Annotated in this window: 39 protein-coding genes (1 of these 39 running past the window's edge); 17 read left to right on the top strand and 22 right to left on the bottom strand. The window is 44.2% G+C overall.

The window, feature by feature from the left end; all coding sequences use genetic code 11:
* Positions 1-105: 105 nt before the first annotated feature.
* From rbsK to AC3CIA_RS23830, 6 genes are all read right to left on the bottom strand, one after another.
* Positions 106-1,050: a ribokinase gene (gene rbsK, locus AC3CIA_RS23855; RefSeq protein WP_488519216.1), complete on the bottom strand. Its 945-nt coding sequence runs from the start codon at positions 1,048-1,050 to the stop codon at positions 106-108.
* Positions 1,051-1,242: 192 nt separating this feature from the next.
* Positions 1,243-2,121 (bottom strand): ribose ABC transporter substrate-binding protein RbsB, encoded by an 879-nt coding sequence (rbsB, locus tag AC3CIA_RS23850; protein WP_054547007.1) that lies wholly within the window; start codon positions 2,119-2,121, stop codon positions 1,243-1,245.
* Between the two features lie 127 nt (positions 2,122-2,248).
* Entirely contained in the window at positions 2,249-3,235 is a 987-nt protein-coding gene (gene rbsC / locus AC3CIA_RS23845) for a ribose ABC transporter permease (protein ID WP_004730344.1), read from the bottom strand.
* On the bottom strand, positions 3,232-4,737 hold the full coding sequence (gene rbsA, locus AC3CIA_RS23840; protein WP_171310630.1) for a ribose ABC transporter ATP-binding protein RbsA: 1,506 nt from the start codon (positions 4,735-4,737) through the stop codon (positions 3,232-3,234). Before rbsA ends, rbsC begins: the two co-directional genes overlap by 4 nt.
* A gap of 100 nt (positions 4,738-4,837) precedes the next feature.
* Positions 4,838-5,257: a D-ribose pyranase gene (gene rbsD / locus AC3CIA_RS23835; protein ID WP_488519215.1), complete on the bottom strand. Its 420-nt coding sequence runs from the start codon at positions 5,255-5,257 to the stop codon at positions 4,838-4,840.
* Positions 5,258-5,491: 234 nt separating this feature from the next.
* A complete protein-coding gene (locus AC3CIA_RS23830) occupies positions 5,492-5,893 on the bottom strand; it encodes a winged helix-turn-helix domain-containing protein (RefSeq protein ID WP_114635460.1) in 402 nt (133 codons plus the stop codon).
* Positions 5,894-6,283: 390 nt separating this feature from the next.
* Here AC3CIA_RS23830 and AC3CIA_RS23825 point away from each other — a divergent pair, with 390 nt between their 5' ends.
* Entirely contained in the window at positions 6,284-6,919 is a 636-nt protein-coding gene (locus AC3CIA_RS23825; protein ID WP_171315821.1) for a porin family protein, read from the top strand.
* A gap of 193 nt (positions 6,920-7,112) precedes the next feature.
* Here the strand turns inward: AC3CIA_RS23825 and AC3CIA_RS23820 are convergent, their stop codons facing one another.
* On the bottom strand, positions 7,113-8,165 hold the full coding sequence (locus tag AC3CIA_RS23820) for an endonuclease/exonuclease/phosphatase family protein (protein ID WP_488519214.1): 1,053 nt from the start codon (positions 8,163-8,165) through the stop codon (positions 7,113-7,115).
* A gap of 341 nt (positions 8,166-8,506) precedes the next feature.
* On the opposite strand from AC3CIA_RS23820, the gene AC3CIA_RS23815 reads away from it, so the two are divergent.
* Genes AC3CIA_RS23815 through yejF form a run of 4 tightly spaced genes read left to right on the top strand, consistent with a single transcriptional unit; the run spans position 8,507 to position 14,210 of the window.
* The gene (locus AC3CIA_RS23815; RefSeq protein WP_488519213.1) at positions 8,507-10,402 is read left to right on the top strand and encodes an extracellular solute-binding protein; all 1,896 of its coding nucleotides are present in this window, start codon (positions 8,507-8,509) and stop codon (positions 10,400-10,402) included.
* Positions 10,403-10,414: 12 nt separating this feature from the next.
* Positions 10,415-11,503 carry a microcin C ABC transporter permease YejB gene (locus AC3CIA_RS23810; protein ID WP_004730359.1) on the top strand — a complete coding sequence of 363 codons (1,089 nt, stop codon included), beginning with the start codon at positions 10,415-10,417 and terminating at the stop codon, positions 11,501-11,503.
* 31 nt (positions 11,504-11,534) lie between these two features.
* Positions 11,535-12,557, top strand: a complete 1,023-nt coding sequence (locus AC3CIA_RS23805; RefSeq protein WP_488519212.1) for an ABC transporter permease — start codon at positions 11,535-11,537, stop codon at positions 12,555-12,557.
* A 9-nt stretch (positions 12,558-12,566) separates the two neighbouring features.
* Complete coding sequence (yejF, locus tag AC3CIA_RS23800; RefSeq protein ID WP_488519211.1) at positions 12,567-14,210, top strand: microcin C ABC transporter ATP-binding protein YejF; 1,644 nt, start codon at positions 12,567-12,569, stop codon at positions 14,208-14,210.
* Positions 14,211-14,324: 114 nt separating this feature from the next.
* On the opposite strand, the gene AC3CIA_RS23795 is transcribed toward yejF, so the two are convergent.
* Genes AC3CIA_RS23795 through AC3CIA_RS23780 form a run of 4 tightly spaced genes read right to left on the bottom strand, consistent with a single transcriptional unit; the run spans position 14,325 to position 18,216 of the window.
* Positions 14,325-15,422: an extracellular solute-binding protein gene (locus AC3CIA_RS23795; RefSeq protein ID WP_065205980.1), complete on the bottom strand. Its 1,098-nt coding sequence runs from the start codon at positions 15,420-15,422 to the stop codon at positions 14,325-14,327.
* Positions 15,423-15,437: 15 nt separating this feature from the next.
* Positions 15,438-16,283, bottom strand: coding sequence for an ABC transporter permease (locus AC3CIA_RS23790; protein WP_065205981.1), 846 nt, complete (start codon positions 16,281-16,283; stop codon positions 15,438-15,440).
* On the bottom strand, positions 16,283-17,149 hold the full coding sequence (locus AC3CIA_RS23785) for an ABC transporter permease (protein WP_171307891.1): 867 nt from the start codon (positions 17,147-17,149) through the stop codon (positions 16,283-16,285). Before AC3CIA_RS23785 ends, AC3CIA_RS23790 begins: the two co-directional genes overlap by 1 nt.
* The gene (locus AC3CIA_RS23780) at positions 17,146-18,216 is read right to left on the bottom strand and encodes an ABC transporter ATP-binding protein (RefSeq protein WP_065205983.1); all 1,071 of its coding nucleotides are present in this window, start codon (positions 18,214-18,216) and stop codon (positions 17,146-17,148) included. Before AC3CIA_RS23780 ends, AC3CIA_RS23785 begins: the two co-directional genes overlap by 4 nt.
* A gap of 240 nt (positions 18,217-18,456) precedes the next feature.
* On the opposite strand from AC3CIA_RS23780, the gene AC3CIA_RS23775 reads away from it, so the two are divergent.
* The 4 genes from AC3CIA_RS23775 (at position 18,457) to AC3CIA_RS23760 (ending at position 21,977) form a co-directional block, all read left to right on the top strand.
* Positions 18,457-19,284 carry a glycerophosphodiester phosphodiesterase gene (locus tag AC3CIA_RS23775; protein WP_065205984.1) on the top strand — a complete coding sequence of 276 codons (828 nt, stop codon included), beginning with the start codon at positions 18,457-18,459 and terminating at the stop codon, positions 19,282-19,284.
* Between the two features lie 80 nt (positions 19,285-19,364).
* Positions 19,365-20,489 (top strand): ROK family transcriptional regulator, encoded by a 1,125-nt coding sequence (locus AC3CIA_RS23770; RefSeq protein WP_065205985.1) that lies wholly within the window; start codon positions 19,365-19,367, stop codon positions 20,487-20,489.
* A gap of 21 nt (positions 20,490-20,510) precedes the next feature.
* The gene (locus AC3CIA_RS23765; protein ID WP_017111901.1) at positions 20,511-21,185 is read left to right on the top strand and encodes a DUF1868 domain-containing protein; all 675 of its coding nucleotides are present in this window, start codon (positions 20,511-20,513) and stop codon (positions 21,183-21,185) included.
* A gap of 213 nt (positions 21,186-21,398) precedes the next feature.
* Positions 21,399-21,977: an RNA-binding S4 domain-containing protein gene (locus AC3CIA_RS23760; RefSeq protein ID WP_488519210.1), complete on the top strand. Its 579-nt coding sequence runs from the start codon at positions 21,399-21,401 to the stop codon at positions 21,975-21,977.
* 179 nt (positions 21,978-22,156) lie between these two features.
* Here the strand turns inward: AC3CIA_RS23760 and AC3CIA_RS23755 are convergent, their stop codons facing one another.
* Positions 22,157-23,032, bottom strand: coding sequence for a LysR family transcriptional regulator (locus AC3CIA_RS23755; protein WP_488519209.1), 876 nt, complete (start codon positions 23,030-23,032; stop codon positions 22,157-22,159).
* 105 nt (positions 23,033-23,137) lie between these two features.
* Between AC3CIA_RS23755 and AC3CIA_RS23750 the strand changes: the two genes are divergently transcribed.
* Complete coding sequence (locus AC3CIA_RS23750; protein ID WP_372244181.1) at positions 23,138-24,100, top strand: nitrilase-related carbon-nitrogen hydrolase; 963 nt, start codon at positions 23,138-23,140, stop codon at positions 24,098-24,100.
* A 147-nt stretch (positions 24,101-24,247) separates the two neighbouring features.
* On the opposite strand, the gene AC3CIA_RS23745 is transcribed toward AC3CIA_RS23750, so the two are convergent.
* The 10 genes from AC3CIA_RS23745 to AC3CIA_RS23700 form a co-directional block, all read right to left on the bottom strand.
* Positions 24,248-24,691 carry a F0F1 ATP synthase subunit epsilon gene (locus AC3CIA_RS23745; RefSeq protein WP_004730391.1) on the bottom strand — a complete coding sequence of 148 codons (444 nt, stop codon included), beginning with the start codon at positions 24,689-24,691 and terminating at the stop codon, positions 24,248-24,250.
* Between the two features lie 14 nt (positions 24,692-24,705).
* Complete coding sequence (gene atpD, locus AC3CIA_RS23740; protein WP_145568688.1) at positions 24,706-26,091, bottom strand: F0F1 ATP synthase subunit beta; 1,386 nt, start codon at positions 26,089-26,091, stop codon at positions 24,706-24,708.
* Between the two features lie 44 nt (positions 26,092-26,135).
* Positions 26,136-27,005 carry a F0F1 ATP synthase subunit gamma gene (gene atpG, locus AC3CIA_RS23735; protein WP_017074013.1) on the bottom strand — a complete coding sequence of 290 codons (870 nt, stop codon included), beginning with the start codon at positions 27,003-27,005 and terminating at the stop codon, positions 26,136-26,138.
* Between the two features lie 47 nt (positions 27,006-27,052).
* Positions 27,053-28,594 (bottom strand): F0F1 ATP synthase subunit alpha, encoded by a 1,542-nt coding sequence (atpA, locus tag AC3CIA_RS23730; protein ID WP_009844932.1) that lies wholly within the window; start codon positions 28,592-28,594, stop codon positions 27,053-27,055.
* A gap of 9 nt (positions 28,595-28,603) precedes the next feature.
* Positions 28,604-29,155, bottom strand: a complete 552-nt coding sequence (locus AC3CIA_RS23725; RefSeq protein ID WP_004730398.1) for a F0F1 ATP synthase subunit delta — start codon at positions 29,153-29,155, stop codon at positions 28,604-28,606.
* Positions 29,156-29,166: 11 nt separating this feature from the next.
* The gene (locus AC3CIA_RS23720) at positions 29,167-29,637 is read right to left on the bottom strand and encodes a F0F1 ATP synthase subunit B (protein ID WP_004730401.1); all 471 of its coding nucleotides are present in this window, start codon (positions 29,635-29,637) and stop codon (positions 29,167-29,169) included.
* A gap of 54 nt (positions 29,638-29,691) precedes the next feature.
* Positions 29,692-29,928, bottom strand: coding sequence for a F0F1 ATP synthase subunit C (atpE, locus tag AC3CIA_RS23715; protein ID WP_004730405.1), 237 nt, complete (start codon positions 29,926-29,928; stop codon positions 29,692-29,694).
* Between the two features lie 46 nt (positions 29,929-29,974).
* Positions 29,975-30,745, bottom strand: coding sequence for a F0F1 ATP synthase subunit A (gene atpB, locus AC3CIA_RS23710; protein WP_017082381.1), 771 nt, complete (start codon positions 30,743-30,745; stop codon positions 29,975-29,977).
* 1 nt (position 30,746) lies between these two features.
* Entirely contained in the window at positions 30,747-31,148 is a 402-nt protein-coding gene (locus AC3CIA_RS23705; RefSeq protein WP_004730409.1) for a hypothetical protein, read from the bottom strand.
* 896 nt (positions 31,149-32,044) lie between these two features.
* Positions 32,045-32,926, bottom strand: coding sequence for a LysR family transcriptional regulator (locus AC3CIA_RS23700; RefSeq protein ID WP_004730410.1), 882 nt, complete (start codon positions 32,924-32,926; stop codon positions 32,045-32,047).
* Between the two features lie 157 nt (positions 32,927-33,083).
* Between AC3CIA_RS23700 and AC3CIA_RS23695 the strand changes: the two genes are divergently transcribed.
* The 7 genes from AC3CIA_RS23695 to AC3CIA_RS23665 all read left to right on the top strand — a co-directional run.
* Entirely contained in the window at positions 33,084-33,482 is a 399-nt protein-coding gene (locus AC3CIA_RS23695; RefSeq protein ID WP_004730412.1) for a RidA family protein, read from the top strand.
* Between the two features lie 199 nt (positions 33,483-33,681).
* Entirely contained in the window at positions 33,682-35,142 is a 1,461-nt protein-coding gene (locus AC3CIA_RS23690) for an aldehyde dehydrogenase family protein (protein WP_029224918.1), read from the top strand.
* 210 nt (positions 35,143-35,352) lie between these two features.
* Positions 35,353-36,348 carry a membrane dipeptidase gene (locus AC3CIA_RS23685; protein WP_029222845.1) on the top strand — a complete coding sequence of 332 codons (996 nt, stop codon included), beginning with the start codon at positions 35,353-35,355 and terminating at the stop codon, positions 36,346-36,348.
* A 231-nt stretch (positions 36,349-36,579) separates the two neighbouring features.
* A complete protein-coding gene (locus tag AC3CIA_RS23680; protein ID WP_108156579.1) occupies positions 36,580-38,187 on the top strand; it encodes a BCCT family transporter in 1,608 nt (535 codons plus the stop codon).
* A 278-nt stretch (positions 38,188-38,465) separates the two neighbouring features.
* Positions 38,466-40,322: a hypothetical protein gene (locus tag AC3CIA_RS23675; RefSeq protein WP_488519208.1), complete on the top strand. Its 1,857-nt coding sequence runs from the start codon at positions 38,466-38,468 to the stop codon at positions 40,320-40,322.
* Complete coding sequence (locus AC3CIA_RS23670; RefSeq protein WP_488519207.1) at positions 40,319-41,056, top strand: DUF3726 domain-containing protein; 738 nt, start codon at positions 40,319-40,321, stop codon at positions 41,054-41,056. Before AC3CIA_RS23675 ends, AC3CIA_RS23670 begins: the two co-directional genes overlap by 4 nt.
* Positions 41,057-41,443: 387 nt before the next feature.
* Positions 41,444-42,470: the 5' portion of an alpha/beta fold hydrolase gene (locus tag AC3CIA_RS23665; protein ID WP_488519206.1), read on the top strand. It continues 266 nt past the right edge of the window; 1,027 of the gene's 1,293 nt are visible here — the first part of the coding sequence; it begins with the start codon at positions 41,444-41,446; its stop codon lies beyond the right edge, outside the window.

Here is a 42,470-nt window from a genome sequence, read left to right as displayed (position 1 = left end):
AAAAAATCCTTGCGGGAAACTTGTCCACGTTGCGCGATATTCTGCCTGAAAACAGAGGCTTATGCTTGGGTATTTGTGCGGTCTAATTAAAGACCAAACAATACATTAAGCCGAAAGCTGTTCTGCTAGAAAAGCATCCGTTTCAGCTCGGCTTGGAATTGACGTTTGAGCGCCAAAGCGAGTCACTGAAATTGCAGCTGCAGCATGAGCAAACTTAATTGCGCGTTCTAATGGCATATCTTCAAGTAGGCCAGTAACTAATGCGCCATTGAATGTGTCGCCTGCTGCGGTTGTATCCGTTGCTTCAACGCGAAAACCTGCGATTAGCTCGCCTTTGCTTTCTTCATCACCTTGACCTTCATGACTAATCCAAACGCCTTTGGCGCCTAGAGTGATCATCACCGTTTCAATGCCTTTCGCATGTAAAGCCAATGCTGCAGTATGAGCCGATTCGTTGTCCGTTACTGTAATACCCGTTAACACTTCCGCTTCTGTTTCGTTGGGTGTAATCACATCAACACAAGCCAATAACGTATCTGAGAGTGGACGAGCCGGGGCTGGATTTAAGATAACTTTAGTGCCATTTTCTTTTGCAATTTTCGCTGCGTATTCAATGCCTTCGATTGGCGTTTCAAGTTGAGTTAACAAATACTTAGCGTCGCGAATTTTAGCCAAATGCGGTTCTATTTGGTCGCAAGTCAATTTGTTGTTTGCTTCAGCCGATAGACAAATACTGTTTTCACCCGTTGCCGATACTTGAATCATAGCGATGCCGGTAGGGGTGTTGTCTGCAACGATCACACCGTCGATGTTGATGCCGTCTTTGGCGAAGTCTTGACGAATATTGATCCCAAATGGGTCGTCACCAACACAGGCGATAAAGCCAATGTCTGCGTTTAATCTTGCTGCTGCTACGGCTTGGTTTGCGCCTTTTCCGCCAGGGATGACCTGATAGTTACCGCCAATCAAGGTTTCACCCGGACGAGGGAACGAAGGAACTTGCAGTACGTGGTCAGCGTTAACGCTACCTAAAACAATCAGTTGAGTCATGATACGAGCCTTATGATATATCGTATTTGAAAATGCATGGGTCTTTCTCATTACGTTAATTACACGTCTTTTTAGACGACTTATGAGAAACAGCGATACACTATCTGGGTTGGGCAAATAAGGCAGGGATAGGGGAATCCCTGCCTGTGTGTAGCTCTATTTTTTGCTTTATTTAATCGATGTTGGATTCAATTACTTAGCAACAATTTTTAGAGGTACTGGTACGTACTCGTCTACTGTCTCGCCTTTCAGTACTTTGTCTGCCATTTCAACACCTAAAGAACCGATTAGGTCAGGTTGTTGTGCAACCGTTGCGCCAAGTAGGCCACGGTTAACAGCAGCAATACCATCGTCAGTGCCATCAAAGCCAACGATCATTACGTCTTTACCTGAAGCTTGAACTGCGCGAAGTGCACCTAGTGCCATTTCATCGTTCTGAGCGAATACTGCTTGTACGTCTGGGTTAGCTGCAAGCAAGTTTTCCATTACGTTCAGACCTTTAGTACGGTCGAAATCAGCTGGTTGGCTTGCAAGAAGTTCAAGGTCGCTGCCGTTTACTGCGTTCATGAAGCCTTCACCACGTTCACGAGCTGCTGAAGTACCTGCGATACCTTCCAGTTGGATTACTTTCGCTTTCTCGCCTACTTTCTCCATGATGAAGTGACCCGCCATTTCACCACCGATAACGTTATCAGAAGCGATATGGCTAACTACGTCACCACGGCTTGCGCCACGGTCTAGCGTTAGTACTGGGATGTTTGAACGGTTAGCAATGCGAATCGCGTTAGATACTGCATCTGAATCTGTAGGATTAATCAGAATTGCTTTAACACCACGAATGGTTAGATCTTCAATGTTCGAAAGCTCTTTGCTTGGGTCGTTTTGAGAATCAAGAACGATAAGCTTGTAGCCTAGCTCTTCAGCTTTCGCTTCTGCGCCATCTTTCATGGTTACGAAGAATGGGTTGTTCAATGTAGACAGAACGATTGCCATTGTATCTTGCGCCTGTGCAGACACAGATACCGTTGTAGAAAGAAGAGCAGCAGAAATAAGAGTCGCTAATTTTTTCATGGTGTAAGTCCTTTATGTAGGGTGAGCTAGGTTGGATAATCCTAGCTCGTTGTTACGTTATTTATTGATTTAATTGTTACGTCTTGTTTTTAATAGGTGTTGCGTTTACTGAATAAATTAATTTGTGTTACTTGTTTTTGTTGTCGACCAATACCGCCAGAAGAATAACCACTGCTTTTGCAATCATCTGGTAGTAAGAAGATACGTCTAATAGGTTTAGGGCGTTGTTTAGGAAGCCGATAATCAGAGCACCAATCAATGTGCCCATGATGCGACCACGACCGCCAGCTAAGCTTGTGCCGCCAAGTACTACCGCAGCTATGGCGTCTAGCTCGTAGCCCATACCTGCGGTAGGTTGAGCTGATGACAAACGAGATGCCACGATGATGCCTGCCACTGCTGCTAACAGACCACAGATTGCGTAAACGCCGATTTTTACTTTGTCTACGTCGATGCCTGATAGGCGAGTTGCTGATTCGTTGCCACCCAGTGCGTAAACGTAGCGACCAAAGCGTGTGTGGTTAAGTAGGTACCATACTGCAGCGAATACCACGGCCATGATCCATACTGGAACTGGGATGCCCATTGCGTAGCCTGTACCGAACCAAGCGAACGCGTCTGCTGTGTCAGTAAAACCAGTCGAGATAGGGCGACCGTCGGTGTAAACCATGGTTACGCCGCGCAATAAAGTCATGGTCACTAGTGTTGCGATGAAAGCTTGAACCTTACCCTTGGCGATAATCACACCACTGATAGCACCTAATGCTGCGCCTGCTACTAGAGCGGTTGGCACTGCGATCATCACTGGGATTTCCATGCCAATCATGCTGGCTGCGAAAGCACCACAAAGCGCAAGTACAGAGCCTACACTCAAGTCGATACCCGCGGTTAAGATAACCAGCGTCATACCTACTGCGATAATGGCGTTAATCGAAGTTTGGCGTAGGATATTGAGGATGTTATCGACGGTGAAAAAGTTTGGGTTTAAGAATGAAACGACAACAATCAGGAAGATCAAAGCAATCAATGACTTTTGATCAATCAGCCACTCTTTGCTGATTAACGGTTTTTTCTTTGGAGCTTCAGTTGTTTTGCTCATGGTTTTAGTACTCATGCTGCGTCCTCGTTGATCTTTTTACCGACCGCACACGCCAGTAATAATTCTTGGTTTGCTTCTTTAGCATCAAATTCACCGCTTACACGGCCTTCATGCATCACCATGATGCGGTCACTCATTCCTAACACTTCTGGCATTTCAGACGAGACCAAAATGATGCTCATGCCGTCGGCTTTAAATTTATTAATGAGTTGGTAAATCTCTTTTTTCGCACCAACATCGACACCACGAGTGGGTTCATCAAGAATCAGTACTTTTGGTTTGGTCATCAAGCCTTTAGCGATGGCCACTTTTTGTTGGTTGCCACCAGAAAGGTTGCCGATAATCTGTTCGCGAGTCGGGGTCTTGATGTTGAAAAGCTTGATGAAGTCATCAACTGCAATCACTTCATCTTTATGTTGGATTTGACCTTTCTTAGTCAGCAGATCCAGCGCACATAACGACATGTTTTCTTTCACTGAAAGCCCTAGCACAAGGCCATCACCTTTACGGTCTTCAGAGATGTAAGCAATGCCATTGGCCAAGCCATCTTTCGGGCTTACAGGGTTAATGGTTTTGTTTTCTAAGTTGATGACGCCACGCTCACTCGGAAGTGCACCGTAAATCACTTTCATCAGTTCAGTTCGGCCAGCACCCATTAGGCCAGATACGCCAAGGATTTCACCGCGTTTTAGCGTAAAGCTCACGTCATGAACACCAGAACCGGTCAGGCCAATCACTTCAAGGCAGGTTTCACCGTGACTCTGGCCGATACGTGGATATTGTTCGTCTAATTTACGACCTACCATCATTTCGATGAGGCCGTCTTCGTCTGTGTCTTTTACTTCACACTGTCCAATGAACTTACCGTCACGAAGTACCGTGATGTCATCGCAAATCTCAAAGATCTCTTTTAAGCGGTGAGAGATGTAAACAATGCCACAGCCTTCAGCGCGCAGTTCGTTAATTACTTTAAACAGAGATTCAGTTTCGGTATCGGTAAGCGCATCTGTTGGTTCATCCATGATGATGACCTTAGACTCAAATGATAGAGCTTTTGCGATCTCTACCATTTGTTGTTCACCAAGGCTTAACTGACCCAAAGGTGTTTTTGAACTGTGTTTAACGTTAAGGCGTTTAAGTAACTTGTCCGCTTCTTGGTACATTTCGTTCCAAAGAATGCGGCCCATGGTTCCGGTGATTTCACGACCTAAGAAGATGTTCTCTGCAATGGTTAGCTCTGGTATTAGGTTCAACTCTTGGTGAATGATACTAATACCGGCTTGTTGGGAGTCACGAGGTCCTTTAAATGCAGCCGGTTTTCCTTGATAAGCGATAGTGCCGCTGTCCAAGTGGTAGATACCCGTAAGCACTTTCATAAGCGTTGATTTACCTGCACCGTTTTCACCCATTAACGCCATTACGCGTCCTGGGTAAACGTTGAGGCTTGCCTTATCTAATGCTTTAACACCAGGGAAGGCTTTCTCAATTGAGCTAAGTTCTAAAATGGCTTGAGTCATGTCGGTTCCTTTACTCGGGGCCAGTTGTATTTGATTGTTCTGTATATGTATTGTGTTTGGTTCAGCAATGACGCTGAACTGTCGTTGCGTTTCGCTTGAGCTAAAACGTTACGCCAGCTTGGAAAATAACATTTGCGTATGGTGTGCATTCACCAGTGCGAATAACCGCGCGACTTTCATGCGTACGCTGCTTAAATTCTTCATGAGTGATGTACGTAATCGAAAGCGGTTTGCCGCAACGCGCTTCTTCTGTCTTGATTAAATCAACCAGTGCTGCGTGGTGTTCTGGGCTTACTTTCGCAAACTCTTCTGCAATCACGACGCCTTCAATTTGAGATTCATCTAACATGGTTTTTACTGTTTGCTGAAAACTTGGAACACCGTGAGTCAAAGCAAGGTCTATGCGAGTCACATGATCCGGAATCGGCAACCCTGCATCACAAATCGTGATTTCATCTGTATGGCCAAGAGTCGCCACTAGGTAAGAGAGCTCAGAGTTTATTAGGGTACTTTTTTTCATATCACGACCTATCGAAAAATAACGCTTAATGGGTTGAGAACAACTCAAGAAAAAGCCATCGAAACGTTTCGATAGTGATAATAGTGTGTGATTTATCATTTGCACGTTTGATTGTTTTAGAGTGTGACAACGATCATCGAAACGTTTCGATGGGGCGTTTTTTGGTGATCGCAATCACTTTCATCGGCAATTAAGAAGGTAAGGCAACGTAACGTTAACTTAAGGAAAAGGGAGCTAAGGTTTACTCACCGGAACATTTAGAACAGATTCTGTAGGGGATGTTTTAAGAGGGTTTTCTGATGCTACATAACCGGCTTCATTGGTATTGGGTATGACGAACAAGGTATAGCCATATCGAGGAATCGTAACAATTTTGATGTTAGATGCTCTCAAGCGAACAAAAACATTCCTTAAGCAATAAATGACATTGGTTAGTGCTTGTGTCGGCACCGTTTCGTTTCCCCAACATGCATTCACGATGTCTTTTCTAGGGATGGGTTGTCCGGCGCTTTTCGACAGTAGACAAAGCACGGAAAACAAGTGGTGACGTAAATAGATCTTGTTCCCCTGTTTGTTAGTGATGTTTCGAGTATCTACATTAAGAGTTAGGTCGCCAAAGTGGATTTCGTTATTCATTGTTTTTCGATCTTTCTCATTCTTCATTGTGGAGGAGTGGGTTGGGATAGCAGATAAAGCGCGCGGATTATGCAAAATAACGTCACTGTTGAAAGTAAGCCTTCGTAAGTCCTTACCAATAAAATATAAAAATCGGATAGTTTGAAAAATAAGGGGAGGTCTGGTCTAGAAATGGATTGATTTTTATTTGCTTATTATTCAGATGTTTATTTTGTTTTAACTGATTGTGTTGTTTGAAATTACAAAGTGATTATATTTTTATTTATTTTTTTGTTTTCTGTGAGATTAACCTGCTTGCCAATTCGACGGGGTGTCGGATAACTCTAACAAGATTGTGCAGCAGTGGAAGGCGTAACAATCTTGATTTGCAATAAGTAAGGTCAATCAGTAATGAACAACAAACTAATTTTCAGCATCGCGATGATGTCAGCATTTGCAGCAAACAATGTAATAGCAGCAGACAGTGGTTTCTACCTAGGCGGCGCAATCGGTAGCTCTGGTATTGATGATGGTGGTTTAGTTTCATCAACTACAGCTCCAGTGACCTTTGAAGCCGAAGATAATTCTTACCGCCTGATTGCAGGATACAAGTTTAATCGAATCGTATCACTTGAGCTTCAATACACAGATTATGGCGACGTTGTAGCAAAGAACCGTGCTGACAAAAGTGATGGCTTTACGTGGACACCTCAAATCGCTTCAGTAGCAGCGAACGTTGGTTACACATTTGATAACGGTTTACGTCCATTTGGTACCATCGGTTTATCTTCTGTAGATTTAGATATGAAATTCGCAGACGGCTCAAGCCCGACGAGTTCTAACTTCGACGATACAGGTACAGGTGTACGTTATGGTGTTGGCATTGAATTTACACCACCAAAGTTATCAAAGCTAAGCCTAAGACTTGGTTACGAAGCTGATGCCTTTACTATAGAAACTTACGAGGGTGCGTTTGCTCAAAAAAGAAAAGTTGAAAGAGACATTGTATTGGACTCATTTTATGTTGGCGCAACTTACAACTTCTAAGTTTCACACTTTGCTAAATGGTAAATCGGTTCTAAATGGGGCGTCGGTTGGCTCAACCCGTTTAGCTAAAGTGGAAAGCCGCAGTTTTTGATTGCGGCTTTTTTCTGTCTGTTTTGTTAGGCCTTACGTAGAGTAGAGTTGCTTTAGTGAAAGCGGGTGAGACGTCTGTTTAAAGCGAATATCAATTGGGCAGCTAGGCTTCACGAATATGAGCGGTGACAGCAACGATGGCATGGTCAGTACTGAATTGGTCGTGTTCAAAGCTGGGATTGATGAGGTGATGGTCGAGCACTGTGTAGCGAGAGATCTCCATCAAGCTTGATGAGTTCTGACAATCGAATTCATTGGACATCAAAATGTAGTCCAGTACAGATCCAGAAGCACCGTAGTAGTGCGTTGGTTTGCGTTGTTCGAGCAAATCTTCTTCATGCAATTGATGATAGAGATCCCAGCTGTCTTTCAAGCGAAAGTGGGAAAGCCAATGCTTGCTGTTTTCGTCTCGGTTTATTGAATAACTTAGTAGCCCTTTGAACTCATCGTGAAACAGTGGTTTGTTAAAGTCACCCATTAACACCACAGGCTGATCGGTTTGGTAACGCTGATTGGTGATGTATTGATGGAGCATCTGTGCTTCTAGGCCGCGCTGAACACTTGATAACCAAGAACCGAGTTGCTCTTGGTGAAGTCTAGTCAACGTGTCACTTTTCGGCTTGTGTTTGCCCGAGGCTTTAGAGCTATCAGCGTTATCTGGAGTTTGCCCTTTTGGTTCGGTAGGTCGCTGAGATTTGAAGTGCACCACATAACAATCAGTCGAGCCCAAATGGGGTAAGGTAATTGTGGCGTGTACTGGCGTTCGGTTGAATGAAAAACTGTCACTAAGATTGAAGGCTGAAAGCAACTCTAAGTCGGGTTTAACCGGCTGCACTTTTTCAATCGGGTAGCGAGAGGCGATACCCACGACAGGCGAGGTATATAGGTAATCATCTTCAACATGCGCGCTATCGACGACAGCAAAGTATGGGTAACCAAGCTTCTTCATCAATTGCTCTAAAGAATGTGGGCTAAATATCTCCTGGAAACCAATCACATCGCAATCTATTGAACCAATCGCTTCCGCCATCCAATGTTGCTTCTTTTGCCACTCTTCGAAGCTGTAGATATTCTCAAAATCATAATAAGCATTCGGTGGTTCTAGGTAGTTCAAAAGGTTGAACGTTGCGAATGTTATTTGGTTTGGTTTGTTCAAAGCGTCATTCCATTTAGACCAAGGCGATAAGGATACCCCACTAGAGTATAGTTTGTTGATTATTTGGGGGTTAAGTTTGATTAATTAGGCCAATCAAAGTCAGCGACGCTTCTGTCATTTACGTTAGTGAGACTATTGTGACGCAGTTTTAGCCTGCGTCATCAAATAAATTCGAGTGGTGACGAGTTAATTGTAAATAAACGGTAAGAGTTAGGGTGCTGATGGTTTTATTAGTTATTACATGATGTTAGATTTGAACCTATACTTGATTTAACGGCATGCATTCAAAGCCGATTAATCAACTTGAATATCGAATTCATGACATTTGAAGGGAGAGTCAAATGGGAACAGATTTCCGAAGCAAAGCCTCGCAGCGCACTCAGTTTTTCAGGTTTAACTTAGCTTCATGTGCAGTCATGCTGCCGCTTATTGCTCTATATCCCTCCGTTACACACGCTTCTGATACCGAATTTACTCCAGCCGTCATCGTTATTGAAACCACTCAACTGGTCGGTTTTGGTGAAGCAAAATATCCAGTTGATTTCACTCACTTTGATTACGTTAACCCTGATGCGCCAAAGCAAGGCAAAGTGACCTATGGCAGCATAGGTACCTACGATAGCTTTAATCGATTCGGTTCCCGCGGCGTTGCTGCCAGTTATACGGGTGAGATTTACGATACCTTGATGTTTTCTCCGAGTGACGAGATTGATGCTTACTATCCATTGATCGCTTCCAAAATTCGCTACGCAAGTGACTTCTCTTGGATGGAAATCGATATCAACCCAGATGCTAAATTCCAAGATGGCAAACCAATCACAGCTCACGATGTTGCCTTCACCTTTGATAAATTTTCAAAAGAAGGTGTGCCTCAATATCGCGTGTATTACAAAGAGATCGAATCAGTAACGGCTGTTTCTGATTCGGTTGTTCGTATTGAGATGAACAAGCCAAACCGCGAGAAGCTATTTAGCTTTGCCCAAAGCACTCGTGTATTACCAAAACATTTCTGGAAAGACAGAAAACTGTCTGAGCCGCTAAGTGAACCGCCTGTGGGCAGTGGCCCTTATAAGATCATCAGCTATAAATCGGGTCAAAGCGTGACCTACGGTTTAGATGAAAATTACTGGGCTGCGGATCTGCCTGTTAACGTGGGTCGCAACAACTTCAAGCAAGTGCAGTACGATTACTATCGCGATGACACGGTAATGCTGGAAGCCTTCAAAGCAGGGGAGTTCGATCTTCGAACCGAGAACTCGGCTAAGTTCTGGGCCAACTCTTACACGGGCGCAAACTTCGACAAAGGCTACATCATTAAAGAAGAGATCAACCATGAGAAGCCAGAGACGACTCAAGGTTTTGTCTTCAATATTCAATCTCCTGTGTTCTCTGATCCTAAAGTTCGAGAAGCGTTAACCTACGCGATGGACTTTGAGTGGATGAACAAGAACATGTTCTACGGTCAGTACAAACGTACTCGTAGTTACTTCCAAAACACTGACTATGAAGCGAAGGGCTTACCAAGCGAAGCTGAAGTCGAGTTGCTTTCTCAGTATAAAGATCAAATCCCACCGAGAGTCTTCACTGAAGAATTTCAACCTTCAGTAACCGATGGCAGCGGCCGTATTCGTAGCCAAATGCGCACCGCTTTCAAGTTATTGAAAGAGTCAGGGTGGGTACTGAAAGACAAAGTGATGACCAATGAAAAGACCGGCAAGCCGATGTCATTTGAGTTGTTGATTTACAGCCCAACTACGGAACGTATTGCAACGCCGGTTCAAAAGAACCTCAAGCGTATGGGCATCGAGATGAAGATTCGTACTATCGATACGACTCAGTACATCAAGCGTCTTCGTGATCGTGATTTCGACATGGTGTCTTCATCGTTTTCTGCAAACCCTTATCCTAGCCCGAACTTAATGATTGTTTGGAACTCTAACTACATTGATTCTACTTACAATACTGCAGGTGTGATGGATCCGGTGGTTGATGCGTTAACAGAAGAAATTGCGCGTAACCAACAGCATCCTGAAAAGCTTCTTACACTAGGTCGTTCACTTGACCGTGTATTGCAGTGGAATTTCTACAACATCCCTCAATGGCACGTTGGTGAATATCGCGTTGCAATGTGGGACAAGTTTGAGCGTCCAGATGTATTACCTAAATACGATTTAGGCATTGATACATGGTGGATTTCAGAAGAGAAGGCGGCATTGCTTCCTGAAAAACGTCGCTAGGAGTTAGTTAGCATGGCCGCGTATATATTTCGGCGTTTACTGTTGGTGATCCCCACGTTGTGGGCGATCATCACCATCAACTTTTTCATTATCCAGATTGCCCCAGGAGGTCCGGTAGAACAAGCCGTTGCTCAGTTAGAAGGGCACAACTCCGGTATTATGGAACGCTTTTCTGGTGGTGGACAAGAAGTTGATTTAAGTGAAAGTGACCAAGCGTCTGCCAGTGGCTATAAAGGCTCTCGCGGGCTTGATCCTGAAGTGGTTGAAGAGATCAAAAAGCAGTTTGGTTTTGATAAGCCGATTCATGTTCGCTACTTCGACATGTTGAAAAACTACGCGACCTTTAACTTTGGCGAAAGCTTGTTTAAAGGCGGCAACGTTATTGATTTAATCATCGAACGGTTGCCAGTCTCCATTTCTTTAGGGTTGTGGAGTACGTTAATCATCTATGTGATTTCGATACCCTTAGGCATCATGAAAGCGATACATCACGGATCTCGCTTTGATATTTGGTCGAGTGCGGTGGTGATTGTCGGCTATGCCGTTCCGGGCTTCTTGTTTGCGATTATCCTGATTATTTTGTTCGCGAGTGGTAACTACTTCAGTTGGTTCCCATTGCGTGGGCTCGTATCGAGTAACTTCGACCAACTGAATTGGTATCAGCAAATTGGCGACTATTTCTGGCACTTAGCTTTGCCTATTTTTGCGATGGTTATCGGTGGCTTTGCCACGCTCAGCATGCTGACCAAAAACTCCTTCCTTGATGAAATCAATAAGCAATATGTGGTGACGGCGCGAGCAAAAGGTTTGGACGAGAGCAGTATTCTCTATAAGCACGTTTTCCGTAACGCGATGTTGATCATTATTGCGGGTTTCCCGAGCGCATTTATTAGTATTTTCTTCACGGGTTCTATGTTGATTGAAGTGATGTTTTCACTCGAAGGCATCGGTCTGCTTGGTTTTGAGTCGACCATTCAACGAGATTACCCAGTGGTGTTCAGCTCTCTCTATATCATGACCTTGCTTGGCTTGGTGTTGAGCATTATCTCCGACCTGACTTATACCTGGGTTGATCCTCGAATTGATTTTGAAGCGCGTTAATGGCGAACGAATAACAAGGTATTGATAATAAATGTTTAACAACCCTTTAGCTGAAGCTCGTTGGTTACGTTTTAAAGCAAACAAGCGTGGTTTTATCTCCCTTTGGATATTCACCATCTTGTTTGGCTTGAGCCTGTTCGCAGAGATCATTGCCAACGATAAACCTCTCTTGGTTTCTTACGATAATCAGTGGTTTGTACCTGTTATCAATGAATATGCCGAAACAGAGTTTGGCGGCGAGTTTGAAACCGAAGCCGACTACAAAGACCCGTATGTTATCGAACTCATCGAAGACAGCGGATATATTGTGTGGCCAATCATTCCGTTTAGCTACGACACGATAAACTTCGATATTTCAGGCGCGGTGCCATCGGGGCCAGATTCAGTAAACTGGCTCGGAACCGATGATAAAGGGCGAGATGTGCTAGCTCGCATCATTTATGGGTTCCGTATTTCCGTTCTGTTTGGTTTCATTCTGACGATTGTATCGAGCGTTGTCGGCGTAGTCGTCGGAGCGACACAAGGTTACTACGGTGGTTGGGTCGACTTGTTTGGGCAACGATTCATTGAAGTCTGGTCTGGTATGCCGACTCTGTTCTTGCTGATTATCCTTTCCAGTTTTATCGAACCTAACTTCTGGTGGTTGCTTGGGATTATGGTGCTCTTCAGTTGGATGAGTTTAGTGGGTATCGTTCGTGCAGAATTCTTACGCTGTCGAAACTTTGATTATGTGCGAGCCGCGCAAGCCATGGGTGTCGACGATAAACGTATTATGCTTCGCCATATGTTACCCAACGCGATGGTCGCATCACTCACCATGATGCCATTTATCCTTTCTGGGTCGGTCACCACGTTAACCTCATTAGATTTCTTGGGCTTTGGTCTTCCTGCGGGTTCACCTTCGTTAGGTGAACTTTTGGCACAAGGTAAAGCTAACTTACAAGCGCCTTGGCTTGGTATTTCTGCTTTCGTCGTGCTTTCTCTGATGCTTACGTTACTCGTCTTCGTTGGTGAAGCGGTGCGTGATGCCTTCGACCCACATCAACAGAAGTAAGGATAAGTTATGACTTCAAATACAGTTCCTACTTCAGGGTCAACAGCAGAGACTTCTAACGCATCTCCAGTTCTGACCATTGATAAATTGTCTGTCGGTTTCGGGCGTAAAGACTCGATAGAGCAAGTGACGCAAGATGTCTCTTTAGAAATATACAAAGGTGAGACATTGGCGCTGGTGGGCGAGAGTGGTTCAGGTAAATCGGTTACAGCCAACTCGATTTTAAAACTGCTGCCTAAAGGCTCATCGCATTACTTGAACGGTAAGATCAATTTCTCTGGTACCGATATCCTGAGCTGTTCAGAAAGACAGTTACGCGGGATTCGTGGTGGCCGCATTGGTATGATCTTCCAAGAGCCTATGGTTTCATTGAATCCGCTTCATCGAGTCGGTAAGCAACTGGTTGAAACTCTATCTATTCACCGAGGGATGCGAACCAGCAAAGCGCAAGCCTTGGCTATAGAATGGCTATCAAAGGTTGGGATTCGTTACCCGGAACAAAAAATATCGGCTTACCCTCATGAATTATCGGGTGGTGAACGTCAACGTGTAATGATCGCGATGGCATTAATCAACGAACCAGAGCTACTTATCGCAGATGAACCTACAACTGCGTTGGACGTGTCGGTGCAAGCGCAAATCCTTGATCTTCTGAATGATCTTCAACAAGAACTGGGTATGGCGATGCTTTTTATCACCCATGATTTGAGTATTGTTCGTAAAATTGCTGATAGAGTCGCGGTAATGAAAGATGGGCGGCTAGTTGAAAGCAACGATTGCCAAACACTATTCAATGCTCCTACTCATCCCTACACGCAAAAGCTGATTAACTCTGATCCTAAAGGGTTACCAGTACCTGTTTCTCCTGACAGTAAGCCTTTGCTTGATGTGGACCAACTTCGTGTTTGGTTCCCAATTACGGGCGGCCTATTTAAGCGCACAATTTCGCATATAAAGGCAGTGACTGATATGGAGTTCACCTTGAAAAAAGGGCACTCCATTGGTTTAGTGGGTGAGAGTGGTTCTGGTAAATCGACAACCGGTATGGCAATCCTCAAATTGGTTGAAAGTGAAGGCTCGATTACCTACGCTGACGAACAAATTCAAGGCTTAAACCGCCAGCAGATGCTACCGTTTAGAAGCCGTATGCAAGTGGTGTTTCAAGATCCATTCTCGGCATTGAACCCAAGAATGTCAGTTGCTCAAGTGATTGGTGAGGGTTTATTGGTGCATCAACAATTGGATGACACTGAACTCGACCAACGCATCTGTGACGTAATGAAAGAGGTCGACTTAGACCCAGAAACTCGCCATCGTTACCCTAACGAGTTTTCTGGCGGGCAGAGGCAACGTATCGCGATTGCACGCGCACTGATTCTTAAACCAGAGTTTATCTTGCTAGACGAACCAACATCGTCACTCGACAGAACGGTCCAAGCGCAGGTGTTGGATTTGCTGAAGTCACTTCAAGAAAAGTATGGCTTAACCTATTTGTTTATCAGCCATGATTTGAATGTCGTGAAATCCTTGTGTCATTACACCATTGTGATGAAAGCAGGAGAAGTAATAGAGAAGGGTGACACGGAGACTTTGTTTAGCGAACCCAAGCATGAATATACGCAGCAGTTGGTTTCGCTATCTAACATAAGCTGATTTAATTCAATATTTTTACGATGCCGAACAAAAAAAAGAACGATATTTAACGTATCGTTCTTTTTTTGATTTTAGTTACTGATGAAGGCTAAGCATTGCATCAAAACATCTAACTTAGCGCATCAGTACATTACGAGTGAATTGCTTCTTCAGGTAAGCACTGTATTCAGAGTTAAACGGTTCTGTTGAGTTGTTTCGCATATCTTGCGAAATCAGCGCCTTAGAAGAGTCTGCATCTGGGTGTTGTGGTGCCGTGCCAAACTCTGCGTTCAAGGCCGTTTGTGTCTCTGCTGACGTTAACCAGTTGATAAATACCAGTGATGCCGCTTGATGCTGGCTGTTTTTCGCTACCGTGACGAAGTTACCGCCGCCAGACATACCAAATTCAGGGATATAGAACTTAATGCGATCTGTGATTGCGCCGCGTTTTTGTAAACCGGCTAAGTGATCTTCCCATGCTGGTGCCAGTGTTATTTCACCGTCATTAATACGCGTTAGGCTGTCTGCGTTGGATGCTGTGATAAGCATGTCTTCTTCGTTAGCTTCAAACCAATCCCAAGTTTGAGCCCATGACTTCACGACTTTTTTATCTAGTTTGTTGGTCATATCAAAATCACCCGACACATGACGGATGCTGGATTCGATAAAACGCTGACCTGCGCCGCCACCGTTAGGATCATTGACACCAAATGCCATAGGATTGCCTTTGATGTAGCTTTCCATCTCTTCGAATGTTTGGGGTAGGTCAGATTCGCTAATACGGCTAGGGTCGTAAGCTAGCCCCGTTTGGTTACCCCAGAACGTTACGCCATAGCCTTTAGAATTAATCCCTTCAGCTGTCTGGTTCAGTTTGACCATTTCTGGAAGCTTATCCAAGCTTAGCAGCGTGTTTTCCAGTTTGAACGTGTTCAAGGCTGTTGGACCAAGCGCTACGACATCCATAGAGCCTTTGTCGCGGCGGCTTTCAGCCTGCAATTTATTGCGGTTACCATCGTGAGTGCCTTCTGGGATGCGAACCTTGATGCCAGTTTCTGCTTCAAAGCTTTTGACGAACTTTCTCCAACCAGGTTGTAGGTACCAAACCGAGAAAGTCACTGAGCCTTCTTCCTTTGCCTGAGCTTCAATTTCATCCCACGTCATTGTATTTACATCGTATGCAAAACTAGAAAATGCTGTGGTGCTAAGTAGTGCTGCTAGTAGAGTTTTTTTCATTGTATCCTCACGAAATTAAGCTTTACCTGTCGATTGAGACAAGTAGTTTCCTTTCAATAAACGTTCAATTAGTAACATTAGTAGTACATTTGGAATGACTAGAATCAGTGATACAACGGCAGCATCAGGTCTGATAAATGAGTAACCCAAAAATGAATATAAGATGGTTGGAACGGTAATAAAGTCAGGTGCGCCCAGTACGTAAGACATGTTGAACTCTTCAATACTGATCACCAAGCAAAAGATGGATGATGCAAGCAGGCTTGGTTTAAGCATAGGCAAGAATGCGTGCTTAAAGGTACCAAACTTACCCGCGCCCATATCAGCACAAGCATCGATCAAATCTTGTGGGATGGCCTTAAATCCGGCAGACAAAATACGGATTGCGTAGGGCAGTGCGAGCACCGTGTGTGCAATGACAATGTTGACGTATGGGTCGGTTAATCCAAGCTCTAACAGCATTGCACTAAAAAATACCGCCAAAATCATTGATGGCATAACCATAGGGAGCAGGGAGACCATCTCGGCCAGTTTTTTACCACGAAATTCCATGCGTCCAAACGCGTACGCGGTCGGCATCGCAAGAGTGATGGTTAAAATAGCAACGGCAGGAGCAACAGAGTAACTGTTACGTAGGGCTTCTGGTAGAGAAGTGGTTTCCCATACTTCTATCCAGCGTCCGAACGACAACACTTGCGGTAGTAGGTCGGGATAACTCCAAGGGTGGTTAGGATCAACCAATGACCAAATGATCGCCATTGCGAAAGGGACACCAAGCCAAACTAGATTCACAAGAACGAAGAAACTAACAGAAATCAACATGACCCATTGGGTGTTAGTTAGGTTACGAAGGCGCTTCATTATGATTTCTCCATATCTACAACAACGCTTTTACGTGTAACAAATGGCTGAGTAAGTAAAGTCAGAACAACGGCAGACAAGCCGGCAAGCAGCATGATAACCATGGCAATGACAGCGGAGTTTTCCCATTCGTAATATTGAGTTGCTGTGATGTTCATCAGCATCGCTAAAGAGTAACTGCTACGTGAGCCAGCGACAGATGCAAATGAGAAATCGCCCAGTGCACCAATGAAAATCAGAATAGAAGAAGCCTGTAACGCAGGGATAGTTAACGGAAGAATAACCTGACTGAATCTTGCCCAACGCGTCGCGCCTAAATCTAAAGCTGCATCCATTAAGTCTCCACGAATGCTAGCAATGGCACCGCTGATTAGAATCAAAGCGAAAGGTAAGTTTTTCCAAATTTGTAGGACGACAATGCTCCAACCAAATTTATCGTTGGAAAGACGCAAAGGCTTATCAATGATACCAAGTGCTAATAGAGATTCATTAAAAATCCCGTGGTAAGCGATGACGTTCATCATTAGGAAAGCGGCCACTAGCCCTGGTACAAACATAGGAGCACGCAATACTCCAATGATGGCCGGTTTACCTGGAATGGGCTTTTGTAACCAAAGCGCAATTGGGTAGGCTAGTGTGACGGCTCCAATAGTACCGAGTAACGAGGTACGCAGAGAATACGCGACAGAACGCCATAAAATTGGATCGCTAAGAGTTGTCTGCCAGTATTCGAGTGTTCCGTTGGTTTCTCCCATGACACTAAAGAGTCCAAAGCTTTGCGCGATGACTACGTACAAAGCACTTCCCATGAGTAAGGCGATAGTGCCAACCCCAGGAATGAGCAGTAAATAGGGTTTTATGTTCATCCATTCACTCCCTCTAAGAAGCGCATGCCAAATTCAGGCAGTTTTACATGAATGATTTCACCTTGTTCAGCAGAGACTCTTCCGCCTAATTGAAGTCGAATTTTTTGCTTTGTGTCTGTGCCAACAAAGCCGAATACATCTAAGTTATTGCCTTGGAAAGCCGATGATTCAACCGTGACCTCAAAGCTGTTAGCTTCGCCTTGTTTACAAAGTTGAGCGTCTTCAGGGCGCCAACATACGAAGATTTCTTGCGTTTGTGGTTGTTCGTCAGATTCAACGAGAAATTCACCCATGTTACAACTGACACGGTATTGGTTCGCTTGTTGAGTTGGCTCGACATACGCTTGGTGGATATTAGCGGCGCCAATAAAGTCGGCTACAAAACGGCTAACTGGGCGGTAATAAATATCTTCTGGTGTGCCGATTTGTTCAATGTTACCGCCATTTAGCACCACAATTCTGTCACTCATTGCCAAGGCTTCAGCTTGATCATGAGTAACATATATAGAGGTTAATTGGTGCTGACGTTGCAGCTCTTTGATTTCAAAACGAACGCCTTCACGCATTTTCGCATCGAGGTTTGATAAAGGCTCATCGAATAAAATGATGTCAGGACGAGTCACCATTGCACGGGCTAGGGCTACACGTTGTTGTTGACCGCCAGAAAGTTGTGATGGCAATTTGTCTTTGTGATCAACTAAACCAACCTGAGACAAAATTTCCGCTAAACGACGTTTTTGTTCATTTTTATCGATTTTCTGTTGAACCATACCAAAGCAAATATTGTGAGAAACACTTAAATGCGGGAATAAAGCATACGACTGAAAACACATCGCTGTTTCACGCTTTTCTGGTGGAATTTGGTTTACCACGCGCTCGTTCATCAGAATTTCACCTGATGTAGGCGTTTGAAATCCACCGATCATTTTCAGCAATGTTGTTTTGCCACAACCACTTGGCCCAAGCAGAGTGACAAACTCGCCTTGTTCTACAGAGAATGAGATCTCTTTTGATGCGTAAAAATCACCATAAGTTTTCGTGACAGAACGAAGTTCCAAAATCGCCATAATTAACCTTTTTTAAAAAGTTTAAATTTCCAGATAGATTATTTGTAGTTTATTTCAGTTTTATTATCGATCGAGTTTTTTCGCGTAAAAATCATTCATTGATCACGAAAAGTTTAATAAGCAATTGTTTTAAAGGGTTTTTTATTTTCGGATTTTGTAGGCGCTTCTTCATTGACAGTAAGCGTAATATTTCGCTATTCTATATTAAACTTTTTTAGGTAGTTTAATTGATGGTGTTTTATGTTCAGTTTTGATGTGGCAAAAAAAGGACAGGTTCTAGTAAATAGCCATCGAGGCGATTGCATTCGTTGCCCTGAAAATACCATGCCTGCTTTTATTAGCGCTGTTGAGAGAAATACCCGCTGTATTGAAATTGATATCGCGATGACAGCCGATGAAGAGCTGGTGGTGATTCATGATCCAAGCGTTAACCGTACTTCTGATGGGAGCGGTTATGTTGAGCAAATGACGTTTGCAGAATTAGAAGCGTTGGATTTCGGTGGTTGGTTCCATTCGTCATTTGAAAAGACTTCAATTCCTAAGTTTAGTGAAGTACTTGAGTGGGCAATTGAACATGGTGTTGGGCTGATTGTTGAAGCGAAACAAAGGCGCAATCACCATCGCTTTGCAGAAAAGCTTACGGTATTAATTGAACAAACTCCGAATGCACTAGATCACATCCAATTGTTGGGATTTGATCATACGTTAGTTAACCTTGTGAAAGAGTGTGTACCAAGCATTCAGCTACAAGTGGTGACGCTTGCTCGCTACCAAAATCAATTAAATGCCGTATTGGAATCGAATGCTTCTGCTGTGTGTGTGGAATACCCTTATACAACGCGAAGTGTACTCGAAGGTTATAAAAGCTCAGGTTTAACCACACGTCTGTATTTGCCAAACAAAGACAAAAATATGAAACCAACTCAATGGTTTAATCAATATTATGGCTACGACGTACATAGTGAAATTATTCAATGGTTGAGCGAAGGCCTCATTGATATGATTAGCCACGACGATATTGATATGTTGAAAGAGCTAGTACATGAAGCCGGTATGGAAGCGATTTAAATCCGACTTTGTTATTGATGAACCCATCATGCGACACCGCCTAATAAATTGATTGAACCATAAATAGAGAACAACTGAACATGTTAACTCCGATAAAACCATTACAACTAGAATTGACTCCAGGACAGAAGAAATTACTGGCGGTTTGTCGACAGCATAGCTCGGTATCGCGCGCAAAAATTGTTGAAAAAACAGGTTTGCGTAGTGGCTCTGTGACCAGTATTTCTAAAGAGTTACTGGCAATGAACATGATTAAAGAAGGACCAAGAGAAAAAGTCGGTCGTGGCCAGCCCATCATTCCGTTGCAGTTGAACCCATACGCAGCATTTTCATTTGGTATCGCTTTCCATATTCACCGAATTGAAGTCGCTTTGGCAAACTTCTGCGGTGAAGTGATTGATACTGAAACCATCGATTACGCCGAAGATGCGCCAATTATAGATGTACTTAAGAACATTAAGGCTCAAATAGACGTATTGGTTGATAAACATAAAATCCAAAATGCACGCATATTGGGGATTGGTGTTTCTATGCCTGGGCCTTCTGAAGGTGATGGTAAGTCGATTCGTACTATTATTCAGATGGGACATTGGCGAGGGGTCGATTTAGCAAGCATCTTTGGTGACGTATTTGAATGGCCAGTCTGGATCGATAATGACTGTAATGTTGCTGTTGTAGGTGAGTTTTATTCTGGTCAGTGGCCAGAAGTAAAAAATATGGTGCTGTTTGAGTTAGGTCATGGTGTGGGGGGCGGTGCGATCATCAACCGCAAACTTTACCGAGGCAGTCGGCATAATGCGGGTGAAATCGGCACATACTTCAACCTGCTTGGCGAAGAAAATAAGCCTACTATTCGTGGCTTATTGGATCAACTGGCGGCATCAGGACTGGAAGTGGATGGCCCTGAAGATATTCCGGGGTTAGATAACCCTGTGGTATCAAAATGGGTGCGTTTTGCCGCAGCACAGCTTAAGCCCATGTTAGTTGTCACTTTAGGTTGGTTCGACCCAGATTGTATAGTGATTGGTGGTTCTTGCCCTCAACATATCAGCCAAGCCATTATTGATGAAGTCGCATTAGATAAGGTTTGGGAAGAAGCTGAACGCTCATATGCAATGGCTCAATTCTCTCCTTCAAAAATTGGATCGTCGCTAAATACCTATGGAGCATGCATGTTCCCAGTATTTCGCACGCTAGGTATTTAATAAAAACATCGGATAATTGTTATGAAATATGCACCAAGTGTGGGTGTGAAGTTCCATGAAGATGGAAGCGTAAGAACATTCCCTGGCAATACTTTTATTTGTCACCTTGATCAATCGTTGCCTTTGATTGACGAATTACGTTGGGCGCAAGACCAACTTAAATCAATGAATTGTGGTGACAAATTTTCTTTCTTGCCTATTTCAAGTATGCACATGACGGTATTTGAAGGGGTTTGCGATCAAATTCGCGAAGCGCATAAGTGGACATCGAAACTAGACCTAGCTGCTGATCTTTCGGAAACAACCGACTTGTTCGCGACTGAAGCAAGCCAAGTCGGTGCGCAAGGCGGTTTTGAAATGATGTATGACTACGTTTACAACTGCCCGATTGGCGGTACTGCGATTCGTATTAAACCGGCTAACGAGCACTCTACTCAAGCACTTAAGCAGTGTCGTGAAGCGTTAAAAGCAGCCACCGGTATCAATATGCCTGATTTCGATGACTATCACTTTCATATTACCTTGAGCTATCGCGTTATAGAGTTGGAAGAACAAGATAAGATTGAATTACAACAAACTGCGAAGCGTATTGGTGAGCGTCTAGCTCAATCGTTTGGCTCTTTGACGCATGGCCCTGTGGAATTTTGTACCTTCCAAGATATGTTTAAATTTACTCCTGTTATCAGTCTATCTTAGTTTTAGGTTTATATGATCCCTAAGATCATTATCTGATTTGAGCTCATACGCTGTCGATATTGCGCATGAGCTTTTTTGTTTTTGAGTGTAATTGGTGGGCTGAAAGCAATTACAATATAAGACTGTATACATTAATCGGGCATGGTCATTTACTTGTTTTAAGATTACACTGCGCCCAATATTTCAGAAGTACATATTTAGGTAGAGGTCACCATGGACCAAGAACATTACGAAGACGCTGATTACGAAGGCCAAGAGCTTGGCGAAGAAGGCGAAGAGATTGAGATTGAAGCAATTGGTATTGATGTTTCATCACAGCCAATCGAACTCTACAAAGTGTTTAAAATTGCTAACTTAGTGAGTGGTGGCGGTGAAGCTAAACACATCATCTCTGACGGCTACGTAGCGGTAAATGGTGAGCTGGAAACGCGTAAGCGTCGTAAAATGTACGATGGCGACTTCTTTGAATTCAACCAAGAATACTATGTAGTGGTATGTGATCAGCCAGTACAAGAAGAATCAGACAAGCCGAAAAAGAAAGATGCGCCTAAAAAAGACAACAAGGCGAAGAAAGCTCAGTCTAAAAAATCGCAAGCTAAAAAAGACCAGCCAAGTAAGGACTCAAAAAAGAAAGAGTCTAAGAAAAGCAAAGCAGAAATGCTAAGCGCAACGGCTGAACCAAAGAAAGAGAAAAAAGAGAAGAAGAAAGAAAACAAACCGAAAAAGAAAGCGGATACGCCTAAGCCACAACGTGACGACAAAAGCGGCCGTAACTCGATTGAATTCTTCTAAACTACAGCTCTAAATTGCTGCTCTAAAACTATTTTTTAACCATTTATTCAAAAAACAAGCAACGTTAAACCTCAGTTTTGCGTTAAGCAGATATCAAAAGGCTCACTATTTAGTGAGCCTTTTTTGTGCCATTAAGCCTGACTTATTCACTGACTTTTTATCTCATTTTTTCTTTGTTGTTATCTCTGTTCGACAACAAACTCTACAAACCTATCCCGGAGTGGGTTTTCACTCTCTCCATTCCAGATCAACCCGACTGGCCAAGTGGCGTGTTCACCTTCCAAAGGTATGAATTCCACATCGGTGTTACTAATGTACCGCGCGCTGTTTGGCACAATAGTGAAACCGATATTGGCCGAAACTAACGCCAGCAGAGTCAGAATGTCGTCGGCTTCTTGTGTCTTTGATAAGTCGATTTTATTGGAAAGACAATATTGTTGGATCTGTCTGTCTAATCCGGGGCCGCGATGTTGGGCGAGCTTTAAATAAGGCCATTTCGATAACTTAGAGAGAACCTGATCGTTGCCTGGCCCTAGTTTGAGGAGATCTTTGTGTACCGCTATTACAAGGGAATCATTGAACAGAGTTAGACTTTCCAAACCCGCAGAATTGGGTATCCGATTGAAGCTGATATCGAGATCATGGCTCAACAACTCATCCGTCTGCTGCTTAGAAGGTGTGTCATTTAAGGTGATGTGAACGTCTGGATATTGCTGTTTATAAGCCGCAATCAACTTGGGCGCTTCATGATAAGTGGAAACACCAAACCCAATGTTCAAATGCCCCTGAGTTCCTTTCACTACCGAGCCTGACAGCTGCTCAAACGCTTGCATTGAATGAACCAAACGTTGGGCTTCTGCCAGTAACGTTTTTCCTGCGTGCGTGAGCTCTGCGCCATTCCTGCCACGAGAAAACAGAGATGCCCCAATGTTGGATTCAAGTCGTTGAATCTTTTTAGTGAGTGCCGATTGAGTGATGTAGAGCTGCTCTGATGCCAAACGGTAATTACCCGATTTAGCGAGCTGACAAAATGCCTTCAGTAGATCAAATTCCATTCCAAATGCTCATTGAATAGAGAATATGTTTCATTATATGGAATTGAATTGATTTTTTATACTAGGTTCATACCAATCAGCTAAAGCAAAGCTTGAGGACGAATCATGAAGAAAGACATCAAAGTAGCGTCGGTTCAATTTAATCACCACGCAGGTGATAAGGCGTATAACTTATCGGTTATAGAGCAATACGTTCAAAAGGCTGCGGACAGTAGCGTGGAGATCGTCAGTTTCCCAGAGATGTGCATTACCGGTTATTGGCATGTGTCTGCTTTGTCTCGCGATGAAATTGAAGCGCTAGCGGAACCTGTACCGAGCGGTGAATCCACTCAAAAGTTAGTTTCACTGGCAACGCGATTTGGCATGAGCGTTGGCGCGGGCTTGATAGAGCAGGGTACTGATGGCGAGTTATACAACACCTACGTATTTGCCATGCCAAATGGAGAAGTTCAGAAACATCGAAAACTGCACACCTTTGTTAGCTCTCACATGAGCAGCGGCGATCAATACACGGTGTTCGATACGCCGCATGGCTGCAAAGTTGGTATCTTGATTTGTTGGGATAACAACTTGGTTGAAAATGTCAGGATCACTGCTTTGAAAGGGGCTGATATATTGATTGCGCCACACCAAACGGGCGGTTGCCAATCACGCAGTCCGAACGCGATGAAGCGAATTGACCCTGAGTTATGGTTTAACCGAGATGAAAACCCAGAGGCGATTCGTGCTGAAATGCAGGGCAAGAATGGACGCGAGTGGTTAATGCGTTGGTTGCCTGCAAGAGCGCACGACAACGGTATGTTTGTGGTGTTTAGTAATGGTGTCGGCGTTGATATGGATGAAGTAAGAACAGGCAATGCGATGGTCCTCAGCCCTTATGGTGAAATCATCACAGAGACCGATAGTGTTGATAACGATATGGTGATTGCCGAGCTAAAAGCAGAAGAGTTAGACATGTGTACTGGCAGACGCTGGATTCGTGGCCGTAAGCCAGAGTTATATCATTCACTCACACAACCTCTTGGTCATGAACTTGATCCGCACCAAGCGCGTTTTGCTGAGAAATAATGGTGTAAGCGCTGGTGAACAAGGATGTATTAGGGATGGTTGAAAGGGAGGGGGGAGAGAAGGGTTCCTGATGTAGTCTACCCACTTAAACTGTTTTAAGTGGGTAGACTATTTACACATCAAGCATCAAACGTCTAAGTTCTATTCTCAGTGTCGAGTGCGAGAAGACGTCAGTTCTGATGCGCGAAGCTGAGCAACGGCTTTTGCTAGTTCAAGCTGAGCTTGTGCAAAGTTGATATCTACATTGCCCTTATTGATATTCTCTAGGGCTGCATATTTCGCTTCTTCTGCGCGAGCGCGGTCAATATCTTGGCCGTGCAAGGCAGTATCGGCTAACACCGTTACCACATCCGGCTGAACTTCTAGCATCCCGCCAGAAACATAAAGCACTTGCCCCTCTGATTTAGGGTCTGTGACAAACACTGTCACGCCTGGCTTTATTTTACTGAGAAGCGGGGAGTGACCGGGGCGGATCCCCAGCTCACCATCAGCGCCAGAAACGGCTAGGGCATACGCTGGACCTGAAAACAGCGTACCTTCCGCACTTACAATATTAAGTTGAAATGTATTATCTGTAATTCCGATAGCCATGGTGCACCTGCCTCTTAGAGTGATTTTGCTTTGTTAAGCACTTCGTCGATAGAACCACAGTACAAGAATGCTTGCTCTGGGATATCGTCATATTCGCCGCCTAACAGGCCTTTAAAGCCTCTCAGTGTTTCACTTAGCGGTACAAATACACCTTTCTGACCAGTAAACACTTCGGCTACGTGATAAGGCTGAGTTAAGAAACGTTCAATCTTACGAGCACGAGATACGGTCTGCTTATCTTCAGTCGATAGCTCGTCCATACCAAGAATCGCGATGATATCTTTTAGCTCTTTGTAGCGTTGCAGCGTTGTTTGTACTTTTTGTGCAATGTCGTAGTGCTCTTGGCCAACCACAAGCGGATCCAATTGGCGAGATGTTGAATCCAACGGGTCGATTGCAGGGTAGAGGCCTAATGCAGCGATGTTACGCGACAGTACAACAGTTGCATCTAAGTGAGCAAAGGTTGTTGCTGGTGATGGGTCAGTCAAGTCATCCGCAGGTACGTATACCGCTTGAATAGACGTGATCGAGCCTTGTCTAGTCGAAGTGATACGCTCTTGCAGTACACCCATCTCTTCAGCAAGTGTTGGTTGGTAACCTACTGCTGAAGGCATACGGCCCAGCAGTGCTGATACTTCTGTTCCCGCAAGTGTGTAACGGTAAATGTTATCAATGAACAACAGTACGTCACGACCTTCATCACGGAAGCGCTCAGCCATAGTCAGGCCTGTAAGTGCCACACGTAGACGGTTTCCCGGTGGCTCGTTCATTTGGCCGTAAACCATGGCTACTTTGTCTAGTACACCCGCTTCTTTCATCTCGTAGTAGAAGTCGTTACCTTCACGAGTACGCTCACCAACACCGGTAAATACAGAGAGACCTGAGTGGGCTTTTGCGATGTTATTGATAAGCTCCATCATGTTGACGGTTTTACCTACGCCAGCACCACCGAACAGACCGATTTTACCGCCCTTTGCGAACGGACAAATAAGGTCGATAACTTTAACGCCGGTCTCAAGAAGTTCAGTGCTGTTTGCTTGTTCTTCATAAGAGGGTGCTTCACGGTGAATTTCGTAGCTTTCTTTTTGACCGATTTCACCGCATTCATCGATAGGCTGACCAAGAACGTTCATGATACGGCCCAAGGTTTCTTCGCCCACAGGAACGGTGATTGGAGAGCCTGTGTTTTCAACAGTTAGGCCACGGCGCAAGCCATCTGACGTACCCATTGCAATACAACGAACGATACTGCCACCCAGCTGTTGCTGAACTTCTAATACGAGCGAACTTGCTTCCGCGCTAGTCACTTTCAACGCATCATAAACGCGTGGGCTGTTGCCGCCGCTGAACTCGACGTCTACCACCGCGCCGATAACTTTAACTATTTTTCCAACACTCATCTCTAAATCCTCAAATTCTATTCTTGACCCACTCTTTTCTGCCCTTAGACAGCTTGAGCGCCTGAGACTATTTCACTCAGTTCTTGGGTAATGGCAGCTTGTCGTGCTTTGTTGTATACCAATTGCAAATCATCGATGAGTTGGCCTGCGTTATCGGTTGCCGCTTTCATGGCCACCATTCGGGCTGCTTGCTCACAGGCAATGCTCTCTACGATGCCTTGATACACTTGCGATTCAATGTATCGATGTAACAGCTCAGAGAGGATGTCTCTTGGTGCTTGTTCATAGATGTAATCCCAACGACGTGCTTTTTTAGCACCTCCATCGGCCTCAGAATCTGAGGGGTGGGGTAGCAACTGCAAGGTCGTCGGTTCTTGAACCATGGTGTTGATGAACTGGTTATAAACGAGGTACAAACTGTCGATTTTTTCGTCGTCGTAATGCCCTAGCATCGCGTTAACTGTACCTAAAATGTCCTCTAATTTAGGCGTGTCACCAAGGCCTGACGTTTGCGCGATAACATTGCCGCTGCGTTGGAAAAATGAGATAGCTTTAGAACCAATTAAAGTGGTTTCTACCTCAACGCCTTTGTTACGCCACATCTCCATTTCTTCTAACACTTTCTTGAACAAGTTCGAGTTCAAGCCACCACATAAGCCCCGATCGGACGAAATAATGATGTAAGCAACGCGTTTTGGTTCACGCTGTTGAAGATAGGGATGCTGGTATTCCAGCGACCCTGATGCGACATGAGAGATAACTTTGCGCATGTTCTCGGCATATGGACGCGTTAGCGTCATGTTGTCTTGAACCTTACGCATCTTACTTGCCGCAACCATCTCCATTGCACTGGTGATTTTCTGAGTGTTACTAACACTGCCTATCTTGGTGCGAATTTCTTTAGTATTTGCCATTATCTGCTCCTAATTTGTTTTGATTTCCAGCCAACAAACCGGAGCGTTTACCAAGCTTTCAACGCTACAAAGTCACCGAGAAGCTTTGCAAGGGCGCCATCGATTTCATCGTTGTAGTCACCGTTAGCGTTGATGGTGTCGAACAACTCTGGGTTTTGACCTTTTGCGTAAGCAATCAGCTCTTCTTCAAAACGTGCAATTTTGTTCAACTCTACGTCAGCCAAATAGCCTTTTTCTGCTGCGTAAATGACCGTTGCTTGCTCAGCGACAGACATAGGCGAGTATTGCTTTTGCTTCATTAATTCAGTTACACGCTCACCATGATCAAGCTGCTTGCGAGTCATGTCGTCTAGGTCAGAAGAGAACTGAGCAAATGCGGCTAACTCACGGTATTGCGCTAACGATGTACGAATACCACCAGACAGTTTCTTGATGATCTTGCACTGCGCTGCACCACCCACACGAGATACCGAGATACCTGGGTCTACCGCAGGGCGTAGGCCTGAATTGAATAGTTGAGTTTGTAGGAAAACCTGACCGTCGGTGATTGAGATTACGTTGGTTGGTACAAACGCCGATACGTCACCCGCTTGAGTTTCAATGATAGGAAGCGCGGTTAATGAACCTGTTTGGCCTTTCACTTCACCATTCGTGAATTTCTCAACGTATTCCGCATTGACTCGTGCTGCACGTTCTAGTAGGCGTGAGTGGAGGTAGAATACGTCGCCAGGGAAGGCTTCACGGCCCGGTGGGCGTTTAAGTAGCAATGAGATTTGACGGTAAGCGACGGCTTGTTTTGATAGGTCATCATAGATGATCAATGCATCTTCACCGCGGTCACGGAAGTATTCGCCCATGGTGCAACCCGCATAAGGTGCTAGGTATTGAAGCGCGGCTGATTCTGATGCTGATGCTACAACAACGATGGTATTTTTAAGCGCATCGTGGTCTTCGAGTTTACGAACAACGTTTGCGATAGTAGATGCTTTCTGGCCAATAGCCACGTACACACATTTGATGCCAGAATCTTTCTGATTGATGATCGCATCGATAGCTAACGCGGTTTTACCCGTCTGACGGTCACCGATGATAAGTTCACGTTGACCACGACCGATAGGCACCATGGTATCAACGGCTTTATAACCGGTTTGAATTGGCTGATCGACGGACTTACGCTCGATTACGCCGGGTGCAATTACTTCTACAGGGTCGAGTCGGTCACAACTCACAGGGCCTTTGCCATCGATTGGCTCACCTAGTGTGTTCACTACACGGCCAAGAAGTCCGTTACCGACAGGCACTTCCAAGATACGGCCAGTACCTTTCACTTTCATACCTTCAGATAGGTCAGTGTAGGGGCCCATAACTACGGCACCGACTGAGTGCGTGTCAAGGTTAAGTGCAAGAGCGTACTTGCCACCTGGAAGCTCGATCATCTCACCCTGCATGACATCCGCAAGGCCGTTAATGGTAATGATGCCATCACGAACCGAAACTATGGTGCCTTCGTTGCGAGCTTCGGTGCTCACATTAAACTTCGAGATGCGATCTTTAATCAGGTCGCTGATTTCGTTTGAATTTAATTGCATAATTGTTACCTATCTCGCGTGAAGTTGATGAGCTAATCGGCTAATTGATGTGTTCAAAGAACCATCGATGACGGTTTCACCCGCCTTGATTACGATCCCGCCAACCAGCGAGTCATCAATAACCTGTTCCATTTCAACCTGACGCTCTAATTTCTTCTCAAGTGCAGCAGTGAGTGATGTAACTTGATCTTGTGTAAGCAATTCTGAACTGGTGACAGTGACAGGGATTACACGTTCATGTTCGTCCTTTAGGTCGCTGAACAAGTTAAACAAGTCTCTGATCACGGCAAGACGGCCATTCTCAGCCAAGACTTTAATGAGATTAATGACGTGGTCATCAACGAGTCCTTGGCAAACGTGAATGATGAGATTGACCAGTTCTTCAGATTGCTGTGTATGAACACCTTCTGCTGATGAAATCTGCTTAGCGATCGTTTCTTCTTCCGCTACCGTCACAAGAATGGACAACATTGAGTGCCACTCTTGTAACTTGTTTTCACCCAAAGCAAAGTCGAACGATGCTTTAGCGTAGGGATGAGCAATATTGGTGTAATCTGACATATTGCCTCCGTTTAGAGTTCGCTTATCATTTGATCAACTAACGCTCGGTTCGTTTCAGAATCTAGGTTCTTGCTGATCAATTTCTGTGCACTTTGAATAACAGCGTCTGCCATATCCGCCTGAAGTTCACGGCGTAACTTTTGACGTTCGCCTTCTAGCTCAGCTCTACCTTGTTCTAAGATGCGTGCCTTTTCTTGCTCGCCTTCTTGGTGAGCTAAGGTGATGATTTCGTTGCGGCGTTTCTTGCCTTGCTCAATCAGTTCGGTCACATTCTTTTTCGCATCTGCGACGAGTTGTGCGCCATTTGATTTTGCTAGTTCTAGCTCTTTCGCTGCATTCTCTGAGTGGCGTAAACCATCAGCGATTTCTTTTTGGCGCTCGTCTAACATCGCGGTGAGAGGGGGCCATACATATTTCATGCATAGCCAAACAAAAATCACGAATGAGATTGCTTGACCAAACATGCTGGCATTTAAATTCATACCTTCCTCACTAAATCTTGATTATTTACAAATCGATCTTTTCAAAGCTTTCAATTAAGCAACGGCAAAGATGATGTATAGACCGATACCAACACCGATCATCGGTACAGCATCAACAAGGCCCATCATGATGAAGAATTGAGTGCGAAGCATTGGAGTAAGGTCTGGTTGACGAGCAACACCTTCAAGGTATTTACCTGCTAAGTTACCAATACCAGATGCTGCACCTGCTGCACCTAAACCGATCAGTAATGCACCTGCTACATATAAAACTGCGCTTACGATATCCATTTGTATCTCCGATAAATAATGTGTTAGTTAATTTTTTAGTTATTAATTAGTGGTGTTCTTCTGTTGCCATTGCTAAGTAAACAACGGTCAGTACCATAAATATAAATGCTTGTAAGAATACGATTAATATGTGGAATAAGGCCCATGGAACACTTAGTGCCCATTGCATCCACCAAGGCATTAGTGCGATAAGGATGAATATCATCTCGCCTGCATACATATTTCCGAATAATCGTAAGCCTAGCGATATTGGTTTTGAAATTAATGTTATTAATTCAAGAACAAAGTTAACAGGATATAAAAGAGGGTTATCAAATGGCTGAGTAGTTAGCTCTTTGATAAAGCCTTTCAAACCTTTATTTTTAAACGTATAAGTTAACAATAAAATAAACACACCGAGTGCCATCGACATTGGGATATTTACATCCGCTGTCGGTAGGTCTCTAAAGTGCTCTAAACCCATTACACGAGTTAACCCTGGTATTAAATCTATAGGCAATAGGTCGACTGCATTCATTAACAACACCCAAACAAAAGTGGTTAATGCCAGTGGCCCTATTAATTTATCCTCCGCTTGAAAAATCTCTTTGACTAGGTTGTTAACGAAATCAAAGATAAGCTCGATAAAACATTGAAAACGACCTGGAACACCGCTAGTGCCCTTGGTCACTACATATCGAAAAGCTCCAATAAACAGTAAACCCGTGATCCAAGATACCAACATTGAGTCAATGTTGAACGCCCAGAAACCATCACCTGTAGTTAAGAAGGTTAAGTGATGCTCTATGTATTCGTGAGCGGTAGTGACTTGATCCATACTACACGTACTCCGATCTTGTAGAGGCAGTAATAAATGGTGTTAAGAAGTACCCAATCATTGTGAAAATGTACGCGTATAATATTACTGGGTTATCCAATTTAAAAAACTGGAATGCCAGGATAAACATTAAGAACGTATAGGTTATTTTCACGACACGACTCATTTGCATTAAGTCACGTAAACTATAATTAGGATTCTTGTGCACCTTAAGGCTTGCATATATAAAACCAAACAGCGGTGGTAACATCGCGATTACGACACCCAAAGCTGAAGACTCCATATCTACTTTATTACCAAAAAACACTTCATATAAAACTACACCGACGGCTAATACTATTTGGCAGAGAACAACTCTTTTAGCAGCAACAAGGATGTCGCTACTTATCCCATTAAGCCTCATAATAAAACCTTATATTTAACAGTGTAAGTCAATATAAAACACAGTTTGAATATGTTTTGTTACTAGCACTTACTTGTTAATAGCAATTTGACTTGTTAATAAACCTTTACTTGTTAACAAAGAAATAATCTTTCTGGCTTTATATCTCCTGACGAAATTAAACGTTAAAAACTAACTCGCTATCGTTTCGACAAAATATAAACTACGCCTAAAATTATGTGATCAAAACGACAAATATCGGCATCAATAATTCCATTTTTGAAATGAGTGTTTTTCATTTATGAAAGTAATAGTTCTATTATTAAATCCATGAATATTTAAAATGCTTTGTTTATAGCGAGAAAAGGGAGGTTTTACCCAGAAAATTAGAGAGGAAAAATATCAAGATATAATGTTATCAAGTAAGTATATTCAATGACTTAGAGTCTTTTCTAAATGTGATGACGGGTTGGTATTCGAAGCGGCGTATAACCAAGATTTTGTTGATATTGGAAGGTTTCGTTTGTGTAGTGAAATAGCAGTATGGTGCTCCTTATCATTAAGCTAATATTTTTTAATATCGTTATCATATTTTCATTATTGATGTATTGGAACGCGAATCAACACGCCCAGCACCGGGTTCAAGATGAAAATTTGATGAAAAATTCAGCATCCAACCGCTGATGCAACAAGATCTAGGGTCAATGATAAGGGCGAGGAAACATACGTACAGATGAAAAGTACGGGTTAATTGACTCAAAAATAGAGGTATCGCTGAGGTTGGGTCGAATTATTATCGGACGAATTCGCAGAGCATCGACCCAGAAATCACAGTTTCAATACAGAAATAATCGGAATCTAAAGATGTTTGTCGTATCAATAGGCCTATAGGAAGCGCCTTCATTTATGTTCCTTTATTACTCTTCATAGCTTAGGTATTGAATGCACAAGTCATGAAAGGCTTGTGCTTGTGGCGAGATCGTACGGTCAGCCAATCTGAAAATACCGATCTGACGTTGTAAGGGCGGGTCAATTAATGGGATCCACACCAAGCGGGTTTCATTGGTCGGGAAAGCCAGCTTAGGTAGCGTGGTCACGCCTATCCCGAGTTCTAACACCGAAAACAACGAAGTGATGTTCTCTACCGAATACAGAGCCTGTTCGCTGAGCATTCGTGCGGGTGTTGGGTCAAGTAGGGTACAAGTACCGTTGCGAATGAAGGGTTGTTTTAACAAAGTTTGCCATTCTATTCCCTCCCGTTGAGAGGCGATAGGGTTATCTTTGAGGCAGACCACACCAATAGGGTCAGAGAGTAAAGGCGTGAAATCGATACTCTCTTCTTCTAAATGGGAGCTATTTCCGAGGGCAACATCCACCTCTCCAGAGAGTAATCTCGCTTCCACACCTGCCGCATTATCGTCAATTAAGCTGACCTCAACATTGGGGTACTTTTCGCAAAAAGCCCCTAAAACACTAGGGATTAGTTTTGCGGCCACTGAAGGAACGCTCGCTATTCGAACTCGCCCTTGTTGTCCAGCTGCTGCAGCACGAAGGTCGTTATCTAATGCTTTGTAAACATTCAAGAATTGAATAATTTTCGGTAAACATATTTCGCCAAAAGGTGTCAGTGTCGATTTGTTGCCTGTTTCAAACAATGGTTGGCCGAGAATTTTTTCTAGCTCTTTTATCGATGTTGAGAGTGCCGCTTGCGAGCGATTTGCTCGGTGAGATGCCGCTCTAAATCCGCCTTCTTCGACCACTAAAACAAAATGTTTTAACTGTTGTAGCTTAATACTCATGACAGGAATCCTTCTCTAGGCCTTGCTATACCTTACTTTTTAAAAGGTGATAGATTTTATTTATCAAATGCACAAAATTTACCGTTAGATTTATCAGCCGTCAAGGTGCAGTATTTAACCATCTTGAAACATAGTTGTTACAAAGTTGGATGGAATCGTGAACGCACAAACTAAAAAACACCCAGTAAAAACCGAGCTTTTCGCTTCAAAAGCACCACTAGAGTGGGCAATCGTTAATAACGGCACTCTATACACCGCGCAGATTCCAATCGATGAGACTGGCGCAGTAGTAGAAGGCGGTATTGAAGCGCAAACGCGTCAGACTTTTAACAACCTTGTTCATACGTTGGAGTGTGCAGGCGAATCTATGGATTCAGTGTTGCAAGTTCTGATTTACGTGACAGACCGTGAATACCTAAAAACGGTCAACAGCGTATACGGAGAATACTTCAATGCACCTTATCCAAACCGTGCTGCGGTCGTCGTTGCAGGGTTAGCAAGAGAAGAAATGCTGGTTGAGTTCGTGGTTTATGCATCGGCGTCTCAACCTGAATAATCAGACTGTGAACTAAAGCTATTTGCGGATCAAAACTCTTTTGAATTGAAGTGGTTTATTGATACAAGCGACTTGGTTCACTTTAGAAACAAAATATACATCTTATTTTAGCAATTAATTACCTGAATATTAACAGTTTATTAATTAACCAGATGGTTGCCAGACTCAACCGCAACCTAACCGTTACAAGGACAGAATGATGACTCAATTACAGAATGTTCAAGCAGAAAACGCACTTTATATTGGCGGCGAATGGCAAGCGGGTGTAAGCACCGTTGCGAACATTAACCCATCAGATATTTCTGAAAACATCGGTAACTTTGCACAAGCAAGCACAGACCAAGTTCAACAAGCGATTTCAGCGGCGAAGCACGCTCAACCAGAGTGGGAAAAAACACCGATTGAACGTAAGCAAGCAGTGCTTCAAGCGATTGGTGATGAACTGATTGCACGTTGTGATGAGCTAGGTACATTACTTTCTCGTGAAGAAGGTAAGCCTTTTGCTGAAGGTCGTGGTGAAATTTACCGTGCAGGCCAGTTCTTCCAATACTTCGCAGCTGAAGTGCTTCGTCAAATTGGCGACAACGCAGAATCAGTACGCCCAGGCGTTTCTGTAGAAGTGACTCGCGAAGCTGTTGGTGTTATCGGCATCATCTCTCCTTGGAACTTCCCAACAGCAACAGCTGCTTGGAAAATTGCTCCAGCATTGGCTTTCGGTAACAGCGTTATCTGGAAACCTGCAAACCTAACACCAGCAAGTGCAGTTGCGCTAACTGAGATTATCCACCGCCAAGGCATGCCTGCAGGTACGTTCAACCTTGTACTGGGTAGTGGTTCAAAGGTTGGTGATGCACTGATCAACTCTAAAGACGTGAATGGTGTGAGCTTTACTGGTTCTGTTGATACGGGTCGTAAAGTCGCAGCTGCAACAGCGCCAAACTTCGTTCGTTGCCAACTAGAAATGGGCAGTAAGAACGCATTAGTGATTGCTGACGATGCAGATATCCAAACTGCAGTAGATGCAACTATCGCGGGTTCATTCTCGGGTGCCGGTCAAAAATGTACCGCATCTTCTCGTCTAGTGGTAATGGATGGCATTCACGACCAATACGTTGAAGCACTTATCAAACGCATGAGTGAGCTTAAAGTCGGTCACGCACTAGAAGAGGGCGTGTTCATGGGCCCTGTAGTCGATGGAAACCAACTTGAAGCAAACCTTGGTTGGGTTGAGAAAGCACGTCAAAGCGGTGGTGAGCTAGCATTTGGTGGCGAACGTTTGAGCATGAAACACGAAGGTTTCTACATGTCTCCAACCTTGTTCTTGAATACTAAGAACGATTGGGAAGTGAACCAAGAAGAAGTGTTTGCTCCTATGGCAAGTGTGATTCGAGTTGCTGACTTAGAAGAAGCTATCGCGACAACAAACGACACACGTTTCGGCCTAACAGGCGGCATCATTACTCAAAGCCTACGCAGCAGTGCGATGTTCAAACAACAAGCACAAACAGGTTGTGTGATGGTGAACCTACCAACTGCAGGTACGGATTACCATGTACCGTTTGGTGGTCGTAAAGAGTCTAGCTTCGGTCCTCGTGAGCAAGGTCAGTACGCGAAAGAGTTCTACACAGTCGTGAAGACAGCTTACCAGCGTCCTTACTAAGCAACTTTCTATATAAGAATTGGATAGCTGAGGATATTAAGTCCCAAGCTATCCAGCTATCGAATTGGCCTGATTCACAGAGTCAGGCCAACATCCAAACCAAAGCAGCAAACGAACTTAGACAAGTGATTTAACCCATTTTTGAAAACATGTTATTTGAGCGTGTTTTCAAAACCGAGCTAGAACACTGAGCTTTCAATAGGAGTGGTTATGTACCAGCAACGGATTGTTATAGATGGATTGCAATACTGCAATTGGAACAGAGAATATTTCCAAACACTAAAGGCGAGCGGCATTACAGCAGTTCACGCTACCGCGGTTTACCACGAGACAGCTCGTGAAACCTTATCTCGCTTTGCAGAATGGAACTTAAGATTCGAGCAGAATGCAGACATTATCATGCCGATTCATTCAATGGCGGATGTTGAAACTGCAAAAGCGACAGGCAAAGTCGGCATTTTTCTAGGTGCTCAAAACTGTTCTCCAATCGATGATGAGATTGGTCTTATCGAAGTAATGCGTCAGCAAGGTCTTTTGATCATGCAATTGACGTACAACAACCAGAGCTTATTGGCGACGGGTTGCTACGAGAAGAACGACACAGGTATCACGCGCTTTGGTAAGCAGGCGATTGAAGAGATGAACCGAGTGGGCATGATCATCGATATGTCTCACAGTGCCGAGCGTTCAACGCTTGAGGCGATTGACCTGTCTTCTCGTCCTATTTGTATCAGCCATGCGAACCCAACGTTTGCTCATGATGCACTAAGAAACAAATCAAACGATGTGATTAAAGCCCTAACCGCACGCGGTGGCTTAATCGGATTCAGCTTATACCCATTCCACCTACCAAACGGCAGCCAATGTACGTTGGAAGATTTCTGCCAAATGGTTGCGACTACCGCTGACATGGTTGGCGTAGAACACCTAGGTATTGGCAGTGACCTATGCTTAAACCAACCTCAAGCCGTTCTTGAATGGATGAGAAATGGTCGTTGGTCTAAAGCAATGGACTATGGCGAAGGCTCTGCAAACAACTCAGGTTGGCCAGATGCGCTGCCTTGGTTCTGTGGTAGTGCGGGTATGGAAAATATCTATAACGGATTGATGCGCCATGGTTTCAGCGAGTCTGAAGCTGGGCAAGTCTTGGGAGAAAACTGGTTTAACTTCTTGAAAGATGGCCTAGAGCCTCAAAGCAAGGGTTAAGTGTTTTTTCACTAGCAATCATCGGATTAGCAGCCTTCTAATAAACGTTCATTTAGACGTGCTGTTTTAACCAATTTCACTATTCAAAAGGAACAACGGTCTATTTCGCAACGCGGTAACCCAAACATGGATTAGCCTGCCCAACACAAAAAACAATAGGGCAGGTGTTAAATACACCTCTTGTAGTCATCATTAAAGTGACAGCTGCAAAGAAACCTCTGGAGTCAGAGTATGTCTGATTTAACCAATAGCGTGAAATCTTCAAACGTAAATGCGGGTCAAACACACACAGCAAGTAATACAACAAACAAAAATACGCAGTCTGAATCTACTTCAGACAAATTAGGACTAACCAACCCAGCACTATGGTACAGCGGCGGCTTTATTGCTCTGTTCGTGGCACTGGCTCTATTTGATGGCGAGCTGTTATCAAGCCTTGTAAATACGGGTTTTGCTTGGTCTGTAAAAGTGTTCGGTCCTTATTGGCAAATGCTTCTTCTTCTGACTTTTCTTATTGGTCTTGGCCTAGCGGCAGGGCGAACAGGCAAGGTTATCCTAGGTGGCATCGATAAGCCTGAGATGGATGGCTTCCGCTGGATGGCAATCATCTTCTGTACACTACTGGCGGGTGGCGGCGTATTTTGGGCAGCAGCAGAGCCTATCGCACACTATGTGAGTCCACCACCGTTGTATGGCGCACAAGAAAATGCACAACAAGGCGCGGTGAATGCTCTATCACAATCATTCATGCACTGGGGTTTTCTTGCATGGGCAATCGTTGGTAGCTTAACGTCTATCGTGGTTATGCATCTTCACTACGACAAAGGCTTACCGCTTAAACCTCGTATTCTTCTTTACCCTGTATTAGGTGAAAGAGCTCTGAAAGGCCATACAGGCGCACTGATTGATGCATGTTGTATTGTTGCAGTAGCAGCGGGAACCATCGGTCCGATTGGCTTCTTAGGCCTGCAAGTGAGCTATGCCCTGAACGAACTGTTTGGTATTCCAGATGGTTTCACGACACAGCTGATCATCATCTTGTTCGCTATCGTTCTTTACACATTGTCTGCATTAAGTGGTCTTAACCGCGGGATGCAAATGCTAAGCCGTTACAACGTAATTTTAGCAATGGCATTGATGGTCTACATTCTGATCTTCGGTCCAACAAACTTCATTTTCAATGGCTACATCCAAGGTGTAGGCAGCATGATAGATAACTTCATCCCAATGGCAACATACCGTGGTGACGAAGGTTGGTTGAGCTGGTGGACAGTATTCTTCTGGGGTTGGTTCTTAGGTTACGGCCCAATGATGGCAATCTTCATCGCACGTATTTCACGCGGCCGTAGTATTCGCCAGTTGGTATCAACCATCAGTCTTATTGCACCGTTCGTAACATGTTTCTGGTTCACCATTGTAGGTGGTTCTGGTCTAGCGTTTGAAATTGCAGACCCAGGCAGCGTAAGTAAAGCGTTCGAAGGCTTTAATTTACCTGGCGCGCTACTGGCAGTAACTCAGCAACTACCAATGCCAATGCTTATCTCTATTCTGTTCTTGATCTTGACGACGATCTTCATCGTAACGACAGGTGACTCAATGACTTACACCATCAGTGTGGTAGTCAGTGGTGAGACAGAGCCTAACGCAATTATTCGTACTTTCTGGGGTGTGATGATGGGGGTAACAGCATTGATTCTGATTTCCCTAGGTTCAGGCGGAATCTCTGCGCTGCAATCGTTCATTGTAATCACAGCGGTACCGGTGTCCATAATCTTACTGCCATCGCTTTGGAATGCGCCTCAAATCGCAATCAAGATGGCGAAAGAACAAGGTTTTTAAAGAACAGGTTTTTTAAAGAGCAGATTTTGTAAAGAAAAGGGCTCTGTAAGACAAGGGCTCTGTAAAACAAGAAACTGATTAAATAAGAAAAATCAGCCTTCGAAAGAAGGCTGATGCAAAAATTCCGAAAGGAACAGCAAAACCGTACTGGTGAAGATACACCGGACGGCAACGTATTTAGGTCAATCGATCTAGTCAGGACAAATAATAAGGGGCGAGCTCGCTTGCCCCACATAACGTGAAAGCTAACCAGCATACAGTAATAACGAATGCTTCAAATGACGGCAACGATCGGTTCTGAATGGCTAGCAAAATCCTATAACTATAAGGTGGTGAGCAAAATGGATGCACATCGTTCTACCTACACTGAATCAGCATTACGTGACGCAACGGTCGTCATGGCACCGGAAAGGCTAGGTGCGATGCACCAAACACGTATCAGCTTTGTAAGAACTCTGATTCGTAAAATGGCGCAGCAAGAATGGAAAGTGACGAAACATGAATGGCAATTAGACGCTCAGGGTTTTGGTCATGTTATCTATAAACTAGCGACGCCAAACCATGTTTATCATTTGGTTGTTTTTTGCGATGAAATTGCAGATGACGAACGAAATGACCGTGTAATTGCTGAAAAGTGGGACGTAACGTTTGCGCTTGTTCTTGGTGATGTTGATGTCACCCTACTTGAAAGACTTCGTGCGAATGTACCGCTTCAAGAAGCCGGCCGTAATCCAAATAACGTACTTGTTTTAGCGCGTGCAAACAAAAGTGTACGTGTGTTTGAACACATCGTGAGTCACTTGGCGAAAGGTGTTCAACCAACGCCAAAAGAACTCGCTGAAGTAGGCTACATCCTAAGAACCACTGCCGTTTATGGTAATGGCAAATTTGGCATTGCAGACTTTAAAATCTTGGAGAAAAATGAAGATTTTAATCAGTCATTTAGTGCGCAAATGTGTGCAGTTTATATGCTACGTGAGTTCAGCCTAGATTGGGTTCATTACCTAGCCGAACAACAGGGCGGTGAACAAGCGATTACCTTGCATCGAGGATTACAACGTTACCTTGGTGTTGGCAATGCGACTGGCTTGGGTATGGCGCCATACCTTATTAACCACCCTAGTATTGTCGATCAGTGGATGACAACCCGTGAACATGCATTGGCGGACGTGTTGTCCAGTCAGACTGATACGTCGTTGGTCGAGCCACTACGTACCTTAGTTAAAAAAGCGATTTGTCATTTAGAACAAGTCGTTACCATCAATGAAACACAACAAGAGCTGAACAAAGCTGCTGTTGATGACTTGAAGAACACAGAACAATCATTAGAAGCTTCTGTCAGCCTGTGCGATACATGGGCACAGTTAGTCGAACAATCTAAGCATATGAGTATGGAAGCCCAAGAAATCCTTATCTCATGCTTGATGGAATTGTACCCAGAATTAGTGGACGCCCATCAAGAGCAAATGAATTGTAGCGAAACACTGTCGCTTCCTAGTGGCAAAAAGATCCAAGATCTTCTTGTTGTACTAGAAGAAAAGTACCGTTGGGCGATCACGACCGACTTTACGAAAGCAGAAAACAACTACTGGTTCTGGTATCGATCTCAAGACAAAGAAGAGCCAAGACTCGGTGTTCGAGGTGAAGAGCTAGGTGAAGAGCGTGAATTGCCTTTAGATATCGGCCGTCAAGCTTACCGTTTGTACCACGCTTTATTGCAATTCGCGCCTGAGCTTTCATTGGCTGAATTCCTTGTTAAACAGCCGCAGCATCGTGCAATCGCACGCCGTGTGTGGACGCTAGGTAACAAAGCGATGGGCGACATTCAAATGAATGTGTTGCATCAAGATTCACCACCAATGCACTTGTTGCGCTGTAAGCTTGCGATGTTTGGTGCAACAAAATTTGATCCTCGCTCAGATCGCTGGGTACGAGTGACGTTTTTCCAAGGTGCACCATTGCTTGATGAAATTCATCAGGACGAATGGGTGTTCCCAATATTACCAAGTGAAGCGGAGCTGTCTGGTTCTCAAAATGTTTCAATTCACAGCACATCTACTCACGGCACAGCTATTCACAGCACACTAACTCACAGTACAAATGCGAAAGGCCAACATGGAGGTAAATCGTTATGATCGTTTCTCACAATGAACTGGTAGCGGCCGTCAATAAAGCCTTTCTGGGTATGCGTCGTACATGTGGTGAAGCTGATGTGATAGCGAACATGGTGGCAGATTTACAAATGGTGGGTTTGGATGGTGTTCGTCATTTTAACAATGCGAGCAACTTTATGGGCCTAGAAGACGATTGCCCTGTAGACATTCAAGTGCGCAGCGATAATACAGTTGAAGTCGACCTACACAAGGCGAGTTTGGCATGTCATCTTCCTGTGATTATGGACTATTCGATTGAACAAATGGTTGGCAAGAAGACGCTGAAAATTGAGCTAAACAACTGTCACAACCGTTGGTTAGCGTACAGCGAGCTTGTGAAGCTTGCTGCGAAAGGCATTGCGTGCATGGCACGTTGGGACAACGGCTCTAATCCTAAGAGCACTTTGTATGTGCTTAACCGTGGTTGCGTTGCTCCAGAACTGTTTTTATCAGATTTGCCACTGGCATCGGACGAACATATCCACAATATGACTATCGAACTTTCCGTCCAGGATTTCGATATCGAACGTTTGTCAGATGGCTACCAAACACACATTGAATCGGACGCGCTTTTTAAAACTCAAGAGAAAGCGTGGAGCGATGGCATTGAAGTTGATGATGGAGAGTGGGGCGCGTTGAAAGAGACCGCGACGGCTATCCTTGTTGAAAGTAGCCAACGTTCGACTCAAGGTGCAGGTGAATTAACGGCTTCGTAGTCGCTAGATTCGTTAGGTTCATTAGAACTAACAGGTTCGATAGATTAACAGTGAGTAATCTAGTTAGTTTATCAACACAGATAAAACCAAAGAGCTTAACGTATCCTCACCTCGTTAAGCTCTTTTTATTTGCCTCTCGCTTTTGGTTTTCTTCACTTTATTCTTCCGATCTCTCGTTAGATAAATCCCTTCTAAACGGACTGTTTTGACACATGTTGTTACCCGTTGAGGGGTAATTGAACAATTAAACGAAGCACCTTCACATTCATGTTAAACAAACGGTTTCATTTACAAGCCACTATGCGTATCTTGCTAATTAAAGGTGCCAAAGGGCGCCGTTTTTATTCGTACCGACGACTTTAGAATCAGATAAAAAAGGAATGAAGCGTGCAAGCTAACTTTATTGATGGAACCACCCTGTATCGTCAGCACTCTTTTGAGCTGCCACTCGATTACCAAGCCAAAGATGGACAACAGATCCAAGTCTTCGCACGTGAACTGGTTGATGTTACAAAAGATGCACAAGAACTGCCGTGGTTGATCTATTTTCAAGGTGGGCCAGGCTTTCCTTCTCCACGAGTAAGCGGTCAATCAGGCTGGCTAAAGCGTGCATTGCAAAACTATCGTGTTCTGCTTCTTGACCAACGCGGCACAGGCAACAGCACGGTTATCAGTCATGAAACGTTGGCGCACCTTTCTCCAGAACAACAAGTCGAGTACTTAACGCATTTCAGAGCCGACAATATCGTTCGTGACGCCGAAGCGATTCGTGAGCAATTCGATGTTAAGCAATGGTCGACGATTGGCCAAAGCTTTGGTGGCTTCTGCACCTTGAGCTATTTGTCATTGTTCCCACAAAGCCTACAGCGCTGCTATGTAACGGGCGGCATTCCGTCTATTGAGCGTGAAGCTGATGATGTATATCGTGCGACTTACAAGCGTGTAGAAGACAAAAACAGAGCTTTCTTTGCTCAGTTCCCACAAGCGCAAGCTATGTGTCGTGAGATCTCTGATTATCTGCTTAACAATGATGTGAGACTGCCAAACGGTCAGGTGTTTACAGTTGAACAGTTCCAGTTGATCGGCATTAATCTTGGTGGCGGCGAAGCAAACCTTCCAATGTATTTCACACTGGAGAGTGCGTTTGTTGAAGTGAACGGAAGCAAGCAGTTGAGCTACAGCTTCTTAAATCAAATGCAGCAAGAGCAGGGCTACCTAACGAACCCAATCTACGCTATTTTGCATGAATCGATTTACTGCCAAGGTGCAGCGTCTAACTGGTCTGCACACCGAGTACGCGAGCAGTACCCACACTTTAACTACCAATCGGATAGCGAGTTCTGGTTTACCGGAGAAATGGTGTACCCATGGATGTTCGACCAACTAGAAACGCTGAAGCCATTACGTGAAGCTG

This window comes from Vibrio sp. QJM3NY_27, from assembly GCF_057785955.1.
Note: the sequence above shows the minus strand (reverse complement) of the source record. Positions and strands in the feature narration are given on the sequence as shown.

Coding starts and splice junctions, on each gene's coding strand:
- rbsK (WP_488519216.1), bottom strand. CDS start 1,050: ATGACTCAACTGATTGTTTTAGGTAGCGTTAACGCTGACCACGTACTG.
- rbsB (WP_054547007.1), bottom strand. CDS start 2,121: ATGAAAAAATTAGCGACTCTTATTTCTGCTGCTCTTCTTTCTACAACG.
- rbsC (WP_004730344.1), bottom strand. CDS start 3,235: ATGAGTACTAAAACCATGAGCAAAACAACTGAAGCTCCAAAGAAAAAA.
- rbsA (WP_171310630.1), bottom strand. CDS start 4,737: ATGACTCAAGCCATTTTAGAACTTAGCTCAATTGAGAAAGCCTTCCCT.
- rbsD (WP_488519215.1), bottom strand. CDS start 5,257: ATGAAAAAAAGTACCCTAATAAACTCTGAGCTCTCTTACCTAGTGGCG.
- AC3CIA_RS23830 (WP_114635460.1), bottom strand. CDS start 5,893: ATGAATAACGAAATCCACTTTGGCGACCTAACTCTTAATGTAGATACT.
- AC3CIA_RS23825 (WP_171315821.1), top strand. CDS start 6,284: ATGAACAACAAACTAATTTTCAGCATCGCGATGATGTCAGCATTTGCA.
- AC3CIA_RS23815 (WP_488519213.1), top strand. CDS start 8,507: ATGGGAACAGATTTCCGAAGCAAAGCCTCGCAGCGCACTCAGTTTTTC.
- AC3CIA_RS23810 (WP_004730359.1), top strand. CDS start 10,415: ATGGCCGCGTATATATTTCGGCGTTTACTGTTGGTGATCCCCACGTTG.
- AC3CIA_RS23805 (WP_488519212.1), top strand. CDS start 11,535: ATGTTTAACAACCCTTTAGCTGAAGCTCGTTGGTTACGTTTTAAAGCA.
- yejF (WP_488519211.1), top strand. CDS start 12,567: ATGACTTCAAATACAGTTCCTACTTCAGGGTCAACAGCAGAGACTTCT.
- AC3CIA_RS23795 (WP_065205980.1), bottom strand. CDS start 15,422: ATGAAAAAAACTCTACTAGCAGCACTACTTAGCACCACAGCATTTTCT.
- AC3CIA_RS23790 (WP_065205981.1), bottom strand. CDS start 16,283: ATGAAGCGCCTTCGTAACCTAACTAACACCCAATGGGTCATGTTGATT.
- AC3CIA_RS23785 (WP_171307891.1), bottom strand. CDS start 17,149: ATGAACATAAAACCCTATTTACTGCTCATTCCTGGGGTTGGCACTATC.
- AC3CIA_RS23780 (WP_065205983.1), bottom strand. CDS start 18,216: ATGGCGATTTTGGAACTTCGTTCTGTCACGAAAACTTATGGTGATTTT.
- AC3CIA_RS23775 (WP_065205984.1), top strand. CDS start 18,457: ATGTTCAGTTTTGATGTGGCAAAAAAAGGACAGGTTCTAGTAAATAGC.
- AC3CIA_RS23770 (WP_065205985.1), top strand. CDS start 19,365: ATGTTAACTCCGATAAAACCATTACAACTAGAATTGACTCCAGGACAG.
- AC3CIA_RS23765 (WP_017111901.1), top strand. CDS start 20,511: ATGAAATATGCACCAAGTGTGGGTGTGAAGTTCCATGAAGATGGAAGC.
- AC3CIA_RS23760 (WP_488519210.1), top strand. CDS start 21,399: ATGGACCAAGAACATTACGAAGACGCTGATTACGAAGGCCAAGAGCTT.
- AC3CIA_RS23755 (WP_488519209.1), bottom strand. CDS start 23,032: ATGGAATTTGATCTACTGAAGGCATTTTGTCAGCTCGCTAAATCGGGT.
- AC3CIA_RS23750 (WP_372244181.1), top strand. CDS start 23,138: ATGAAGAAAGACATCAAAGTAGCGTCGGTTCAATTTAATCACCACGCA.
- AC3CIA_RS23745 (WP_004730391.1), bottom strand. CDS start 24,691: ATGGCTATCGGAATTACAGATAATACATTTCAACTTAATATTGTAAGT.
- atpD (WP_145568688.1), bottom strand. CDS start 26,091: ATGAGTGTTGGAAAAATAGTTAAAGTTATCGGCGCGGTGGTAGACGTC.
- atpG (WP_017074013.1), bottom strand. CDS start 27,005: ATGGCAAATACTAAAGAAATTCGCACCAAGATAGGCAGTGTTAGTAAC.
- atpA (WP_009844932.1), bottom strand. CDS start 28,594: ATGCAATTAAATTCAAACGAAATCAGCGACCTGATTAAAGATCGCATC.
- AC3CIA_RS23725 (WP_004730398.1), bottom strand. CDS start 29,155: ATGTCAGATTACACCAATATTGCTCATCCCTACGCTAAAGCATCGTTC.
- AC3CIA_RS23720 (WP_004730401.1), bottom strand. CDS start 29,637: ATGAATTTAAATGCCAGCATGTTTGGTCAAGCAATCTCATTCGTGATT.
- atpE (WP_004730405.1), bottom strand. CDS start 29,928: ATGGATATCGTAAGCGCAGTTTTATATGTAGCAGGTGCATTACTGATC.
- atpB (WP_017082381.1), bottom strand. CDS start 30,745: ATGGATCAAGTCACTACCGCTCACGAATACATAGAGCATCACTTAACC.
- AC3CIA_RS23705 (WP_004730409.1), bottom strand. CDS start 31,148: ATGAGGCTTAATGGGATAAGTAGCGACATCCTTGTTGCTGCTAAAAGA.
- AC3CIA_RS23700 (WP_004730410.1), bottom strand. CDS start 32,926: ATGAGTATTAAGCTACAACAGTTAAAACATTTTGTTTTAGTGGTCGAA.
- AC3CIA_RS23690 (WP_029224918.1), top strand. CDS start 33,682: ATGACTCAATTACAGAATGTTCAAGCAGAAAACGCACTTTATATTGGC.
- AC3CIA_RS23685 (WP_029222845.1), top strand. CDS start 35,353: ATGTACCAGCAACGGATTGTTATAGATGGATTGCAATACTGCAATTGG.
- AC3CIA_RS23680 (WP_108156579.1), top strand. CDS start 36,580: ATGTCTGATTTAACCAATAGCGTGAAATCTTCAAACGTAAATGCGGGT.
- AC3CIA_RS23675 (WP_488519208.1), top strand. CDS start 38,466: ATGACGGCAACGATCGGTTCTGAATGGCTAGCAAAATCCTATAACTAT.
- AC3CIA_RS23670 (WP_488519207.1), top strand. CDS start 40,319: ATGATCGTTTCTCACAATGAACTGGTAGCGGCCGTCAATAAAGCCTTT.